This window comes from Kribbella qitaiheensis, assembly GCF_042657745.1.
GTDB classification, from domain to species: Bacteria; Actinomycetota; Actinomycetes; order Propionibacteriales; family Kribbellaceae; genus Kribbella; species Kribbella qitaiheensis.
Genome location: NZ_JBHSKE010000008.1, coordinates 57,672 through 113,461, shown reverse-complemented (window position 1 = coordinate 113,461; position 55,790 = coordinate 57,672). Strand labels below are relative to the sequence as shown.

Sequence of the window (55,790 nt, the reverse complement as noted above, 5' to 3'; positions counted from 1 at the left end):
ACTCCTCACAACCCTCCGGGGTGCGTGGCACGACCGGACGAACCAACGCCAGGTGCGGGTCCACGCCGCTGCTCACGACGCCACCTGGCGGGTCAGCGCGTCGTCCAGCCACGGACGCGGCGCGGCGCGAACCTGCCGCGCGACGACCTGCCTGCCGCGCAACACAATCAAGGTGGAGTTCGCCGGGGCCTCGAACCGTTGCGACACTGCGGGCGCGTCGTCCGCGCTGATTTTCAACACCTTCAGCTCACCGGCCTTCCCGGTCGCCAGCGTCTCGAGCACCGTCCCGGTTGCGGCGCTGAGAGTTCGGACATATGACAATCTCCGGCGCGGCTGTCATCTCGGCTCCGTCCCGACATAGCTCACGACCGCCTGCTCGGGTCCACCGTCGCGCAGTGGCTGCGGGGCCACATCCCGGGAACGAGTGGTACCCGGTCCGCACACCGTGTCGTTCCACCTTCGCAACGTCTCCCGCAAACTCGGTGCCGACTCGCGACTGGCGTTGACCCGGCTGATCGTCGAGCGGATGAGCTGTTGTCGTGAGCCGGCGGCACACCAAATCGAGCGGTGCAGGGCGGCGCGGCTAGTAGACGCGCACCGTTACAAGCGCACCGTGATCTGGTTTACAAGCGCACCGTGATCTGGTTGTCGACCGAGGCCACTCCGGGCGCAGACCAAGCCACCCGCTCCGCCTCCTTTTTCTCAGCCCATGAGCGGACGGTTCCCTTCAGGATGACCGTGTCCCCATGCACCTCGGTAGTGATCCGTTCGGCGTCTGTCTCGGCGCTGCGCACGAGCGCATCCTCGATCCTCTTCTTCAGCTCGTCCGGTGATGGCTTGACCCGTGGTGTGACCTTGATGAGGTTGCTCACGCCACGCACGCCCGACAGGCGGCGAACAGCCCGTTCGGCGTCGTGTTTCTGGAACTGCCACTCGACTTCACCACGAAGAGTGACCCAACCTCTGGATACCGTGACGTCAAGTTTCTCGATCGGCACCAACGCATCCCATTCCAGCGCGCGGGCTGCGGCTGCTGCAATGTCGGCGTCGGTGCGCTCGGCAGAGCTCGGGAGCCGAAGCTCGATGTCGTTGGCGACTGCGGCCACTCCACGCACACTGTGCGCTGCCTGCTCTGCCGCCCACTTCTTAATGAAGGAATCCACCCATCCCGTCAGGACCACGACGCCGTCCTTCACCGCGACGCCGATCTCGTTGGGCTGGACGCGGGCGTCCCACTCAAGCTCCTCCAGGACCTCCCGCTGGATCTCCTCATCGCTTACCGTTGCCGTTGCTGTCCCCATTGGTTACTCCCTCCTACCCGGTCTCGTTCTGATGATGTGCGGACGTATGCCGACCGATCAGGTTCGACCTTCGCTCCTACTCGTTCGCTCTACCGGCGGATCACACCTTGGCAAACGTCGACGGTGAGCGCTTGTCGGAGTCGGCGGCCCTTCGGAACGGTTCCACCTGTACGGCAGGCAAGCATCCCCGGACTGCGTAGTCCGCACGGTTGCCCTGGGGACGTGCTCTTGCCTTGCCTCCTTGCGGTTCTGGAACATGAAGGCGCGGGCTGACTCACTCGTCGGCGAGTTTGCGGAGGAGGTCTGCGAGGTCGTTCTCCGCCAGGTCGGCGAAGTCGGCCAGGCCGATGCTGGCGGCTTGCTGCCGCAGGTCGGTCAGCCGGCGCTCGCCGGGGCGTTCGCCGAAGTGGCGCTCCCGGCTGTGGATGAACGTCTCCGCGAGCTCGACGAGCTGATCCTCTGCGAGCCGATCGCGCAGGGTGGGCAGGATCTCGGTCTCCTCGTGCCGGAAGTGGTGGTCGGCCTCGTCGGCCAGGTCGGTCAGTATGCTGTCGAAGACCGCGTCGTCCGGGTCGACGCCTCCCAGCCTGACGAGCAGGTCTTCGGTGCGGAGGTGTTCGCGCTGACCACGGCCGATTCCCTCCACGTCACCGGCGTCCCGTGCCCGTGGGTAGACCACGTCCTCCTCGGCGCGGTCGTGCGCGACCAGTAGGGCGGACAACACCGGGCGCAGCATCGGCCGGCGGTGCCGGTACCGGTCGAGCTGGTCGAGCAGCCGCGCGATCTCCCGGTGGTCCTGCTTGACGAGATCGATCAGGTCCTTGGTCATGCCCGTTCCTCCCTGCTGCGGTTGTCCGCGCACCTCGCCTGCCACCGCATGGAGTACTCGGCCGGTAGGGCGCTGAACTCCCCGATCCGGCCTCTGACGCGGATTTCACCACCCAACAGTTCTCGTCCCTGACCGCAGTTGGCCAACCTCTGACGGAGCAGACACAGAGCAGAAGTCCTCACCGAGAACGGCCGAGGTGCTCGTGAACCATGCGTATGGCGAGGGCGCCGTCTCCCACAGCGGCGGCCACCCGTTTCACCGACCCGCTGCGGACGTCGCCGGCGGCGAAGACTCCGGCCCTACTGGTCTCGAGCAGCGGCCGCTCGCCCGGCAGCTGGCTGCCCGTCAGGACGTACCCCCGATCGTCGGACAGGATCTGGTCGCCCAGCCAGCGGACGTGCGGGAGGCCGCCGATGAAAACGAACAGGGCCTTTGCCGGCTCGACGTGGCGCTCGCCCGTCTTCAGGTCTTCCACCACGACTTCCTCCAGCGCCCGTTCACCGTGGGCCTCGCGCAGTTCACTGTGCGCCAGCACGATGATCCCCTCGCTCCGCTCGATCCGGTCGGCCAGGTAACGGGACATGTCCTGGCCGAGTTCGTTGCTCCGGACAACGAGCAGCACCTCGGCCGCGTGCTGGGCGAGGAACACCGCGGCCTGTCCGGCGGAGTTGCCGCCACCGACGATCACCACCGGGTCTTTCCGGCACAGGTTCGCCTCCAGCTCGGTCGCCGCGTAGTACACGCTCGTCGAACTGACGGCGTCCAGTCCGGGCAGGTCAAGTTTTCGGTAGCGGACGCCGGAGGCGACCAGCACCGCCCGGCTGCTGATGCGCGCTTCGTTGTCCAGCAGCACTACGTGGTGCCCGTCCCGCTCCTCCAATGCGACGGCGGTGGCGGGCACGGTGAGTTCGGCGCCGAAGCGTCTGGCCTGAATCTCGGCGCGGTCGGCCAGTTCGGCGCCGCTGATGCCCGCCGGGAAGCCGAGGTAGTTCTCGATCCTCGACGATGTGCCCGCCTGGCCGCCGGTGGCCACGGACTCCAGAACCACGGTCGCCAGACCTTCTGACGCGCCGTACACCGCGGCAGCGAGACCGGCTGGACCCGCGCCGACCACGATCAGGTCGCACACCGACTGCACCGGCGTCGCACGGCGGAGCCCGACCGCGGCGGCCAAGCGTTCGTTGTCCGGGTTCCGCAGCACCTCACCCCGCCAGATCACCACTGGGGTTTCATCCCGTTCGATGCCGAGTTCGCGAAGCAGGCGCTCGGCCTCCGCGTCGGTCTCCAGGTCGATCCAGTGATGTGGCAGCCGGTTGCGCGCCGCGAACTCGCGCAACCGGCGGGTGTCGGCGGAGAACCGTGACCCGATGATCGCGAAGCCTGCGCCGAGTGTGAGCTGGAGCGACCGGCGGATCAGGAACGCCCGCAGAATCAAGTCGGCCAACCGCGGATCCCGCGATACCAGGTCCCTCAGCCGGTCGAGCGGCACGGCCAGCACCTCGCCCGCCTCCTGTGCCAACGCAGCGAGGAACAGCGGCTGCCCGGTCAGCGTGCCGATCTCGCCGAGGAAGCGGTGTGGGCCGTGGACGGCGACGACAAGGTCCTGCTGGCCCAGTTGCTGCACAATGGCGACCGTGCCGTCGAGCACGACAATGAACTCGTCCGGCGGATCCCCCGCCTGCTGCAGCACCTCGCCGGCACTGGTCGTGCGGCGCTCACCCAAGGGCGTCAGCTCGGCCAGCTGGTATTCGTCCAGCCGGGGATAGGCGCCGTACAGGTCGGGTGTCTCCTTCATCCGGAGCCTCCGGGGCCGCCGGTCACGAGGCCGTCTCCTTGGCCAGCGCCCCTTCCAGCCACGGCCGCAGGGCCGACGCGGGCGCCGCACCGATCTGCGTCGCGACGACCTGCCCGCGGCGCAGCACCAGCAGGGTCGGAATGGATCTCACCTCGAAGCGCTGGGACAGCTCCGGCGCCTCGTCGGCGTTGACCTTGACCAGTTTGATCTGCCCCGCCATCTCGGTGGCGAGCTGTTCGAGCACGGGACTGACCATCCGGCACGGTCCGCACCAGGGAGCCCAGAGATCGACCAGCACCGGCAGGCTGGCCTGTTCCACGACCTCGGCGAAATCGTTGTCGCCGGCATCGACGATCCAGGGCAGCGGCTTCTGGCAATTGCCGCACCGGGGAATGCCCTCCGCCGCAGCGGGCACCCGGTTGCGGCGCTGACAATTCGGACAGGTCACGACCTTCATGCCGCCACCTCCACCGGGTTCTCGTGCGTGACGGCGATGTCGCCGTCCTGGACGGTCACCCGGATCACCGCTCCGTCCAGCACGGCGCCGCCCAGCAGGGCGCGACCGATCCGGGTCTCCACCTCGCGGGCGATGAACCGCCGCAACGGGCGGGCGCCATAGACCGGGTCGAAGCCCTGCGCGGCGATGTGCCGGGCCGCCTCCGGTTCGACCTCGAGCGTCATCCGGCGATCCGCCAGCCTGGTGCGCAGGTCGTCGAACATCAGGTCGACGATGCGCTCGATCTCGGCCATGGTGAGCGGCTTGAACAGCACGATCTCGTCCACCCGGTTGAGGAACTCGGGCCGGAAGTGCCGCCGCAGCTCGTCCATCACGGCATCCCGCGCGTCCTCCTTGACCTGCCCGTCCGCGGTCACTCCATCCAGCAGGTACGCCGAGCCGATGTTCGACGTCATGATGATCACGGTATTGCGCATGTCCACTGTGCGGCCCTGGGCGTCGGTCAGCCGGCCGTCGTCGAGGATCTGCAGCAACGTGTTGAAGACGTCCGGGTGCGCCTTCTCGATCTCGTCGAACAGCACCACGGAGTACGGCTTGCGCCGGACGGCCTCGGTCAGCTGGCCGCCCTCCTCGTAGCCGACGTACCCGGGTGGCGCCCCCACCAGCCGGCTCACCGTGTGCCGCTCCTGGTACTCACTCATGTCGATCCGGACGATGTTCTCCTCTGTGTCGAACAGCGCCGCCGCGAGCGTCTTGGCCAGCTCGGTCTTCCCCACCCCGGTCGGGCCCAGGAAGATGAACGAGCCGATCGGCCGGCGCGGGTCTTTGATCCCCGAACGGGCCCGGATGATCGCATCCGCCACCAGCTGGACCGCCTCGTCCTGCCCGACCAGCCGCTCGTGCAGCACCTCGTCCAACCGCAGCAGCTTCTCCCGTTCGCCCTCCTGCAGACGGCTGACCGGGATGCCGGTCCACCGCGACACGATCAAGGCGATCTCTTCCTCGGTCACGACCTCGCGTAACAGCCGGTGACCGTGCTGCTTGTTGGCCAGTCGTTCCTCCTCGGCCGCGAGCTGACGTTCGAGCTCCGGTAGTCGGCCGTGCCGCAGTTCGGCTGCCCGGTTCAGGTCGTAGTCGCGCTCGGCCTGCTCTGCCTCCTGCCGGACCTGCTCCATCTCCTGCCGCAGCGTCTGCACCTTGCGCAGCGCCTGCCGTTCCGCCTCCCACTGCGCGTGCATCGCGTCAGCCTCGGCCCGTAGATCGGCCAGTTCCTTGCGCAGTTCGTCCAGCCGCTGCCGGCTGGCGGCATCCTCCTCCTTGGCCAGCGCGGCCTCCTCGATCTCCAGCCGGCGCACCCGCCGGGTCAGCTCGTCCAGCTCGGCCGGCATCGAGTCGATCTCGGTCCGCAGCATCGCGCACGCCTCGTCCACCAGGTCAATGGCCTTGTCCGGCAGGAACCGGTCGGAGATGTAGCGGTGGCTGAGCACTACGGCTGCGACTATCGCCGCGTCCTGGATCTTCACACCGTGGAAGACCTCGAGCCGCTCACGCAATCCGCGCAGGATCGAGATCGCATCCTCGACCGTCGGCTCGTCCACGATCACCGGTTGGAACCGGCGTTCCAGGGCCGCGTCCTTCTCGACGTGCATCCGATACTCGTCCAGCGTGGTGGCGCCGATCATGTGCAGCTCACCGCGGGCCAGCATCGGCTTCAGCATGTTGCCCGCGTCCATCGCCCCTTCGGTCGCACCCGCGCCCACCACTGTGTGCAACTCGTCGACGAACAACAGGATCCGGCCCTCGGCCGCCTTCACCTCGTTGAGCACGGCCTTGAACCGCTCCTCGAACTCGCCGCGGTACTTGGCCCCGGCAACCAGCGAAGCCATGTCCAGCGCAAACACAATCCGGTCCCGCAACCCCTCCGGTACGTCGCCGTTGGCGATCCGTTGCGCGAGTCCTTCGACGATCGCGGTCTTGCCGACGCCCGGGTCGCCGATCAGCACGGGGTTGTTCTTGGTCTTGCGGGACAGGATCTGCACAACTCGGCGGATCTCGTTGTCCCGGCCGATGACCGGATCAAGCCTGCCCTCCGACGCATCCTTGACCAGGTCCCGGCCGTACTTCTCCAACGCCTCGTACGACGCTTCCGGCATCGCCGAGGTGACCCGTTGGTTCCCCCGGACGGCGGTCAGCGCCGAGAGGAACCCGTCGCGGGACAACCCCTGCTCGGCGAGCAGCCGCCCGGAGGTGCTCTGCCGCCCCTCATCCAGCAAAGCGATCACCAGATGCTCGATCGAGACGTACTCGTCCTTGAGTCGCTTGGCCTCCCGGTCCGCGGCGTCAAGAAGCCGGGACAACCTCTGGGTGATCAACACCTGGCCGGGCTCCGCGCCCGGACCGCTGACCTTGGGACGGCGGGACAGCTCCTCTTCCAGTCTGTCCCGCAGCACGTCCGGATCCGCACCGGCCTGAGCCAGCAGCCTCGGGGCCAGACCGTCCGGTTGCTCCAGCAGCGCCAGCAGCAAGTGCTCGCCGTCGATCTGACTGTGCCCGAACCGCAAGGCCTTCGTCTGAGCGTCGTGCAGAGCCTCCTGCGACTTCTGCGTCAGCCGGTTCATATCCATGTCCTGGCTCCTCTTCCGGCGAAACGCCTGCGCTCCGCCTCCAGTACGGCGATCCGGTCCAGCAGGTCCATCACCAGACCCAGCGCCGCGTAGTTCAGGGCGAACCCGGCTCGCAGCCGCTGGAGCCGGGCCACCCGGCCCAGCTGCGACGGGCTGAACCACAACTCACCGGTGCCGCCGGTCGTTGCCTCGAGTAACCCGAGGGCGACGAACCGCCTCAGCAGTTCCGGATGTATGCCGGCCAACCGGGCGAAGTCCTCCAGCGCGAACCGGGTGGGCCTGGTCAACGGATAGCTCATCACCGCCTCCTCGGGTCGAACTTCGACGTACCGGCCAGCTCCTCGAACAGGCGCTTCTCCTCGCGGGTGAGCCTCTCGGGCACCATCAGCCTGACCTCGGCGTACAGGTCGCCCGGCGTCCCGCGGGGGTTCGGCAGACCGCGGCCCTTGAGCCGCAGCCTGCGTCCGGTCGAACTGCCCTTCGGCACCTTCACCGTCGCCTCACCACCAGGGGTCTCGACCGGCACCGACGCCCCCAGCGCGCCCTCCCAGGCGGCGAGCGGCAGGTCGACGGTGAGATCACGGCCCGACACCCGGTACCGCGGATGATCTGCGATTCGGACCACCAGATACAGGTCTCCGGCAGGCGCACCACCGGTGCCCTGGCCGCCCTGCGCGCCGAGCCGGATCCGCTGACCGTTCACCACGCCGGCCGGGATCTTGACGTCGATCGTCCGGTCCGCACCCGTCGGACCGCGCAAGGTCAGCTTCCGGTTGCCGCCCCGGTAGGCCTCCTCGACGGTCAGCTCCAGCTCGACCTCCTGGTCCGAGCCCGGGATCCGGCCCCAGCCGCGCCGGGTTCGCCCGCCGAACATCCCGCCGAGCAGGTCGTCCAGATCGATGCCCTCGGCATCGAACTGGCCGCCTTCGGTCTGCCAGGTGCTTTCCCAGGCCCGCCCGCCCCCGGTGCGGCCGGCACCGGCGCGGGAACGGGCGTACGTGTCGGGGTCGACGTCCGGAGGCACCCGGCGGAAGTCCTCGCCGAATGCGTCGTACCGCTTGCGCTGCTGTGGATCGGACAGTACGTCGTAAGCCTCGGAGATCTGCTTGAACCGTTCCTCCGCGTCAGGGTGCTTGTTGACGTCCGGGTGGTACTGGCGGGCCAGCCGGCGGTAGGCGTTCTGGATCTCGTCGGCGCTCGCGTCCCGGGAGACCCCGAGGATCTCGTAGAAGTCCCCGGCAGGCATCAGCTCTCCTCCGCGGCGACCACCACGGCACCCGGACGAAGCACCTGCGCCCCGTCGCCATACCGGGGCCGGACGACGTGCACGATCGTGCCGGCTGGTACCTCAGGGGTGGGCGTCGTGCCGACCGCCTCGTGCAGCGCCGGGTCGAAGGGTTTCCCGCTGTCGTCGAACCGGGGGTAGCCGAGTCCGGCCAGTACTGCGAGGGCCTGGTCCCGCACGGCCCGGATACCTGCGACGAGCGCGTCGTACTCGGAGTCGGCGTGCTCCAGCGCCAACTCCAGGTTGTCGACGACCGGCAGCCAACTGGCGGCGACCAGGGCACGTTCAGTCTCCCGCTGCTGGCCGGACTCCCGCGCAACCCGCTTCCGGAAATTGTCCAGCTCGGCCGCCGTGCGCCGCCACCTGTCCTCCATCTCGGCGGCCTTCTCGCGGGCTTCCTCCAGAGCCTCCTCGACTGGCGGCGGCGCCGTACCAGTGTTGGCCTCCTGATCGGCCATCCCGATCAGGTCTCCGAGAACTCGGCGTCGATGACGTCGTCATCGCCACCACCCGCCGGCGGTGTACCGGTGGAGTCCTGCGGCGGCGTGCTCGAACTCAGCGCCTGCGCGACCTGCTGCAGCTCACCGGTCAGCGAACGCAGCCGCTCCAGCGGCGTTTCCTGATCCTTCAGCGCCTCGCGCGCGTCGCCGACCAGCATCTCGGCCCGGGCCCGGTCGTGCTCGGCCACCGCATCGCCTCGGTCGGCGAGCAACTTGTCCACCTGATAGGCGGCCGAGTCCAGCATGTTGCGCGCATCGACCAGCTCACGCAGCCGACTGTCCTCGCTGCGGTGTGCCTCGGCGTCGGCGACCATCCGTTCGACCTCGGACTGGTCCAGGTTGGAGGTCTCGCTGATGGTGACCTTCTGCTCCGCGCCAGTGTCTTTGTCCTTGGCGGCCACATGCAGGATGCCGTTCGCATCGATGTCGAAGGTGACCTCGATCTGCGGTACGCCGCGCGGCGCCGGGCGGATGTTCTCCAGCCGGAAGCGGGCCAGCACCCGGTTGTCCGCAGCCAATTCCCGCTCGCCCTGCAGGACCACCACGTCCACCGCGGTCTGGTTGTCCTCGGCGGTAGTGAAGATCTCGGTCCGGCGGGCCGGGATGGTGGTGTTGCGTTCGATCACCTTCGTCATCACGCCGCCCATCGTCTCCAGCCCCAGCGACAGCGGGGTGACGTCGAGCAGCAGCACGTCCTTGACCTCACCCTTGATGATCGCGGCCTGGACGGCGGCACCGATGGCGACAACCTCGTCCGGGTTCACGGTCATATTCGGGTCCTTGCCACCGGTCATCCGGCGGACCAAGGCCTGCACTGCCGGGATCCGGGTCGAGCCGCCGACCAGGATCACCTCGTCGATGTCGTTCGCGGTCATCTTGGCATCGGCCATCGCCTGCTCCACCGGCCCCAGGCACCGATCGATCAGGTCGGCGGTCAACTGCTCGAAGGTGGACCGCATCAGCGTGGTGTTGAGGTGCTGTGGGCCCTGCGCGTTCGCGGTGATGAACGGCAGGCTGATCGTCGTCTGGGTGACCGACGAGAGCTCGACCTTGGCCTTCTCGGCGGCCTCGAAGAGCCGCTGCAACGCCTGTGGATCCTGCCGCAGGTCGACGCCGGTCTCCTTCTTGAACTCGTCGGCCAGGTAGTCGACGACCCGGCGGTCGAAGTCGTCGCCGCCCAGATGCGAGTCACCGGCTGTGGCCCGGACCTCGACTATCCCGTCGCCGACCGTGAGCACGCTGACGTCGAAGGTGCCGCCGCCGAGGTCGAAGACCAGAATCGTCTCGTTCTCCAGCTTGTCCATGCCGTAGGCGAGTGCCGCCGCGGTCGGCTCGTTGATGATCCGCAGCACCTCCAGGCCCGCGATGCGGCCCGCGTCCTTGGTGGCCTGGCGTTGCGCGTCGTTGAAGTACGCCGGCACGGTGATGACGGCCTCGGTCACCTTCTCCCCGAGGAACTTCCCGGCGTCCTCGACGAGTTTGCGCAGCACCAGCGCGGAGATCTCCTCCGGGGCGTGCAGCTTGTCCCGGATCTTGAACCTGACGGCCCCGTCCGGCCCGGCGACCACGTCGTACGAGACGGCGGAGAGCTCGGACGAGACCTCGTCGAACCTGCGGCCGATGAACCGTTTCGCCGAGGTGATGGTGCCCTTGGGGTTGAGTACGGACTGACGGCGGGCCAGTTGGCCGACCAGTCGTTCACCGGAGTCCGTGAACGCCACCACGGAAGGGGTGGTCCGGGCTCCTTCGGCGTTGGGGACGACCGTTGGCTGGCCGCCCTCCATCGCCGCGATCACTGAGTTGGTCGTGCCCAGGTCGATGCCGACGGCCTTGGCCATGGTCTGCCTCCTGTGTGCTCCGGGCCTGCGTGCGACTTGTCGCGGATACGCCCCAACCTGGTCCCCCCTGGATGGAGAGCACATCCCCAGAACGTGTGGTTCCGGGTGCCAGACGGTCGTCCCGGCCGATCACCCCGTGCCACGGCTGGGCATCTGCGCCAGCATCTCGCTGGCCCGGGCTGCGTGCTCGGGCACGCAGTACAGCTCGTACCGGGTCGCCACGGTGAGCCCGAACGTCGAGAAATCGCGCTCACCAAAGGTGAACAGATGCGCGATGAATCCCAAGACCGCTCCGAAGATCGCCCCGTAGAACAAGCCCCAGAGCAGGATCACCACGACGCCGGTGCCGGTTTCTGCGAACAGCGACAGCAACAGACCGATCAGCGCGCCGAACCAGGCACCGGAGCCCGCACCGGCCAGTGCTGCCTTCCATTTCGTCAGCCGGCCGAGAACGCGCTCGACCTGTTTCAGGTCGGAGCCGACGATGGTGATGTTCTCGACCGGGAAGCCGTTGTCCGACAGGTAGTCCACCGCGCGCTGGGCCTCGGCGTAGCTGGTGAAGGAAGCGATGGTCTGACCCCTGATGAGGGCAGATGTCTCCTGGGGCGTGGTCATGATTGTCCCTTCTGACGAGGTCGGCGCCACCAGATTTTCACCGCGCCGCCGGAGACACATCCCTGGTTCAGGTGGTTCTCAGCTCCCCGTGCTCAGGAAGGCGTTCCTGTGAGCAACTCGGCCGCGCCTCCGCACCGAGGACTGCGCGGAACCGGGATGCGCTGCATCGCCCCGCGTCAAAGGCTGACAACAGCGGGACTGGCAGGCCGTCAGTCCCACACCGGCAATGACTGGCTACTGACTCGAGGAGGTAGGCATGTACGCACGTGTCGGCGACCACATCCACGTGAACGGGAGAACAGTCGGTTGCGCGGTGCGCGACGGCACCATCATCGAGGTCCGAGGCAGCAACGGCGCACCCCCGTACCTGGTCCACTGGGCCGGCGTCCAGATCCCGGCCCTTGTCTACCCGGGACCGGACGCCCAGGTCGGGCAATTCCCTGCCGGCGGCACCCGGCCCGGGCAGTTCTAGGAGTGCTGACCGGGCTGCTCGGCGGCGAACATCCACTCCTGCTTCTGCAGCCCGCCAGTGATACCGATGACCAAGTCCTGGCTGACCAGGTCGACCGCGCCCAGCTTCTCGATCCTCATCTGATTGTTCTCGACGACCTTGCTCAGCCGGTCGACGATGAGTGGCGCCACTTTCGTACTGTCGACGGAGCCACTGGGGAAGCTGGCGAAAGGTGTTCTCGCCGCAACGGTCTCCACGCGCGCATCGGCGGCGACACCGACCGTCGTCAGGCGCTCGGCGACGTCGTCGGACCAGAGCCGGACGTCATCGGCGAGCTCGTCGAGCTGCGCGTGGAGTTGCCTGAACCACATGCCACTGACATTCCAATGAGCCTGCTTCGCGGTGAGTGCGAGATCCACCAACTCGATCAGCAGAGGCCCTAGTTCTTGTCCGACAGCCTGCCGCTCCATAGCTCTACTCCTGCCTCGGGGGTCGCCTCATCTTCGCCAGTACATCAATTCCCGGCATCCCGCGACCGCGTAGGCGCGATCACGCGAAGGTCATACATCGATCGTCGGTTCGCGGGTCAGGACGACACGGGTCAGTTCGACTCGGGACCGGACGTCGAGTTTGTGAAAGGCGTGCCGCAGGTGGGACTCCACCGTGTGCGGAGACAGATCGAGCTCGTCGGCGATGGCGCGGTTGGTGAGTCCGGTCGCAGCAAGTCGTGCGACCCGGAGCTCGGCCGCCGTCATACTCGCCCAGCCGAAGGCGGGCCGCCTGACTGTTGATCGTTCTCCTCCCGACCTGGCGACGTCCGCGAGTCGCTCTCGGACGCGCCGGGCGAGTGCGACCGCGCCGGCGCGTTCGTACTCGGCAAGTGCCGGCTCGAGATGCTCCACGGCCTCTGCACGCCGACTCTGCTGAAGCAGGCCGCGTGCGGCATCCTCGTCGGCACGGGCACGCGCCAGAGGCCGGGGACTCGCTTCGAATGCGCGCGCTGCCGCCACCAAGCGGTCGACATCGCCGTCGAGCAGGCCGCCGGCCTGCATGCCCGCGGCGTCAAGGGAGATCACGCCATGGTTGACGCGACTGAGGGAATCCGTCGCCTCGGCGGCGATACCCGCCCGCTCCGCATCGTCTGCTCGTTTGGCCAGCCCCACCAGGCGCGGTCCGACCATGGGATCGAACGCTAGCACCTGCAGGCCATCCGGCAGTTGCTCGTAAAGTGAAGCAAGGTGTTCGAGCACGAGCGAGGGGTCCTCGCCGACTGTCTCGTCGACCACCGCCGTCGCCCATGCCAACCGTTGGGCCCCTACGCTCCTCGGCTCGCCCACCGCGCTGATACCGCGCCGCAGCTGGCGGCGGGCCGGCCCAAACTCCCCCCGGTATGCGTTCGCCTCCGCGACTACGGCGCACAGCTCCGGCACGTACGTCCATGACTCCAGCTCCTCGGCTCGGATCAGGCCTGCGTTGCCTTCGGCGACGGCGTCGTCCAGCTCGCCTCGGTGTAGCAGCAGCATCGCGCGGCAGGTGCACCCGAACACGTCCATGCCGGGCTCGCCCACCCGCCGGCTCGCGTCATCGAAGGCGGCCTCCGCCTCGTCGAAGCGATCGAGAGCCATCAGCGTGCGCCCCCGTGTCCAGCAGGTTTCAAGGCGCCGCGCCTCCGCCCCATCGGAGGCCATCACTTCGATGGCTTCATCGACCAGTTCGAGCGATCGCGTGAGGCGACCGCGCACCTGCTCGGCCGCCCCCATCGTGAGGAGAGCCCGGCCACCGCGAACCGGCATCCTCCCCGTGGTGATCCCCTTTTCGCCTGCGCGCAATGCCGCGCCGGGGTCACCGGCCACCAGATGCGCGTTCGACTCTGCGGCGAACAGCATGGCCCTCGTCGAGTCGTCGACACCCTGGAGGCCGAGCGCCGTCCTGGCGTGGTGCAACGCAGAGGCCGAGTAGCCGGCGAGTCCAAGCGAGTCGGCCAGTCGGAGGCGAAGCCTCGCCTCGACTTCGGCTGGTAGGTCGGTCTGCAAGGTGACCTCCGCGACCGCAAGGGCCTCCGCGCTCCGCCCCGCCCGAAGGAGCAGCCCTATCGCCTCCATGACACGCCGTGGCCGACCGGCGTCGGCGTACGGCATCAGGTCGACGGCCCGCAGCCGCAGGTCCCCCGCCGTGCCAGGAGCAGCGGCCGCGACCTCGTCGGAGGCACGGACCAGCAGCGCGACGGCATGGGCGTCCCCAGGCTCGGCACCACTGAGCGCATGGGCCGCCGCCTCGGGGATCGATCGGCCAGCGGCGAGCAATACGTCAGCAGCGTCGCGGTGCAGGTCCCTCCGCGCACCAAGCGGGAGCGCATCATAGATCGCCTCGCGGATCAGATCGTGCTGGAAGCCGAACTGTGCGCCTGCCTCCACCAGCAAACCTGCCTCGAGCGCCTCCTGGACCGACGGCAATAACTCGGCAACCTCGCGGTGCAGAACCTTTGCGACAGTTGGCACGTCGAAGGTCCGGCCGAAGATCGACGCAACGTCCAGCAGTTGCCGGGTCAGCGGCGCCACCTGGGTGAGCCATCCGCGGAGCCGCTGATCCAGAGAGCCGGGCAGAAGTCGGGTGGATGCCGTGTCGATGATCAGCTCGTCATGTTCGGCGAGCGTCGAGAGCAGATCCACCACCATGGACGGGTTGCCGGCGCACTTCTTGAGCAGTCCCAGCAGCGCCTCGTCCGGTGCGGCGCCCAGCAGATCACCGGCCAATCCGGCGACAGCCGCTGGCGGCAGTGGCGCCAGCGCGAGCGGGATCGCCCTGGCTGCGACCAGGTCGGAGATCAACGTGTCCAACGTCGGCGTGGACGGCCAGGGACGCCGGCTCAGCAGCCACATGACGGGGCTGGTTGCCAGCCGTTCGGTAAGGGATCTGACTGCAACCGCTGTGAGGGAGTCCGCCCACTGAATGTCGTCAAGCGTGATCAGGACAGGCTGGCGAACGGTCGTCCTCCTAAGCGCCCCCTCGAGCTGGTCGATCAGCCAGGAGGCGTCATAGTCCAGCACGTGCAGGCGATCGAACTTCGCGTCTCCGAGAATCGGCGGATTGCAGCCACGCAATGCCGCCAGCAACGGTGCCAATGGCGACGCCCGATGCAGCTCGTCAGCGACGCCGGGTGCTACGGCGATCCCGAGACGCCGGGCCCAGGTCACCGCCTCCAGCACCAGCCGGCTCTTACCGAGGCCCGCCGTGCCTTCCACAACGATGACGCAGCCATGACCCGCGGCCAGCGCCATGACGGATTCGCTGAGACGGCGGACCTCGGTCTCCCGGCCGTGTAAGGATCTGTGGGGCATGCTGCACCTCTCCGTACTGAAGGGCATCGAACGGCGCCGGCCAGCCCCGTTACATAAGCGCACGGGCGGTGAGGTCGTCGGCAGATCGCAGCTCCCGTTCGCGGTGGAGGGACGCGCGCGTCAGGTCGACGCGGCTACGGATGCCGAGCTTGCGATACACCTTTCGCAGGTGGAAAGAGACGGTGTGCGGCGAGAGGAAGATTCGCGCCGCCACCTCGCGGTTGGTCAGCCCTTGAGTCACCAGCTCGGCCACCGTCCGCTCGGTGCCGGTCAAACCGTCCCACCCCTCGGCGGCACGCTGCGGCCGGTCGGCACATTCATCAACCCATCGCAAGGGGTGGTGCACCTTCACACGGCTCCGTGCGGCTGCGCCTTCTCTGCGCCGGTCGATCATCGGGGCCGCAGCCAAGGCTGTGGAAAGCCGACGCGTCCCAGCCACCTGACCACGCAGCGCGAGACGCACAGCCGCCGGAACGCGATCAGCCACCGACTGCCGGACCAGCTCGTGGTGGAAGGCCAAGACGTCTTTCTCGACAGTGATGAGCAGGTCGGCCGCGACGATCTCCTGAAGAGCCGGCTGAACTTGCTCGTTCGGCCACCCGAGCAGGCCGGCCACGTCGTCCACCGCGAAGGACCGATCCAAGGACGCGGCGATGTCGCAGAGATGGCGCGCCGTGGGGCTGAGCCGCATGACCCAGTCGTGGACGACTTCCCGCACCTGCCCTGGTGGCTGCCCGGACAGCAGCCGTGCCCGGCCGCCGGCGATGGCGACGCCGCCCTCGTCACGCAGTCCGTCCAGGAGTGCTCTGACAAGTAGGGGATTCCCTGCCGCGCCGTGCGCCATGGCCAGCAGGTCGCTGTCCGGTCGCGCTCTCAACACGTCGGCGATGACGTCAGCGACGGCATCGTCCGCCAGGGGTCCGAGTGCGATCCGAGGCGCTCCCAGGTGCTCCCACTCACCGAACAACCAGTCGATCGGGGGGTCCCGCGGGCCCGTCCGACGCACCAGCACCCATCCGATCGGGTACTCCGCCAGCCACGTCGGTAACGCTCGCAACGCCGCGATGGTCGTTGCGTCGGCCCACTGAACGTCATCCAACGTGATGAAGACCGGGCCTCGCGCGGCCAGCTTCCCAGTGTGTACCGCCAATTTTTCGAGGCACGCGAGCATCTGCCCCTGGGTGGCCGGCGCACGGGCCTGTGTACCGCCTGGTGGCGCCAGGTCCAGTCCGGAAAACAGCGGCGCCAGCGGCAGTGGCCGCGGCAGCTCGTCAGCATGAGCCCTCGCGAGGCTGAAACCATGGTGCCTTGCCCGGTCCTCGGCCGCGGCGAGAAGTCGGGTCTTCCCGATACCCGGCGCACCGTCCACCAGCAAGATCGCGCCGTGCCCGGTCGCCACGGAGTCGAGAAGGTCGACGACCGACTTGAGCTCTCCCAACCGACCGCGAAGCCGACCAGCCGAAGGCCTTTGTGTGAACATGGGAGCCTGCCCTCTCACTCATCGTGCGGGGCGCGGTACATACGGAGACTCTCTCGGGTGGCAGGTGTCCCGCCAGGGTTGTTGAGGAACTGCCGAAGGCAACTACACCTGCCTACTACCCTGACCAGCCCCAAAGTCACTCAGTGGCCTGCGCGGGAACGAGCATGATCCCATCGGCAGTGATCTGGAACTCCCTGACCCCGGACTCGTGGTCGGTGGCCCGTGTCTTCAGCACCGTGAGCGTGCGCGCCATCACACCGGTGACACCTCTGTATTGCAGCAGTACGACGTTGTCGGCCAGGTGCGACGCCGCCACGTCCGAGAGTCTGGACACCCCGAACAGCTCAGGGAGCTCATACGTCATCATCAGGCTCGTGCCGTGACGCGACGACCTATGTAGCAAGGAATAGAGGTACTCCCTGAAGCGCATCTGATCAGGTGCCGCGACCTGCAGGTCTGCGAGGCTGTCCAGGAGAACCCTGCTGGCACCGGTGGCCTCGATCATGTCCAGGAGCTCGTACACCCACTGGTCCACGTTGAGGTCGACGGGGCTGCGGTACATGAGTGTCAGGTTGTCGGCCTTCACAGACCATCCGAACTGCGACGCCGTTCGCTCGAGCTGCGACGGATGCTCCTGCATCGTCGCGATGATCGCGCGTTCGCCATGGTTGACGGCATGGAAGACGAAATGCAATCCCATCAGTGTCTTCCCGATACCGGTGGGTCCCGCCACCAGGGTCGACGCCCCCGACCAGTAGCCGTCCTCAAGCATGTCGTCGAGCGCCTGGATGCCGGACGGAACCCGCTCACCACGCAGTTCGTAATCCCTTGAATCCGCAGGGTCGGCGAGTCGGGGATAAACCGTGATGCCGTCCTCCGAAAGGCGGTACGAATGCGTCCCGGCCAGGAAGCCACCGCCGCGGAGCTTGTGTACCTGGAGTGCCCGGGACGTGCGTTCGCCGGAGCGAACGCTTTTCAGCGCGATGATCGCATCGGCCACAGCGAACTCAGGAGAGCGCTGGATCTCCTCCTCCTGGTACTCGCCGACCCACAGGGACGTCGCCGGGAAGGCGCTCAGCATGCCGGCGAGGTCGTGAAGGAACGGGCGAAAGCCACCGCTCCGGCTGGCGTAGGGATGCATCGCCTTGAAGCTGTCGATCACGATCATCGCAGGCTGCCTGACCCGGATGAGCTCGCGCACGCGGTCGAGAACTCCCCGCAGGCCGTCGTCACGGAGGGTTGCCCCAAGGTCCTCGTACCAGATGCTTCGCCCGACTGCGGTCGGGTCGAAGAACGACAGCGTCTGACCGTACCTGAGGACCTTCTCCAGTGGCTCGGAGACCGTGGACAAGTACAGGGCCGGCCGCTCCGGGGTGGCGTTGGCGAACACCCACTGCTGCGCGACTATCGTCTTACCAGCACCGGGAGCGCCCATCACCAGGACGATCGCGTTGCGCGGCAGTCCACCGCCAAGGACGACGTCGAGCGGATCCGATCCAGAGGTCATTCGGTCGTTCATGGGCTGGATTCCGCAACGGACTCCGAGTGCAGGTAGGCGCTTTGTCCCAGCAGGTCCCGGACGACCGACACCAGTCGCAGTGGCTCGAGTGGTTTCTTCAGGAACGCGGCTGCGCCGGCCTCCAGCGCCTCATCCCGGAGATCTAGCGTGGAGATCGCCAGCACCGGAACATCGAATTGCTCTCGCAGCTGGGCACAAAGCCGCAGTCCCCGCGCACCGGAGATCAGCAGATCGATCAGTACGAGATCCGGAATCTTCCGTACGGCTTCTGCCAACGCCTGCTCGGCGGTGGAGACGACCGTGACGCCGTACCCTTCCGTCCGCAGGAAGTAGTCGGAGAAGTCGGCGGCGAACGGATCCTGCTCGGCCAGGAGGACGAGCAACCCGTCGCCGCCCGGGATCCTCGCAGACTCCAGCGGTACACCGCTGGCCAAGCGGCCCTGCAGCAGCCGGTATGCGTCGCTAGCTGACAGTCCGTCCGACAATCGGTCACCGACGAAGCGCAGTTGCTCCACCTGCAGCCGCGAGTACAGGCGGTGGCCACCCGGACTCCGCTCGGGCACCACGACCCCGTACCGGTCCTCCCACGTCCGCAGCGTCGCCGCCGGGATGCCGAGCATCCGCGTGAGGGCCCCGATGCTGTAGACGGGCTGATCAGGCATCGGAAGAACGCATCTCCCTGGTTTGTACGACACGCGTTCTTCCGGCTAACAACCGCCGGGCAGGCTCCTCGTGGCCACATCCATGGTTGGAGCACCTAATCACTGAGCAAGGACGCCTAGTCCATGACCGGCAGGTTACCCCATCTCCGCCAGAGACCAGCCCGCCGTCTCACGAGGAAGCGAGGGCGGTGGGACTACAAGATTGCGGGATGACGACGCCAGGCCCTTTGAGGAGACTCGGAGCCGTGCCACCGACATCGGGCTGAGCCGGCAACGGGTCGGCCACAGCCGGTCGCACTTACCGGACCATCTGATCCGTCGCTCCCCTGCAGGAGCGCACAGGAGGCAGTCATGCTGATGCGATTCGATCCCTTCCGTGAACTCGCGTTCCGCGAGCTCGACCGGATGTCCCAGATGTTCGGCGAGCAAGGTGGAGCGCTTCAACAACGCACGATGCCGATCGACGCCTTCCGCGACGGCGACCGGTTCATCATCCGTTTCGACCTGCCCGGCGTGGATCGCGACTCCATCGAGCTGACGGCGGACAAGAACGTTCTCACCGTGCGCGCGGAGCGCACGTGGAAACCCGGGGAGGGGCAGGATGTGGTCGCCGCCGAGCGCCCGCAGGGAGTCTTCACCCGCCAACTGTTCCTCGGCGACAGTCTCGACGTCGACCGGATCACCGCGACCTACGACCAGGGCGTACTGACGCTCGTCGTCCCGGTCGCCGAGCAGGCGAAGCCGCGCAGGCTCCAGATCACCGAAAGTGATGCAGCTCAGAACGGCGTCACCCATGAGAGCGGGGACCGTCAGCCCGCGATCACCACACCCGGCTGAGCTGAGCCGCGGCCAGACAGGAGGCGAACCGTGGATCTGCAACTGAAGGCTTGGGAGGTGCCGTTGCGGGTCAGCGCGGGCGCCTTCCTCCTCAATTCCGGCCTGACCAAGCTCCGCGCGGACCACGCAGCGGCTAAACAGACCCACGGATTCGCCGCCGGTGCATACCCCGCCCTCCGCCGGCTCGATCCCCGATTGTTTGTCGGAGCCCTGTCGGCGGGAGAGATCGCACTCGGCGCGGCGCTTTTGGTCCCTGTGGTGCCGCCCGCTCTCGTCGGCGCAGGCCTGACCGCGTTCTCCGGGGCCCTCCTCGGCCTGTACCTGCGTACCCCGGGTCTGCGGCAGGAGGGCAGCCTCCGGCCGACCGATCAGGGCATCCCGATCGCCAAGGATGTCTGGCTCCTTGCGATCGGGCTCGCGTTCGTCGTGGACGATGTCCGCGACCGGATGCGCGGGAGGAAGTGAACCGGGGTGTCCACTGACGATCCGCGTGCCGGCCCGAGTGGGGATGACTGATGACCGTCACAACCGGCAGATCGACGCATCGACGCGGCCGCCGTGAGTGGGCACAGATCTTTGTAGGTGGCTTCACGCTGTGGCTCACCTGCCTCGTCGTCACGCTGCTGACTGCCAACGCCAACCTGGTACCCACGCTGATCCTGCTCGGCAGTTTTCTCGTCCCCGTCACGTTCGTCGCCTGGTCGTTCGAAACGTGGCGGGACGCGCACCTCACCGCCGAGCTCATGGTCAAAGCCTTCGTGGTGGGCGGCCTGCTGGGGGTGTTGGCGGCAGCCGTGCTGGAGACCTACCTGCTCGAGCCCTCCCCGTTGCTGTTCCTCGGCGTCGGCCTGATCGAGGAGGCTGCCAAGCTCGGCGCTCTGATCTTCGTCACCCGCCATCTGGCCCGACGCCATGGCCGGGACGGATTCGTCCTCGGCGCCGCGGTAGGCCTCGGGTTCGCGGCGTTCGAGTCGGCCGGGTACGCGTTCAACGCGTTGTTGACCGTCAAAGGCCTGTCGTTGACTGCTCTTGTAGAGACCGAGCTGGTGCGGAGCGTGCTGGCGCCCTTCGGCCACGGGCTCTGGACGGCGATCCTCGGTGGAGTGCTGTTCCGGGAAGCGCGTGCAGGTCGATTCCGCTTCAATCGTGTGGTTCTGCTCATGTATCTGTGGGTCTCGGTGCTGCACGCATTGTGGGACTACACGCACAGCATCGCGCTCGCGCTCACATTCCTTCTCACCGGTACGTCGTGGCAGTACCGGCTGCTCTCCATGGGCCAACTACCGACGCCGACGTCTGAGCAGGTGCACCTGTTCACGGTGCTGTCCATCGGCTTCCTCGCTCTGGTGTCGCTGCTGGGGATCGCTACCCTCATGGCTACCTGGCGAAGGACACGGCCCGAGAAGGCGCATGCGGCGGTCCTGCCATGACGACTCCCGGAAACGTGCAGCCCGCGCCAGGTCCGATCCGGAGCAGTGTGCCGGCCCGTCTCGACCGGCTCCCCTGGACCGGATTCCACTGGCGAGTGGTCATCGCGCTCGGTATCACCTGGGTGCTGGACGGCGTGGAGATCACCATCGCGGGTACGATCGCCGATCGTCTCCGCGACCAGGACAGCCTGGGGTTCTCCTCCTCGCAGGTGGGCCTGGCGGCGAGTCTTTATCTGCTCGGCGAGGTGTTCGGTGCGCTGGTGTTCGGCCGGCTGACCGACAAGCTCGGCCGCCGCAAGCTCTTCGTCGCGACCCTTGGCGTGTACCTGCTCGGGAACACGCTCACCGCGTTCTCGATGAACTTCTGGTTCTTCGCCGCCACCCGGTTCATCGCTGGAGCCGGCATCGGCGGTGAGTACGCCGCGATCAACTCCGCCATCGACGAGCTGATCCCGGCGAGGTATCGCGGCCGAACGGACCTCGCGGTCAACGGCACCTACTGGCTGGGCGCGATGATCGGCGCGGCGGCGAACCTCGCCTTTCTCAACGAGGACATCTTCGGGGTTGACCTCGGCTGGCGGATCGCTCTCCTCATCGGACCCCTGATCGGCGTGATGATCTGGCCACTGCGACGCCACCTCCCGGAGAGTCCCCGGTGGCTACTCACACACGGGCGGGCCGACGAGGCAGAGCGCATCGTCGGCGAGATCGAACGGGACATCGAAGCGAAGGGCATCGAGGTGCCGCCCGTCGGCGAGGACAGCGCCATCGCGATCAGGCCGCGGGGAACGGTCAGCTACCGCGAACTCGCGCGCGTGGTCCTGCGGGACTACCGCCGACGTTCGCTGGTCGGGTTGACACTCATGGTGACGCAGGCCTTCCTCTATAACGCGATCTTCTTCACCTATGCCTTGATCCTCGCCGACTTCTATGGCATCCAGGGTGGCGCGGTGGCGTACTTCATCTTCCCGTTCGCTCTCGGCAACCTGCTCGGACCGATCCTTCTCGGCCGGTACTTCGACACGATCGGCCGACGGGTGATGGTCGGCGGCACCTATGCCCTGTCCGGACTGCTGCTGTTCGTCACCGGCTGGCTCTTCAACGACGGCGCGCTCACCGCGGTCACGCAGACGATCCTGTGGTGCGTCATCTTCTTCTTCGCCTCGGCGGCCGCGTCATCGGCGTACCTGACCGTGAGCGAGATCTTCCCGATCGAGCTGCGGGCGCAGGCGATCTCCTTCTTCTTCGCGCTGGCAGTGCTCGTCGGCGGAGTCGTCGCACCATGGCTGTTCGCAACGCTGATCGGTGACGGCGACGACCGGGGACGCGTGTTCCTCGGCTACACCGTCGCGTCGATCCTCATGATCATCGGTGGTCTTGTCGAGTTCGCCTGGGGCATCAATGCCGAGGGGCGATCGCTGGAGGCCGTCGCTACACCGCTCTCCGCGCAGACGGTGGCCGCTTGCTGCGCGGAGAGCGGCCTCACCGGTGGACTCACGGCACACGTTCGTCGCGGGCCTTGAGCATGGACCGAGGGTCGCAGTTCGTCCAGCCGGCGCTCGCCCTCATCGTCGCGGTGGCCGCTGCGTGGGTGACCACCTTCGCTGTCGAGCGAGTGGTACGCCAGAACATGAGGCGATCAGCGGCCACTGTATGGTCGTCGCTCAAAACCCACTGCAAGCCTCCGTTCCGGATCACTGTCATCATCGCCGCGCTCCTTCTGGCGCTACCCTACGCAGGACATGGCGGGGTAGTCGTTCAGATCGGGCGGCAGGTCCTCGTCCTCGCTCTGATCGCTGCCGTCGCGTGGTTGCTGATCCGGCTGAGCCGCGTCTTCGAGGACGTCACTCTCGAGCGGTTCGACATCGCCGTCGCCGACAATCGGCGGGCGCGCAAGGTTCGAACACAGATCGTCTTGTTCCGCAGGATGACGATCGCGATCCTCGTCGTCGTCGCCATCGCCATCGCAGTCATGACCATCCCGTCGGCGCGATCCGTCGGCGCCAGCTTCCTCGTCTCGGCCGGCGTGCTCAGCGTCGTGGTGGGCCTCGCCGCGCAGACGACGCTCGGAAACCTGCTAGCCGGGCTCCAGATCGCGCTCACCGACCCGATCCGCATCGACGACGTCGTCGTCGTCAACAACGAGTGGGGTCGTATCGACGAGATCACCCTGACCTACGTCGTAGTCCGCGCCTGGGATAACCGTCGGCTCATCCTGCCGATCTCGTGGTTCACGACCAATGTGTTCCAGAACTGGACGCGGCACGAGGCGAGGGTAATCGGCAGCATCGTGTTGCACGTCGACTTCAGCATGCCGGTCGAGGAACTCCGCGCCGAGATGTACCGCCTCGTCCACGAGTCACCTTTGTGGGATGGCCTGGACTGGGTGCTGCAGGTGGTCGACACGACCCCGTCCACGATGGTCGTCCGCGGGCTGGTGAGCTCCGCCGACGCGCCCAGCAACTGGGATCTGCGCTGCGAGGTACGCGAGAAGTTGCTGATGTTCGTGCAAGAGCGTCACCCGGGCGCGCTGCCGAAGGTGCGCGCCGACGTTGTCGAATCCGCGAGACCGCTCCGCTTCCCGAGCACGGATAGGGCGCGCGGCTTCAGCCAGGACGATCGATCGACAGCGGACCGATCGACAGCGGACTAGGAGTTGGGAGAGTGATCTGATTGGGCGTCAAGCTGAACGACCGCGCCTACGCGCACGCGCGCAGGCTCATCACCGACGGCAGGTTTGTTCTGGACGAGCGGGACGACTGGAGTGAGCACCGGCCGACCGCCGAGATCGAGAACAAGTTCATCCAGGAACACGGAATGGCGGAGTACCAGAACTGGTACCTCGGAATCGACGACGACCAGGACGAAGACACGAAGGGACGATACAAGTTCCCGTACGGCGACTTCACCAGCGTTCACCGATGCGGAGTGCTTTCGGCCGAATCACGCGCCGGGCAGTACAAGTACGTCGACATCGAGGTCGCGGTCGCACACCTGCACGGGATGCTCGACAGTGCGCGTTGAGGAGACGCTGCTTCCCGGCGTAGGGACCTGCTACGAATTTCGAACCGCCGCCGGTCGGCAGGTCGGTGTGGTGGCTCGCCGAGACGGGACGACCGAGCTGGTCGTCTGTGCCGAGGACGATCCGGAGTACGTATCCGAGTCGCTGATGCTGCAACCGGATGAGCGGGCAACGCTTGTCGGCCTGCTGACGATGCCGCCCGGGCCGCCAGATCCCCTCGGGCGTACCCACCACCCGATCTAGGCCCTGGCGGAGGACACCCCGTGTACGCAGACCCAGCGTGGCTGGCAGCCGGTGCGGCCGATGCAGTCGGCCAGGACCTGCTCGAGCGGTCGCGCGGATGATGTTCTCGCCGAACGACGAGGTGCTGCTGCTCCGAGTGCTGGGACTCTCGCCCTTCTCGCCGGCTTGCTCGCCGTCATCACAGCGGTCACGAAGATCGCCAGTGGCTGGTGGGCGGGCGGGCGGTCCGCGCTCAGCCCGCGCGGGCGGCTGCTCTACACGTTTGCGTGGTGACGCCGACATCTCGTCGCGGCAGCATGGCGACGGTGGCGTGGTTGCGTCGCCCACTCGGTCGTCGAGCACCCGCACCAAGAGGAGAGACGGCATGACAGTCATGGGTGTGCACAGGTTCGAGCGCTTCTTCCGCACCGCGGCGAGTCTGGACGTCGATAAGGATGACCTCAAGCGGTACAGCGACTTCGTCAGCGACAAGCTCCACGATCTCCTGGTGATCGGCCAGGGCACGGCGAAGGCGAACGGCCGGGACATCCTCCAACCGCGCGACCTGCCCATCACCAAGGGCTTGCAGCAGAGCATTCATGTGTTCCGCGAGTTGGACGAGGAGATCGAGCTGCGGCCGATCTTGGCGCAGCTGACGATATGGCCACCGCTCGACGTGACCGTCAGCGAGGAAACCGAATCCCGGTTGCCCGAAGTGGTGGGAGGGCTGAGTGTCGCACTCGCTCGCACCATCAAGGTCATCGACCCCGATGTCAAGAATCCGCAGACAGCACACTGGGCAGACGCCTTCCGCATCTTCGGCCTGCTGCTGTAGCTCTGGCAGACGACCCGCTACGCCAGGGCGGCCGCCAGATCCCTCGGCATACTAGACATGATGTCGTCCCATTCACCGTCGGTCACGTGGCGTCTAAGAGCCTGCAGAACGGTGTGAACCAGCGGCTCAACGCCGCCCTCGACCTCGTAGCGGAACTCGTGCCGTACCCGCTCCAAGAACTGTTCCTTGTTCATCTTCACCGGCACGGTGCTGGGGTCCCACCCGTCGAAATATATTCCGCGGACCAGCAGCGGAAGCTGGGCCGCGAGCTGAGCGGACTCGTCCACTGTCAGCCGGTCGCGCAGCGAGTGGAGAACCGCCCTCAGGGCGGCGTACGACTGGTTGCGGCGCTCCTTGGGCCAGCCGTAAGCCTTCTCGATGTCTTTCAGGATCCTGTTCGTCTTCTCCACCGTGGTGCTGAACGTGTCGCGCATTCCCTTGATCCCATCTCGAGTGGCCCTTCAAAGAGCCTCGGACTGGGGCGAGCACGACACATCCCCGAATCGCCCAGTCGGGAGCTGTGGATGTGCTCGGCATCGCTGGGGCAACGAGAGTCTGCATCATCACAGTTGACCGATGACTGTCACGCCACCGCCTGCGCGGAAGTGAGCTTTGTGCGGAGATCGTCGAGGATCTTGCGTAGGACGCGGGACACCTGCATCTGGCTGAGCCCGATCTCCTTGCCGATCTTGGTCTGGGTCCAGCCCTCGATGAAACGCAGTTCCAGGATGCGTCGTTCACGCGGTCCCAGCTCTGCCAGCACTGGCCGCAACATGTCAACCGCTTCCAACTGGTCGACCGTCCGGTCGTCCTCGGCGGCGACCAGATCGGCCAGTGTCAGATTCGCGTCCGTGGCTGACGGGCGGTCCAGGGACAACACGTTGAAGCACCCCTTCGCGGCCATCGCCTCCTCGACGCGGTCCACCTCCAGGCCGAGGTAATCCGCGAGCTCGGCCCGGGTCGGTTCGCGGTTCAGCTGTTGCTGCAGCTCGGGCTGCTTGGCCATGATCGAGCCCTGGACCTCCTGCAGCCGGCGTGGGATCCGCACGGTCCATGCGCAGTCGCGGAAATACCGCTTCACCTCGCCGCGGATGGTCGGGATCGCGTACCCGATGAACGGAGTATCCGCGTCGAGCCGGTAGTGGTGGGCAGCGTTGACCAGGCCCAGGTAGGCGACCTGCTCGAGATCATCGGCCTCGGCGCCACGTCCGCGGAACCGGCGGGCGGTTCCGCGCCCGATCTCGATGTTGAGCTCGACCACCTGATCGATCAAGGCCTGTCGCTCCACCTCGTCGGACGTTCGCTCCCGGCGCTGCAGCAGTTCCTGGGTAGCGGCTTCACGCGCGGCCCGCTGTTCGGGTGTCGAGCACTGCGTCGGTACTGTCTCGTCGGTATTACCAGAAAGCATGATTGACCTCGCGACCCTCGAGTCACGGCGTGGCCACATCCCTGGACCACGGTCAAAGTTCTTGGTGCTGTCAGCTGGCGACGGCGAACACGCTCGACGATGGTTCCGCGGCGCTCGGCAGGTGTGGGGACGGATCCAGCAGCCGGATGCAGGTGCCGGTCCGGTCGGCGAACACCGCGTACCAGCCGAGCGACGACCAGACCGGGGCCATCAACCAATCCAGCTCCGGGTGATCGCCGAAGAAGACCCCGAGGTCGCCCACGTCGTACACACCCCCGGCGCCGAGCGCGCTCTCGGCGGGATCACGGACCAGCACGATCGTCGCCGCGCCGCCGCGCGGTCCGAGCATGGCCGTGTCGTCGTCGGGCCATCCAAGCGGTTCGAGCCCGAGGCTGCGGTAATAGTCCACGCTGGCGTCCAGGTGGTCGACCGGTCGGAGTTCGAACAGCAACTTCATCAGAGTCCCTCCTCCTGGCTTTGCCGGGTCTCGCCCGGTCGTTGTGTCGTCGCTCGGCGGACCTCGTCGGCCCGGTCACCGAGCTCGGAGATCCGGTCCGCGAGCCGCGGATGGTCGCGGGTGAGTCGCGGGCCGGCGTCGGCCAACGGGCCGAGCAGGGCCGCGGAGTCGTTGTCGCCCAGGGCATCGTGGATCCGATCCACGCTATCCTGGGTGGTCTGGTCGAGCCCGTCCAATGCGGTGACCTGCCCCGCGAGCCGGCGAAGATCGGCAGCGTTGCCCCGCGCCCAGGTAGCGACCGCGCGGTCGCTCGCACGCTGATCCCGGGCGGCCTGGACACGCTGCTCGCCCGTCATCGCGGCGCCGGCCGACTGCGCGTTGATCCGCAAGTACCGCCGCTCGGCCGCCTGTCTGCTGGCCACCCCGAGCGCCGGCGCCAACTGTGCCCAGCTGGTGCCGGCGGCCCGGGCTTGGTCGATCAATCTCGGCTCCCACTCGGCCAGGTGGTCCCGCACCGCGCGGATCCGGACGAGTGCCTCGAGCAACTGGGCGGACTGGGCGGAATCGTTGCCATCAGCATCGAGCTCGCGCAGTACGCCGGTGACGAAGGCCAGAGCATCGGTGGCCTCGTCGAGGCCGTCGGGCGGCTCAGCTCGGTGCATCAAGGTTCTCCTGTCGCGGGCCGGTCAGGCGTTGATCTGGCGCGGCTCGGAATCCCCGCCGCTGATGGAGATCTTGCGGGGCTTGGCCTGTGCGGCAACCGGGATCTTCACCGTCAGTACGCCGCTCTCGTACTCCGCCGTGATTTGCTCCGTGTCGAGGGTGTCGCCGAGGAACAACTGCCGGGAGAACACCCCGAGCGGCCGCTCGGCCACCTGCATCTCGACCTCATCGGACACCGTCAGCGGCCGCCGCTCCGCCTTCACGGTGAGCACGTTGCGCTCGACGTCCAGATCGATGGCGTCCTGCGGAACACCCGGCAGGTCGAAGACCACCACGTACTCGTCGCCGGCCCGATAAGCATCCATCGGCATCGGGTTCGGCCTCGACCAGGTCCCCGGCGACGAGGCACCGCTCAGTTGCTGGGTCAACCGGTCCAGCTCCCGGAACGGGTCGGTGCGCATCAACATCGTTCCACCTCCAGACTGTCGACTTCGCTGTCAATACGCAGCACTGTTCTAACACGTCGTCGGATGGATGACAAGCATCAGTCGTCATCCATCCGATGACATGCTCATCGCCGCTGCGGACGTCTGCCTGGGGATGCTCAGGCGTCGTCCGAGCGCCGGGTGAACGATTGCGGCGGAGTACCGGTATGCGTCGCCGGCCGACAGAAACTGCCGACCGACGGACCACGCGGCACGAGGGGGCTGGCGATGGACACTCGAGATGTCGAGACTTACTGCGAGAACGGTGTCTGGAAGAACCGCCGACCCGGCTGCGAGCCGTTCTCCAGCGGCGGTCCACGACTGCGGCAGGTCGCGATCGGGGCCGAAGTCGCCCGGTGGGCGCAAGCCCGGCACATCATCCGCGACGCCGCCGGCGCGGTCATCGAGACCAACATCTACGGCCCGGGGCGGTTCCCACCGCGTTCACCGATCAAAACGATCCGGCCGACCTCCGACGCCTGATCCAATGCCCGGCTATGTCCGCGTGCGCCATAGCCGCGGCTGCCCAGACAGTCTGCCACTGGTTCCGCTGGTATCGCCATCGTTGAACAGCCTTGGGTGAGTTCGGGTCAAGGGGGAGGCGTTCTTCTCCCCTGTCGCGTTGTACGGTTCAGCATCCTCGTTGTCGGCTGCGATGGCCCATCGCCGCTGGCCGATGTTGTTGCTACGAGCAAAGAGATGGCTCGGGCGCCCCGGCCATCCGGTCGTCGTTCACGTGATAGATCGCGAATTCCTGCAGGCTCGCACCCCGTCCGTCGGGTGTCGCGTAGCTGTCGATCAGGTGCGCTCACAACCAGTCACCGTCGATCAGAAGGTGCTGCAGGTCCCAGTGGAAGTCCGGATACCTCTCCACGACGGTCCGCAGGCCCGCGGCATAGCGTCGTACGTCGTGAGGCGCACCGTTCACCTCGACCCTTTCGTCGACGAACTAGCCGAGCTCGTCGAACCTGTGTTCGTTGCAACGCCGCAGATAGCGCCGGTAGAACTCTTCCAGGTCTCCACGCTTCATACGCGACTGGTACCCATCACACGAACTCCCATCGGCACCTCATCGATCCAGCCTGACGGGGTCGAGGTCGCGACGTGTCGTGTACGTTGCCGGTGCTGCGGGACGTCGGCGTATCGGCCAGGTGGAACGGCACGGGTGATTGGCGCGCGGGTACCGGTGTCGAGACCAGACCAGCCGAGAGGACTTTGAAATGCCCGTTGATGTAGTCGATCTGATCATGCAGGACCACCGCGAGGTCGAGCGGCTCTTCGACGAACTCAAGGAGAACCCGGAGAAGCGGCCGAACCTGCTACCGGTGCTCACAACCTTGCTGACCGCACACAGCCGCGCCGAGGAGGCCGAGGTTTACCCGGTCGCAGCCGCCGAAGCCGGTGAGAAGGAAGAGGTGTCGCACAGCCAGCAGGAGCACATCGAGGCCGACCGACTCCTGGCCAAACTCGCCAAGACAGATCCGACCTCGCCCGAGTTCGACAAGGCCCTGCAGAACCTTGTCGACGCGGTTTCGCACCATGTCGAGGAGGAAGAGACCAAGGTCCTGCCGGGCATGCGCTCCAATCTGTCCACCGAACGACGCAACGAACTCGGCGAGGCATTCGTTGCCAGCCGCAAACAACACCTCGGCGAGCAGCCCGGCGACATGACCCGCGACCAGCTCGCCCAACAGGCCGCCAACGCAGACATCCCCGGCAGCTCCGGCCTGAGCAAGGACAAGCTGCAGCAGAAGGTGCAGCGCGAGGCCGAGCGCTGATTCATCGGGCCGGACCGAGCCGCGGCCCGCGGAAGCACAAGGCATGGAAGCACGACACCTCGACCGGAATCGCCTGCCCATGAACCGCCGTACCGCAGCCATCGCCGTTGCCTCCGGCATCCTCGGGACGTCGGCCATGCGTTCCACACCAGCCAGCGTTCTGTCGACAACGACAGCCTCCGTCTGACACAGGCGTTCGCCGACAATCGCGACCGTGGTGATAATCCAGACCACCGCACTGACCAGCTCCGAGCTCAACGAGCGAGTCCAGGCGGCTCTGGCCGGGCGGACGGTGATCGAACAGGCCAAGGAGTCCTGGCCGAGACCACTGGCGCCGACATGGCCACGCCTACCAGCACCTCGTCCCAGCAGACCCACGCCAGCTTGACCGATGCCGCGATCGAGATCATCCGAGACGCACAACAGCGTCACTGACACAGCGCGTTTGCACCGCGCCGGCGCGCCGGTTGCCATCAGACATCCGGCCTCCCTTCGCAGCGTGCGGTTACCCCACCCGGGAGCAGGTCTAAACGGGTGCCCGGACCTGCCGGGTGTCGTCCGGAAGCCGATCGGTGAAGCCCAGCCGGTCGAGGCGTTCCAGCAGCGGGATCACCACGCGGCGGGTGGAATCCAGGCACCGCCGGGCAGCGCCGGTGCTGAACGGCTGCGGCAACGCGCCCAGCAACCGCGCGGCGGCTTCATCGGCACCCGGTAGAAGCACGATGGAATCGGTGATCCGCAGCAGCAGTCCGGCCCGTTCCGCGGCGGCCAGCGACTTCGCGTCCAAACCCACGGACCTGAGCTGACCTGCCTCCGGTGCCTGGTACGGACGTTTGCGCAGCTCAACCGCCAGCCGCTCGACGGCATCGACAACCTTCGGCGGCAGCCCGTGATCGATGGCCGGCAGCACCCTGCCCTCAGCTGTCCGCAGCGTGTCGCCGAGCAGCAGAGGCAAGGGCTCGACCGACGGCAGCCCGAGCGCATCGGCGGCCGCGTGAGCGGTGATGCCCGGATCGAGGGGATGTTGCGCTGAGTACGCCGTGACAAGATCGTTCAACCGGTTCCGAAGGCTGACGGCATGCTCGCGCGAGATCAGCCACTCCCCCGCGCGCAGCACGTCGTCCGCACCGATGGGGTCGACGCCAATCCGGAGAAGCAAAGCGTCCGAGACCAGGCCGCGACGACGAACTTCGGCATTGGCATCCAACCGCCCGACCGCATCCACCAACTCGCGCGCCCGCCGGGTCGCCGAACCACGACGTCCGAGCGGAGGCGGGACAGGGTCCACCACTGTGATCCCCCAGAGCCTCCTGCTGCCGGGATCGCGAAGGATCGCGCGGTCACCAATCCGCAGCGGCACCGGATTGCGCAGCTGCACACGGGCGTGCGTCTCCCCGAGCGGCCTGACATGCACCGGCTCCGCGACCGCACCGACGTGGAACGTGAGGTCCGCCCGGGTCGGCACCTTCGCGTCCGGACCGAGCACGACATCCACCACAGTCGTCCACTGCCAACGATCCGGCGTGGCCAGGACGCTGTCCCGGCGCAGCCCTGGCGGAACCCTGCTGCCGAGATTCAGGGCGATCCGGGCGACACCCGCGACGCTGTCCCGAGGTCGGCCGAGCGCCTCGATCCCACGGACTCTTACCAACTCGCCGGCGACAGCAAGGTGATCGCCGGTCCGGATGGTTCCGGCCGCCAGTGTGCCGGTGACGACAGTGCCCGCGCCACGGACCGTGAAAAGCCGGTCCACCCACAGCCGCACGTCGGAGTCCGGCTTCGGTGGCTGGAGAGCTCCAGCCAGCTCGGCCAGAGCATCCCGGAGCTCCGGCAGGCCGTGGCCGGTCGCGGCACTGACCGCCACCACGCTGGCCCCGCGGAGCGACGTACGGGCCAGCTCTGCGACGGCGCGCTCCGTGGCCGGCGCCGGATCGGCGAGATCGGAGCGGGTGACGGCGACCACCGCACGCTCGACACCCAACGCGTCCAGAGCCGCGAGGTGTTCCGCAGCCTGTGGCATCCAACCGTCGTCGGCGGCGACAACGAACAGCACCGCGGGCACCGGGCCGACCCCGGAGAGCATCGTGGGGATGAACCGCTCGTGTCCCGGTACGTCGACGAACGCCACTTCACCGGCACCGGGCAGCTCCGTCCAGCAGTACCCGAGCGTGATGGTCAGACCACGTCTGCGCTCCTCCGCCAGCCGATCCGGATCGATGCCGGTGAGCGCCCGGACCAGCGTGGACTTCCCGTGGTCGACGTGACCGGCGGTAGCGATGACGTGCACGCTTCAGCCGTCCTTCGCGACCTGCCGGACCGCCTCGACCACAGCATCGTCGAGATCAGCAGGTACGGCGATCAGATCGAGCATCAGCCGTCCGCGTTCGACATGACCGACGACGGCCGGGTCGAGGGACCGCAGGGGCAGGGCGAACTCAGCGGGTACGGCGACCGCCGCACTGTCCAGCTGGACGCCCGGTGCACCACCACCACCGACAACAGCCGTGGACCGGGCGGCCGTCGCGCCATGCTCAGCCAGTACCTCGGCAATCCGCTCAGCCCGCCGCAACAACTCGTCCGGACTGCTCGCGAGCGCGGCGGCCACTGGCGTCGGCGGCCCGGTCAAGGTGGCTTCCAGGGCGGCCAGGGTGAGTTTGTCGACTCGCAGCGCGCGTGCCAGCGGGAATCGCCGCAACCGCTCGACCAGGTCGGAATCGCCGAGCAGCAGCCCGCACTGCGGACCACCGAGCAGCTTGTCGCCGGAGGCGGTGACCAGGTCGGCCCCGGCTCGCAGTGCGGTCGCCGCGTCCGGCTCGTCCGGTAGCCGCGGATGCGGCGCGAGCAGACCCGAGCCGAGGTCCGCGACGACCGGCACCGGCAGCGTGGCCAGCTCGGCGATCGAGACCGAGGCCGTGAACCCCTCCACCCGGAAGTTCGACGGATGCACCTTGAGCACGAACGCCGTCCGGTCGTCGATGGCCTCGGCGTAGTCGGCCGGCCGGACCCGGTTCGTCGTACCTACCTCGCGGATCGTGGCGCCCGCCGACTCGATCAGCTCGGGGATCCGGAAGCCGTCGCCGATCTCGACCAACTCCCCACGGGCGATCACGACCGTACGGCGAGTCGCCAGCGCGCTGGTGGCAAGGGCCAGCGCGGCGGCACCGTTGTTCACCACATGCACCGCACCCGCGTCCGGTACCGCGGCCGCGAGTGCGGAGAGCGCCGCTGCGCCACGCCTCCCCCGGCGTCCGGTAGCCAGGTCGAGCTCGACATCAGTCGGCCCGGAGGCCACCTGAAGCGCCTCTCGTGCAGCCTCCGACAGAGGTGCCCGGCCGAGGTTGGTATGCACGACCACGCCGGTCGCGTTGATCACCGGGCGCGGCGAGGTCGGGTACGCCGGCAGTGCTGTGAGCGTGGCAGGGACGACCTGCGCGGCGTCGATCTCGCCGCCGCGGCATCGCTCGAGTGCTGCCGTGACCGCGCGCTTGACCACTGCTCGGCCGAGTCTGGACGTGGCCGCCTCGAGGCGCGGGTCGGCGAGCACCTGATCGGTGCGCGGGGTGTCCCGGCGCGGATCGCTCAAGAGCAGCCTCCAACCGATGTTGGCGGAGGCGGACGGGAATCGAACCCGCCTGACCGGGATGCCCGGTCACAACGGCTTTGAAGACCGCGCCCATCACCAGACGAGGTACGCCTCCGCAACCAACAGTAATGCCAACAGGCCGTAGGGCACCGGGACTTGCGAGAGGCGATGCGATGGGACAAATTGGCAGTATGGGCGACCGTTGGTTCCCAGGTTCGTGGCCGGCACTTCGCCAGTTGCGCGGGACGGACCGGCTCGGCCGTGGTAAGGCTGCGCAATCGGAGCGCAGCGCGGAACTGCGCGCCAGGACGGTGCGGGCCGACCGCGTGGTCGGCTCGATCTGCCCGTACTGCGCCGTGGGTTGCGGGCAGCGGGTGTACGTCAAGGACGAGCAGGTCATCCAGATCGAGGGAGATCCGGACAGCCCGGTGTCGCGAGGGCGGTTGTGCCCCAAGGGCAGCGCGAGCAAGCAACTGGTGACGTCGCCCCTGCGGGAGACGACAGTCCGCTACCGCAGGCCATACGGCACCGAGTGGGAGGACCTCGATCTCGACACCGCGATGGAGATGATCACCGACCGGGTCCTGAAGACGCGCGAACAGTTCTGGCAGTGGGAGCACGACGGCCTGCGGGTACGCCGGACGATGGGCATCGCCAGCCTCGGAGGAGCGACCCTCGACAACGAGGAGAACTACCTCATGAAGAAGCTGTACACGGCGATGGGCGCGATCCAGATCGAGAACCAGGCCCGGATTTGACACTCCTCCACCGTCCCCGGTCTGGGGACCTCGTTCGGTCGCGGCGGCGCCACCAACTTCCAGCAGGACCTGGCCGAAGCTGACGCCATCATCATCGAGGGCTCGAACATGGCCGAGTGCCACCCGGTCGGATTCCAATGGGTGATGGAGGCCAAGGCCCGCGGCGCGACCGTCATCCATGTCGACCCGCGGTTCACCCGGACGTCGGCGGTGGCGGACCTGCACGTGCCTATCCGGGCCGGCACCGACATCGCGTTCCTGGGCGCGCTGATCAACCATGTGCTCAGCAACGAACTCGACTTCCGCGAGTACGTCCTGAACTACACGAACGCGGCCGCGATCATCAGCGAGGAGTTCCGCGACACCGACGATCTCGATGGGCTGTTCTCCGGCTTCGACCCTGAGAAGGGAGCGTACGACCCGACCTCATGGCACTACGAGGGCGCGGACACGGTACCGGCCGCACGTAACGCCGCCAGGCGCCGACATGCCGCTGGCAGGTCCGAGACCGCGGGCGCCGGTGGACCCGCCGTGCACGCCAAGCCCGAACGCGACGAGACGCTGCAGCACCCGCGCTGCGTCTACCAGATCCTGAAACGGCATTTTGCTCGCTACACCCCGGAAGTGGTGCAGCAGGTCTGCGGCATCTCCCCTGACCAGTTTCGTGTCGTCGCCGACACATTGACCAGCAACAGCGGCCGGGACCGCACCGCCGCGCTCGTCTACTCGGTCGGGTGGACCCAGCACAGCGTCGGCGTACAGAACATCCGGGCCGGTTCGATCCTGCAGCTGCTGCTCGGCAACATCGGCCGACCCGGCGGCGGGATCATGGCGCTGCGCGGGCACGCCAGCATCCAGGGTTCGACAGACATCCCGACGCTGTTCAACCTCCTGCCGGGCTACATCACGATGCCGCACGCCGAGGAGCACTTGGATCTGGATGCCTTCGTCGAGGAGGACGCCGGCAAGACCGGCTTCTGGGGCAACATGAAGTCGTACGTTGTCAGCCTCCTGAAGTCCTGGTGGGGCGACGCCGCCACAGCGGACAACGACTTCTGCTTCGACTACCTGCCTCGGCTCACCGGCCACCACGGGACGTACGAGACCGTGGTCGGCCAGATCGAGGGGCGGGTCAAGGGCTACTTCCTGCTCGGCGAGAATCCCGCGGTCGGCTCGGCAAACGGCAAGATGCAGCGGCTCGGTATGGCGAACCTGGACTGGCTGGTGGTCCGTGACCTGACCATGATCGAGTCGGCCACGTTCTGGAAGGACGGGCCGGAGATCGAGACCGGCGAGCTGAGCACGGAAAAGATCGGCACCGAGGTGTTCTTCATGCCGGCCGCGGCGCACACCGAGAAGAGCGGCTCGTTCACCAACACCCAACGCATGCTGCAGTGGCACAACAAGGCGGTCGAGCCGCCCGGGGACGCGCGCAGCGACCTGCAGTTCTACTACGAGCTCGGCCAGCGGCTCCGCGCCAGACTGGCCGGCTCGACCGACGAGCGGGACCGGCCGCTGCTCGACCTCACCTGGGACTACCCGGAGGAGGGCCCGCTGCACGAGCCGAGCCCGGCCGCGGTACTTCGCGAGGTCAACGGCATCGGCCCGGACGGCAGAGCATTGTCGGCGTACACCGAGCTGAAGGATGACGGCAGCACGCGATGTGGCTGCTGGATCTACTGCGGCGTGTACGCCGACGAGATCAACCAGGCCGCCCGGCGCAAGCCCGGCGGCGAGCAGTCCCGGGTTGCTCCGGAGTGGGCCTGGGCGTGGCCGGCGAACCGGCGGATCCTCTACAACCGTGCGTCCGCTGACCCCGACGGCAAACCCTGGAGTGAGCGGAAGGCCTACATCTGGTGGGATCCCGACGAGCGGAAGTGGACCGGGCACGACGTACCGGACTTCATCCCGGACAGGCCGCCGGACCACGTGCCGGAGGACGGCGCGAAGGGGCCGGACGCGATCGGCGGCCGGGACCCGTTCATCATGCAGACCGACGGGAAGGCCTGGCTGTATGTGCCCGTCGGGCTGGCCGACGGGCCCATGCCGGCCTTCTACGAGCCACCAGAGTCGCCGATGCCCAACGCCTTGTACAGACAGCAGAACAACCCGGCGCATTTGGACATCGAGCACCCGGCGAACCCACGCAACCCGTCACTCTCCGAGGTATTCCCGTACGTGTTCACCAGCTACCGCCTGACTGAGCACCACACCGCGGGCGGGATGAGCCGCGGCCTCTCACACCTGGCGGAGCTACAGCCGGAGATGTTCTGCGAGGTCTCACCACGGCTCGCCGCCGAGCGGGGGCTGACGAACGGCGGATGGGCAACGATCGTCACCACGCGGACGGCGATCGAGGCGCGGGTGCTGGTCACCGAGCGAATCCGCTCGCTGCGGATCGGCGACCGCGTCATCGAGCAGGTCGGCCTGCCGTACCACTGGGGCGGCAGGGGGCTGAGCACCGGCGACTCGGAGAACGACCTGGTCAACCTCACGCTGGACCCGAACGTGTACATCCAGGGCAAGGTGGGCACCTGCGATGTGCGACCGGGACGCCGACCGCGTGGGCCCGATCTGCTCGCCTTCGTCGAGGAATACCGTCGGCGCGCCCGGCCTGTCGGGTAGCTGCAGGAGATGAGGCTTGATGTCTGACCGGCTGTTCGGACCACTGGCGGATGTGAGCGGCGATGCCGGGTACGACGAGCATCCGCCGCGGATGGGCTTCTTCACCGACACGTCGATCTGCATCGGCTGCAAGGCCTGCGAGGTGGCCTGCAAGGAGTGGAACGAACTGCCCGCAGACCGTGTCGGCTTCACTGGGACGTCGTACGACAACACCACCGAACTCGGTGCCGACACCTGGCGGCACGTCGCGTTCGTGGAGAAGACGGTCACCACAGTGGACCTGGGGCTGCCGGGCATCGGGCCACCCGAGGACCGCGACGACGGCAGCATCGCGTGGTTGATGTCGTCGGACGTGTGCAAGCACTGCACACACGCCGCCTGCTTGGATGTCTGCCCGACCGGCGCACTGTTCCGTACCGAGTTCGGCACAGTCGTGGTGCAGGACGACATCTGCAACGGTTGCGGTTACTGCATCCCGGCCTGCCCGTACGGCGTGATCGACCAGCGCAAGGACGACGGCCGGGCCTTCAAGTGCACGATGTGCTACGACCGGCTCAAGGTGGGTGAGGAACCCGCCTGCGCGAAGGCCTGCCCGACGGACTCGATCCAGTTCGGGCCACTCGATGAGCTGCGCGATCGGGCTGGACGACGAGTCGACGAACTGCACGCGAAGGGCGTCGACGTAGCCAGGCTGTACGGCGCGGATCCCACCGACGGCGTCGGTGGCGACGGTGCGTTCTTCCTGCTGCTGGACGAACCCGAGGTCTACGGCCTACCGCCTGACCCAATTGTCACAACCCGCGACCTTGGCTCGATGTGGCGGCACGTGGGCGCCGCGGCCGGAGCCCTTGCGGGCTTGGCCGTTGCGTCATTCCTCGGGAGGCGTCGATGAGGGAACCGCGGATGGTTCCGGAACCGGAGTTCACGTCGTACTACGGCCGGCCGATCCTCAAACAGCCAGTGTGGAAGCAGCCGGACGTGCCGGCGTACCTGTTCGTCGGCGGGCTGGCCGGCGCGTCCGCGGTACTGGCTGAAGGTGCGGCTCTGACCGGCAGGCCAAGACTGCGCCGGGTGGCTCGGCTCGCGGCGGCCGCCGGTTCGACGCTCGGCGCCGGCGCGCTGATGCACGACCTGGGCCGGCCGGAGCGCTTTCTCAACATGCTGCGAATGCTGAAGGTGACCTCGCCGCTCTCGGTCGGCTCCTGGATCCTGGCATCGTTCAGCACCCTCGCCGGAGGGGCGGCAGCTGCCGAGCTCACTGGTCGGATGCCGGTGGCGGGTCGCGTGGCCGGCGTCGGTGCCGGCCTTCTCGGCCCTGCGCTCGCCACTTACACGGCCGCGCTGATCAGCGATACCGCCGTACCGGCTTGGCATGACGCCCACCGCGAGCTGCCGTTCGTCTTCGCCGGCAGTGCCGCTGCGGCTGCCGGCGGCCTCGCACTGCTGACGGTTCCGGCCGACGAGGCCGGCCCTGCCGCCCGGATGGCGGCGGCCGGCGCCACGCTCGAGCTGGCCGCGAGCGAGCGGATGATGCGGCGGCTGGGCTTCGTGGGCGAGCCTTATCGGACTGGCCGTCCCGGTCGCCTGCTGAAGGCGGCCCGCGCGCTGACCATCAGTGGTCTGGCCGCGGGCTGTCTCTCCCGGCGATCGCGTACCGTCGCGGGTCTGTCCGGCGCGTCGTACCTGGCCGGCTCACTGCTCACCCGATTCGGGGTGTTCCAAGCCGGACTGGCCTCCGCGGCGGACCCGAAGTACACCATCGTGCCCCAGCGGGAGCGCCTATCGTGACAGACGTGGACACCACGATTCGGCTGACACAGTACGCGGTCGGGGGCGGTTGCGCGTGCAAGGTCCCGCCTGGCGAGCTGGAACGGATCGTGAGCGGTCTGCCAGGCGGAAAGGCCGACGGCGATCTGCTGGTCGGCATCGAGCACGGCGACGACGCCGCGGTGGTACGGATCGACGGCGACCGGGCGATCGTCGCGACGGCAGACTTCTTCACACCTGTCGTCGACAACGCCTACGACTGGGGCAGGATCGCCGCCACGAACGCACTCTCCGACGTATACGCGATGGGTGGCGAGCCGATCGTCGCGGTCAACCTGCTGGCCTGGCCGCGGGACCGGATCCCCTTCGACCTAGCGGCCGAAGTTCTCCGCGGCGGTGCCGACGTGTGCGCCGCAGCCGGCTGCCACCTCGCCGGCGGACACAGCATCGACGACCCCGAACCGAAGTACGGACTGGCCGTGACCGGACTCGCCGACCCCCGCCGCTTGCTGCGCAACGACAGGGGCAAAGCCGGCACGCCGTTGACGTTGACCAAGCCACTCGGCCTCGGCGTACTCAACAACAGGCACAAGGCGACCGGTGAAGTCTTCGACCAAGCGGTCGCGGTGATGACGACACTGAATCGCGAAGCCTCGATCGCCGCTGTGGCCGCGGGTGCGGTCTGCGCCACCGACGTCACCGGCTTCGGGCTGCTCGGCCACCTGCTGAAACTCATCCGGGCCAGCGAAGTGTCGGCCGAGATCGATGCGGCCGCCGTGCCGTACCTCGACGGTGCCCGCGACGCGTTGGCCGCCGGCTTCGTTCCTGGTGGCAGCCGACGCAACCTGGACTGGGTACGCCCGGCCGTCACGTCCGCTCTGCCTGACGATGAGCTCCTTCTCCTCGCCGATGCCCAGACTTCCGGCGGGCTACTGGTCGCCGGAGAACTGCCGGGCCACCCGGTCATCGGCCGCCTGACGGCCACTGACGGCCAACCTCGGATCTCCGTCCACTGATCGCCGCCACCAGTTCGCCATCGCCTGCCCGACCACGTTCGCGGGCTTGCCATCGACCAATCGTGCGATCGCCTCGGAGGATTGCGTGACGATCCGCTCCGCATTGGAGCCGGAGGCAACGGATGTCCGGAGACTACGCCGACGACGGGCCGAACTTCGGCTTGCGCGTTGACGACAAGACCCACGCCGAAGACCACACCCGATCTGGAGATGACTGCGGCGACTAACCCTTTTACGCACCTGAATCAGCGAAAACCGATGCCCAGCCATACGAGTCGATGCACGTCGCGACCTGGAGAAACCGCAGGTCAGCGGCAACATTGCGAGCCGTCAGCAACCAACGGACATCCTCGGCCGCAAATCAGCGGTTATGAGGTTCGAGTCGCCACTCAGACGTTGAGGTGCAGGCGTGTGGTTAAGGTGCGTGTTCCTCCTCGGACACAGTACTTATCCACACGGTCGGCCAACGGGTCGACCTCAACGTCGACAATCTGATCGACGTGGTGATAGATCAGCGACAATCGCAGGGATGCGTACAGCTGACTTCTCTCCTCAGGCCCGCATCCCGGTCGCGCCGGCGACCGGCCCCCATCGCCTCGGTGATGGGCACACGCTCGGAGTCGACAAGTCAGGCGGTGGTGGTGCGGCGCCGAGGGAGCACCCAGTCCGGACGTACGAAGTGGCAGGTGTAACCGGCCGGGTATGTGACCAGGTAGTCCTGGTGCTCGGGCTCGGCCTCCCAGAACGGACCAGCGGGCTCGATCGTCGTCACGGCCTTGTCAGGCCACAGGCCTGACGCGTCGACGTCGGCGATCGTGTCGCGAGCGACCTTGTCCTGTTCGGGGGTGAGCGGAAAGATCGCCGAGCGGTAGCTCGTGCCGACGTCGTTACCCTGACGGTTCACGGTCGACGGGTCGTGGATCTGGAAGAAGAACGCCAGGATGTCACGGTAGGTCGTCCGCGCCGGGTCGAAAACGATCTCGACCGCTTCTGCGTGCCCGGGATGATTGCGGTACGTCGCGCGGTCGTTCTGCCCGCCGGTGTATCCGACGCGCGTGTCGAGCACACCGGCCTGCCGGCGAATGAGGTCCTCCATACCCCAGAAACACCCGCCGGCGAGGACGGCTGTCTCAGTGCCCGGCTTGCGGGTGACCTGTCCGGTGTCGTGAATTCCGCTGGTCATGATGCATGCTCCTCTGTGCTGGTGGTGTCGGCTGTCTCGAACAGCGACCGGTACTCGCCGTAGCCCTGCGCCTCGAGTTCGGAGGCCGGAATGAAGCGGAGTGCGGCGGAGTTCATGCAGTACCGCCGACCCCCGGCGTCGGCGGGGCCGTCATCGAAAATGTGGCCTAGGTGGCTGTCGGCCCCGGTGGACCGCGCCTCTGTGCGGGTCATCCAGAGCGACCTGTCCGTCTCCGTGCGAACAGCGTCCGCCGCGATCGGTCTGGTGAAGCTCGGCCATCCGGAGCCGCTGTCGTACTTGTCGGTCGACGAGAACAGCGGCTGACCGGAAACCACATCCACGTAGATCCCAGGCTCGTGGTTGTTCCAGTACTCGTTGTGGAATGCGGGCTCGGTCCCGTCTCTCTGAGTGACGCGGAACTGGCTGTCGGTGAGGCGGCTGAGCGCCTCCGAAGTCTTCCTGTAGTCGTGTGACACGGTTTCTCCTCCTCTGACGCCGCTGGCTGCGCCGTCACTGGCAACAACACTGCAGACAATCGATTTGGTCCCGGATCCCGGAGAACTCGCTGTGACCGCGATCTCAGCTCGACTGGGGCCATCCGGAAAATGCGCGATCGAGCAGTAGCTCAGATGTCATCCCGGCCGTCACTGTGCAGATGACTGTGCAGATCATCGTCCTGCACAGCGGCCAACAGTCCGTCGGCATCTTCCGCGCATGCTCCGCAGGCAGCAAGGTGCGACGCCAATCCGGGATAGTGCCCGGCAGCGTCGACTCCGGCCGCGAGCAGCTCGGCATAGATGTGCAGAACAGCCATCGCCTCATCACACCCGACGTCACGCGGGTCGGTGGCCAGAAACCGCTCCAGCCCCTCCCGCCACCCGGTCATGACCTTTCACCCCTACCCGTGATAGTGGCTTTGGCAGCCGTCGGCTCCCCTCTGGACATCCGTTAGTTGTCGGATGGGCGCGGATCTTACGCCACGGATCGACGGCTGCCTGTTGATCGCGCCCTTCTTCAACGGGCCGTTCCCACGGTGACGACCTCGCGCCGACATTCCTCTCGGCCTGCGGTAAGACGTCGAAGGTGTGGTGCCGCCAATGCTTGTGAACCGAGAATGCCTTGAAGGCGGATGCTGGATATTGGGAGGTGCCTGATGAGGGCGATTGTGGTGACGAACCAGGCAGCAGGAACGTCCGGAATGACGCTGGCGAAGCGACCCGAGCCACCGGCGGCGATCAACGACGTCGTCGTCGAGGTTCATGCGTCGGGCTATGTCCCGACCGAGCTGGCGTGGCCCTCGACCTGGACCGATCGCGCCGACCGCGACCGGTCGCCGTCGATCCCCGGGCACGAGCTGGCCGGGGCGGTCACCGCCCTCGGCTACGGCACGACGGGGCTGTCGGTGGGACAGCGGGTGTTCGGCCTCGCCGACTGGCATCGCGACGGCACCCTGGCGGAGTTCGTGGCGATCGAGGCACGCAACCTCGCACCGCTCCCGGGCGACGTCGACTTCACTGTGGGCGCGAGCCTGCCGATTTCAGGGCTGACCGCGTGGCAAGGACTGTTCCAGCACGGCCGCCTCCAGGCGGGCCAGAGCGTCCTCGCCCACGGCGCGGCCGGCGCAGTCGGCACGATGGTGACCCAGCTCGCACGCGAGGCCGGCGCCTACGTCATCGGCACCGGACGTGCCGCCGACCGTGAAAAGGCGCTCGACTACGGCGCACAGGAGTTCGTCGACCTCGACAACGACTCGCTGGAAGACATCGGCCGAGTCGACCTGGTGTTCGACGTCATCGGCGGCGACGTCCAGAAAAGCTCCGCGGCCCTGATCAAGACCGGAGGGACCCTGGTGACCATCGTCGGCCCGGTCGAGGCGCGGCCCGCGGACGGCCTGGCGATCGACTTCGTCGTCGAGGCCGATCGCGCGCAACTGACTGAGATCGTCCAGCGGGTGCGAGACGGGCGGCTGCAGACGAACATCGGCACCATCGCGACCCTCGACGATGCCGTGGCCGCTTTCAATCCCACTGAGCGGCTCAGCGGAAAGACGATCATCCGCGTTCGTTCGTAGCGACACGGAGACAGCGAGCTGTCCCGTCTCCTCTCAGTACCGCTATGACGTGAGGCAACGATGCTGAAGAACGGCCCGGCGAAGGCCGTTCTTCAGCACCCAGGAACGATGTCGGTGCCTCACGACGAAGTTAAGGAGTCACGGCGCGATCTCGAGCTTGGTGATGAGGTCGTTGGCGAGCGTGAAACGGTAGATGATGTCGACGACGCCGCCGGGGAAGTTGCCCTCCAGGTGGTTGGTGACGACATATTGGGTGTCGTCGAACTTCTCGACGTGGCTGACCTCGACCGTGTAGATGTACTCGCTGGCCTCGGTCTCCCGCCAGCGGTGGATCTCGTCGTGACCGGTGTAGGTGTTGCCGTCGTCGATGACGGTGGCGTCGGTCGCGAACGCCGACAGCAAGTCGTGAGCATTCGCCTTGTGCTGGGGATCAGCCTCGCGCAGGTACCTCGTGATCGCCGCCGGCAAGTGCTTCGCCGTCTCGGCGGCGGTCGGGTCGGGCGGGGTCTGGATCGTCATCAGTCGCCTTTCAAGGTGAGGGTGAAGGTAATGCGGTACCGCAAAGCCGGGTTAGGCCGGAGGAAGAACTGTCTGGGGCATTCCAGGCGCGTCGATGCAGTACATCCCGTGGCGTTCCGTGAGCATCAGGAGGACCGCGTCGCAGTCCCTGCAACGCGCCACCGTGCCGGGTCCTGACATGTACACCACCATTTCCGCGACGACCCCGGTACGGCCACAACTCGTGCACTTGTAGCCCATGGTCGTCATGTCGCGCCCAAAGAGATCATGCATGACTCCCGCCATGGCATTGCCGTCGAGAGGTCTCATCGTCGTCACACCCCTGTCCCGCCGAAGCGTTCGGTCCGGATCCGTCGTGCGTCGTGGCCCAAGGCCACCAAGCCGGCCGCTGCCGTCTCGACAAATGCGGTCGGCGCAGATGTAGGTGAGTGGCTCTTCTTTGGCTGCCCATCCAGTCGTGGACAAGAGCGCCGGGTCGATCCGCCCGCGATAACCACGCCAACTGCTCGGGGCCTCACGGGTCAATGTGATCGAGACATCGATGAGGTCGCGGGCCGCCATCTCCATCAGTTCGTCACGATAGATCAGCAACTCGAGCGAGCGCGCCGAGCAGAGCACGCGAACAGGCAGCCGGCTACCGATGGCACGGTGATGCCGAAGCATCGACCGCAGGGGGACCAATCCAGATCCGCCCGCCACCAAGAACAACGGGCCACCGAAGTCGTTGTCCCACACGAAATGTCCGCCGATCGGACCACGAAACTCGAGCTCGTCGCCTTCTCGCAACTCGTCCACCAGATAAGGAGAAACCTCACCATCGTCGAGTCGCTCGACGGTGACCGACAGGCAGTCGCCCTCCGGCGCCGATGCGATCGAATAGCTCCGCTCCGTCTGATATCCGTCGAGTGCTGTCAATCGCACATCCGAGTGCTGACCAGCACGGTGCCCAGGCCAATCAGGTACGGCGAGCGCGATGGTCTTCACCCGCGGAGTCTCGAAGCTCGTCGAGATCACGGTGCCGGTCTGCCACGTCAGTCGCCGTAGTAACGCTGCTCTTTCCACGGGTCTCCATAGTTGTGATAGCCGAACATCTCCCAGAAGCCGGGCTGATCCGTGGGCCGCAGGTCCAATCCACGGATCCACTTCGCGCTCTTCCAGAAGTACAGGTGCGGCACCAGCAGTCGCGCCGGCCCGCCATGCTCCGGATCAAGCGGCCGCCCGTCGTACTCGTCGACGACCCAGGCTCTTCCGTTGCGCAAGTCCGCTAGCGGAACGTTTGTGGTGTAGCCGCCGTCGGAGAACGCCACGGCATAACCTGCCTGCGTCGGCGCGGCATCGAGGAAGGTGTCGAGAGGCACACCCGACCAGGTCATATCCAGCTTCGTCCACTTCGTCACGCAGTGGATATCGACGGTGAACTTCTCGCGCGGCAATGCCTGGAATTCAGCCCACGACCACGAGACCGGGTGGTCCACAGCTCCACGGATCGTGAAGTCCCACGCGTCCAGCCGCGTGTACGGGGTCGGCCCGGCCGACAACACAGGGAAATCCCGCGTAACGTACTGGCCGGGTGGTACCCGCGAAGAGTCTGCGGCGCGCCGGCCAAGGAACCCTCTGGTGACAGCCATCAGGCCTTCTCACCAAGCTGCACACGCAACAGCCATTGCTGCTTCTCCAACATCCCGACCACCCTGATCAGTACGTCCTGCGTCACCAGATCCGCAGCACCGATCGAGCCCAGCCGTGCACGGATCCGCTCAGCCACCGCCGCCACCCGCCGACCCAGGTCCCAAACCACTGCATGATCAGCCAGCGACCGCACCACGACAGGCTCGACACGTGACCCGGCCGCCACCGCCGAGCTCTGTCCATCCGGGACAAACCCCAACGTCACCGCACGCTCAGCGACGACATCCGCGAGCTCGCGCCACTCCTCGACCAACTCATCGAGGAACAGATGCACCCCACGGGCGGCCGCCCCGACTACGCTCCAATGCAACTGCTTCCCGATCAGCGACAGATCGATCAGATCCTGCAGCACGAGCTGCAGCTCCGCACCAACCGCCACCCGCTCGTTCGGATTGTCCAGCGGCGGCAACTGCACCGAGTTCGCAACAGATTCCATAGACATACCTCCCCAGTGTCACGACCACCGCCCGACCTTTCCTCACCACCCGGACCAATCGCATACTCGCCGAGGTCAAGAACCTCCTTGAACGCCCCCGGTCCATGACTCAAGCCAAGTGGGTGGCGGCTCGCACCTGGTGGATCGAGCGCGGCATCGGCTTCTTGGTCACCAACAGCCGCAAACCCTCCACGCGACCGAGCAACACCGCCCCGACCCAGAACACGTCCAGATCCTCACCGACTGCCTCAACGCCGGCCCCATGACCTGGCTCGACCAGCTGGACCGGGTCGCCGGCCAATGAACGAACTCATCATCGATGCCTCCCGACAACCGCTTGTCGTCCTAGTCTTCCGAGGCCATGACGAGGAGCTCCTGCGCACCTCTTTACGCACCCAAATGAGCGCGAAAGGATGGTCAGCGATGAGAACCTACGACTCAAGAGCAATCGCCAGATCCCTTACCAGCAAGCGATTCTGGGCGCTGATGGCAACCCGTGAAAGGCCGGTTCAACCGCCCAACCGGTGGAGGTGCTGTTCGACCGGATCTGCCGCGAGAACGGCGTCACCCACCGGCTCACCCCAACCTCGTTCACCCACCACGACGGGCAAGGTCGCGCGGTTCCACCGGGCGCTGCGCACCGAGTTGCGCACCGACCGGACCTTCCCCGACCTCGAGACCGCGCAGGCCGAGCTCGACACCTGGGTCGCCGAGTACAACCACCGCCGACCGCACCAGGCGCTCGCCGGGGCCACTCCGGCCGACCGGTTCCTGCACACCGCGCCCGCACCGGTCTCCGGCCGACCACCCCGACCGCCGGGTCCACCACCCCACCCGATCCCGGCCGCGGAGACGGCTACTGGGTCGTACGACGCGCCAGCCGGACCGGAGTCGTCTGCGTGAGCTGGCAACAGGTCTGCCTCGGCATCGCCGCGGCCGGCCGCAACATCGACGTCTGGGTCACCGACGCCGTCCTGCAACTCTTCGACGGCAACCAACTCCTCCGCACCCAGACCAGCGACCTCGGTCGACAACCCCTCAGCGATCCGCGTCCAGAACCACCACCGGACCTCACGGCCGTTGACCGTGGGCCGTCCCGGCGAACGCATCGGTGCCCTCCCCGCCAGATCCGACCGTCGCACCTTCTGCTTCGCCACCAGCAACTCCCTCGAAATCAAGGTGTTGCGACGACCAGTTGAATCCGCCGTTCCCGGGTTCAAGGAGAACGCCAACACGATCAACACGCTCCCGGCCGCTGAGCGAACTGCCGTCGCGTGGCGCCGGTTCCTGGATCACCCGGGTGACATCGTCGTTGCCGCCACCCAGGGAGCAGGCTGCTTCGCCGCGTACGAGTTCCTGTTCAACACGGCGTACCAGCTGCGGAAGGCTGGGCTGCACAAACAGGTCAAGCTCACCTACGTCACGGCAGAACCCTTCCTCGGACACTTCGGTATCGGCGGCCTGCCACACGGCGAGCAACTCCTGGGCATGTTCCTCAAGAAAGAGGGCATCGGCACCCGCATCTCCAGAGGCATCGACCACATCGACCAGGGCGCCGTGGTACTGGCCGACGGCGAGAAACTGCCCTTCAAGTTCAGCATGGTCATCCCACCATTCCTCGGGCAGCGCTTCCTCAACGACTCACCGGGCTGGTCGACGAGAAGGGCTAGGTCGTCGTCCGCGACACCTACCCGAGCGAGAAGTACGACGACGTCTATGCGGTCGGCGTGGCTGCCGCGGTCGACGCTCCCTGGCAGACACCGACACCCGTCGGCATCCCCAAGACCGGCTTCCCGACGGAGGTGATGGCACACACCGCCGCGGCCAACATCGCCGCTCAGATCCGAGGCGAGCAACCGACGCACAAGAAGGCCTTCGGTGACATCAAAGCCGTCTGCGTGATGGACGCAGGCAACAACGGTGTCATCATCCTGGCCGACAAGATGCTCCCGCCGCGCCAGCACGGCGTACTGAATCCCCGGACCACAAGCCCACCTGATGAAGTTCGGCTTCGAGAAGTACTTCCTCTGGAAGATGCGGCACGGCTATGTACAACTGCCCTGAAATCAGCGTCGCCAGCGCTTTCCCGCGAGGCCAGGCCGGCAGCCATCCCCGCGGTCATGTGACGCGACCGCGGGGCGGTTGAGCTCCTGCCGGACCCGCACCTCGCGACGAAGCCGGTCACCCGGGGCGCCGCCTGCTCCGCTATGGCTGGAAGCGGTAGCCGATGCCTGGCTCGGTGATCAGGTGCCGGGGGCGGGACGGATCGAGTTCCAACTTCCGGCGGAGTTGGGCAATGTAGACGCGGAGATAGTTGGTCTCGGCCTCGTAGGTGGGGCCCCACACTTCTTGCAGCAGTTGCCGCTGGCTGACCAGCTTTCCGGTGTTGCGGACGAGCGCTTCCAGCAGGCTCCACTCGGTGGGTGTCAAACGCACCGGGCCTTCGGGTGTGGTGACCTGCTTCGCGGCGAGGTCGATGGTGAAGGCCTCGGTCTGGACGATGGCGGGTCCACCGGTGTTGGGCGTTGTACGACGGAGTGCGGCGCGGACCCTGGCCAGCAATTCGTCCATTCCGAACGGTTTGGTCACGTAGTCGTCCGCTCCGGCGTCCAGAGCCTCGACCTTGTCGGCCTGGGCCTCACGGGCAGACAGCACGATGATCGGTGCCGAGCACCAGCCCCGGAGACCGTAGACGACCTCGACGCCGTTCATGTCGGGCAGGCCGAGGTCGAGGATGACGAGATCCGGTGGCCGCCGGCTCGCCGCCTCCAGCGCGGAGGCGCCGTCCGCCGCGGTCTGCACGTCGTACTGGCGGGCACGCAGGTTGATGCCCAGGGCACGCAACAGCTGCCGGTCGTCATCGACGACCAGAACCTTACTCATGGCATCAACGGCAGGCGCACGGTCATGGTCAGACCTCCTCCGGGAGTCGATGAGGGGACCAGCGATCCCCCGATGGCGTCGCTGAAGCCGCGAGCGATCGCGAGACCGAGACCGACGCCGCTGTCGGACCGATGGTCGTCGAGCCGCTGGAACGGAGTGAACATCTGCTCCCAGTCCGCAGCGGGCACACCAGGACCCGAGTCGATCACGCTGAGACACGCGGAGTCGCCGTCCGGCCAAGCCGTGACGCGAACCGGCACGCCCCTGGGCGTGAATCGGCGTGCATTGTCGACCAGGTTGGCGATCACGCGCTCGAGTAGTCCGGGGTCGGCCAGGACGAGAGGCAGGTCGTCGGGTACATCGGCACTGACGATGTCCGCGGGTACTCCGACCAGGGCCTTGGCGACGACCTCCTGCAGGACGACCGGTCGCCTGTCGACGGACAGTGCTCCGGCCTGCAGTCGGCTCATGGCCAGCAGGTTCGCGATCAGGTCGTCCAGGCGATCGGCTGACTCCTCGATGGTCGCCAGCAGTTCGTCGTGCTCTGCCGGGGTCCAGGTCACATCCCGCTGGCGGAGGCTGGAGACGGCAGCCTTGATACCGGCCAGCGGCGTCCTGAGGTCATGCCCGACGGCGGCCAGCAGCGCCGCACGCAAACGGTCGATCTCTGCGAGCTGCCGCGCTTGCGCGGCCTCACCGGCCAGCTGCTGCCCTTCCCAGGCCCGGGCCGCCGCCCTGGCCAGCCGGGTCAGCAGCCGCCTGTCCTCCGCGAACAGTTCGGGGCCTTCGGCAACCAAACGGAGTCCGTTCCGGGCGGGCACCGAGATGACCGGGTTTCCCCGCACGGGCCGGCCCGCGAACGCGGCCAGGTGATCGGTGTCGCCGCGGCGCTCCATCAGCGCGACGGATTCCATCCCGAACGAGTCCCGCACCTCCTCCAGCACCGCCATCAGCGAGTCGTCCGTCACCGGCTCGGTCGTCAGCCTCGACATCACCTCCGCCTCGCTCCGGCTGCGCACCGCCGCGATCCGGTAGCGAGCCGCCACCTCGACCGTAACGCTGACCGTCACGGCGACCAGGACGAACACGAACAGCGCGATGATGCTGTCCTGCTGGTCGACCACCAGCGTGTGGTACGGCGTCGTGAAGAAGAAGTTCGCCAGCAGCACGGCCGCGAGCGCGGCCACAACACCTGGCAAGAGACCGCCGGTCACGGCGATCAGCACCACGACGAGCAGGTACAGCAGCAGGACACTCTCCAGCGCGAGGCGGTCCCGAACCGGAACCAGGGCGACCGTCAGCGCCGGGAGTCCCGCCACGACCAGGCCGAGTCCAGCCCACAGGCGTCTCCGGAGACCAGGTCGCGCCATCCGCGTCCCCGAGGATTGGGACCGGTCGTTCTCCACCACGCCTCAACTGTGGCACAGCATCGTCAGACCCGGTCTGCCACACGCTCTGCCGGGCTCGGCTCGACCGGCACGGGGTCGGCCGGGACCCGCCGGGACTCGAGGACCTCCGCCGATCCGAGTCGCCACGGCACGTTGATGACCATCACACCTGGCTGGAACAGCAGCCTGGCCTTCAGCCGGAGCGCACTCTGGTTGTGCAGCAACGCCTCCCACCAGTGCCCCACGACGTACTCGGGAATGAACACCGCCACCAGGTCACGAGGGCTTGTCCGGCGAACGTCCTTGACGTAGTCCAGGACAGGTCCGGTCACGTCGCGGTATGGCGAATGAAGGACCTTCAACGGCACCGAGATGGCGCGCTCACCCCAGTCCCGCAGCAAAGCATCGGACGCGTCCGGGTCCGTACTGACGGTCACCGCGGTCAGTGTCGTCGGTCGGGTGGCCCGGGCGTAGGCCAGCGCGCGCAACGTCGGCGTGTGCAACTTCGACACCAAGACGATCGCGAAGACCCGTGGCGGTAGCGTCACACCGCCCGGTCGAGGCTGAAGGTCAGCGTCCACCCGGTCGTAGTGCCGCCGGATCCCCTGCATCAACAGGAAGATCCCCGGCATCGCCAGGACCACGATCCAGGCACCGTGCGTGAACTTCGTGATCAGTACGACGACCAGCACCACCGCCGTGAACACCGCACCGAGCGCGTTGATCGCCCGCGACCGAAGCACGTGTGCCCGGGCCGGCGACAGCACGTTCCCTCGCAGCAGCCTGGTCCAGTGCACGACCATGCCGGCCTGGCTCAGCGTGAACGAGACGAAGACCCCGATGATGTACAGCTGGATCAACCTGGTGGTGCTCGCGTCGAACAGCCAGATCAGCACGGCCGCCAGCGCCGACAGGATCACGATGCCGTTGCTGAACACCAGCCGGTCTCCGCGCCTGGAGAATTGCCGGGGCAGGAAGCCGTCGTGCCCGAGCAGCGATGCCAGGATCGGAAATCCGTTGAAGGCGGTGTTCGCGGCCAGGATCAGGATCGCCGCGGTGAACGCCTGGACAGCGAAGAATGCGATCGAGTGGTATCCACCAAAGAGCGCGCCGGCCACCTGCGCGATCACCGTGCGCTGCTCGTAGCCGGCCGGAGCACCGATCAACCGAGCGGGATCGTCGACGACATGCACCCGTGACGTCATGGCGAGTGCGGTGATCCCGGCGAACATCGTCACCGTCACGCCACCCATGATCGCCAGCGTGCCGGCCGCGTTCTTGCTCTTCGGCGGCTTGAAGTTCGGCACACCGTTGCTCACGGCCTCCACGCCGGTCAGCGCCGTGCACCCGGAGGCGAAGGCACGCATCGCCAGCAGCACGACGACCAGGCCGCTGGCATGGGTCGCGGGCACGATCCCGTACGGCGCCGACTCGGCCTGCGGCATGTTGCCGGTCAGGAGCCGGACGAACCCGACTCCGATCATCCCCAGCACCACCGCGATGAACCCGTACGTCGGGATCGCAAACGCCGTACCGGACTCCTTCACGCCACGGAGGTTGGCCAGCGCGAGGATCGCGATCATGCCGATCGACACCAGCACCGCGTGGGGACCGAGCGCGGGGACTGCGGAGACGATGTTCTGAACCCCCGCCGCCACGGACACGGCAACCGTGAGCACATAGTCCACCAGCAGCGCGCTGGCGGCCACCAGTGAGGCGTTCCGCCCGAGGTTCGCCCGGCTGACCGCATACGCCCCGCCGCCACTCGGATACGCGTGGCAGGTCTGCCGGTACGACGCCACGACCACGACCAACAATGCGATGACCACTGCGGCGATCCACGGCGTGAGATGCAGCAAGGTGAGCCCGCCGAGGCTGAGCATGAGCAGGATCTCCTCGGTCGCGTACGCGTTCGAGGACAGCGGGTCGCTGCAAAACACCGGCAGGGCGAGCTTCTTGGGCAGCAGCGTGTCCCCCAACCGCTCGCTGCGCAACGGTCGCCCGACCAGGAATCGCTTCGGCAGCTCCAGCACCTTCACGCCACCAGCCAACCGCTGCCACGTCAGCCGAGCGGCCGCTCTTGACGCCGTCTTGACGCCGGGCCGGTCCATCTTGACGCCTTCTTGACGGCTGCCTCGGAAAACCGGGGCAGGATGACTCTGTGATGCGACTTGTCGATCTGAATCCGCGGACACGAGCGCTGGCAGTCGGAATGGCCGCAGCGATTGTTCCTTGTGCGGTTTGCGCGGCGATCGCGCCGTTCCGCGGGCGCATCGAGAACACGAACGCCGCGCTGGTGCTCGTGCTGCTCGTCGTGGCAGCCGCGGCGACCGGACCACGCTGGGCAGCGATCGTCGCCGCACTCTCGAGCACCCTGTGGTTCGACTTCTTCCTCACCCGGCCTTACCAGCAATTCACCATCACCGATCAGGCCGACATCGAGACCGCCGTACTGCTCACGTTGGTCGGTCTCGCCGTCACCGAGGTCGCACTCTGGGGCCGGCGCCAACAGGCCCGCGCAAGTCAGCAGGCGGGCTACCTCCAGGGAGTCCTCAGCACGGCCGGCCTCGTGGCAGCCGGCAGCTCGCGGACCGAGACGCTGATCGAGCACGTCGCCGACCAGCTCGTAGAGGTACTCGGCATCGACGACTGCCAGTTCGACAGCAACACCCGCGAGGGTGCGCCTGCGGCGATCGTCCGGGACGGCACCGTCGTACAACGAGGCCACGACCTCGACGTCGAACGCTTCGGCCTCCCCACGGACTGCGAGATCGAACTGCGAACACAGCATGACGGAATCACGCGCGGACGATTCCTGCTCGTCGCCTCCACCCGAGTCGCCCGCCCATCAGCCGCCCAACGGCAGGTCGCCGTCGCTCTGGCCGACCAGGTCGGCGCCGCCTTGGCGACCGACAACGAATTGCCCTGAGATCGCCGCGCGCTAGGCGTCTCGGACAGGCTGGCGGATGAGGAGGGCGACGGTGTCACCAACGGTCCAGGTGTCGACCAGGCGCAGCGGTCTGGTCGCTGGTCCTCACCGAAGGACAGGTACTGAGACCTAGCGGTGGGCGGCATCGCGACGGAGCCTGGCTACCGTCCCGGCTGCGGTGCATCCGGTGGCGGCACTCACGACTGATACGTACATACACACTGCCCAGGGCAGCTCGGTTCACTGGCGAGGTTTTAGTCGCTTGGTCGGGATGGCAGTGAGTGGATCTTCCGGCCACGGATGGCGGGGGTAGCGCGCTCGCAGGTCGGCTCGGACCTGGGGATAGCCCTGCTTCCAGAAAGAAGCGAGGTCGCTCGTGATCGCGACCGGGCGCCGTGCGGGCGACAGTAGGTGCAGAACGACTGGAACACGACCGTCCGCGACGGCTGGAGTGGCAGTCCAGCCGAATACTTCCTGCAGCTTCACTGCGAGGACCGGTGGCTCGACACCGTCGTACGCGAGTCGCACCTCGGAGCCCGACGGGACCTGGAGCCGTTCCGGTGCGAGTTCGCCGAACCGGGTTGCTGCGGGCCATGGCAGCAGTCGCCGGAGCGCCGAAGCCACGTCAATTTGGGCAAGATCGCGCGAGCCTCGCACCGAGGCGAGCTCGGTACCCAGCCATTGGTCGAGATCGGCCAGGAGTGCTTCGTCATCGACCGCAGGCCACGGGGCTCCGAGGTGGGCGTGGCAGAACGCGAGCCGCTCCCGCAAGGCGAGGGCGGCCTCCGACCAGCGCAGTACGGACAGACCGCTGCGCCGGATACCGTCGCGGACGGCCGCTTGGGTGAGCAGCCGGTCGGGCTTTGCCAGCGGGAAGTCGTTGAGCACGATCGCGCCCAGTGCCTCGACGCGCCGCGTCACGATCCGGCCGTCGTCCCAGCGGATCTGGTCGGTGGTCGAGACGAGGTCGCCCGCGATGTCTCGCGCGGTCTGCTCATCGATCGGCGCCGCGGAACGGATCCTGGCGTCGGCGCGACCGGGTGCCCGGTCAGCAACCGCGATCGCCAGCCAGGTCGTGGTCCGCAACGGCGATTGCGGATCCAGAGCAGCACCCGTACCACCAGACATCTGGTACGTCGCCGAGTCGACCCCCCGGACCCGCGCAATCCGATCCGGATACGCCAGCCCCACCACAACCCCCACCGCAAGATCATCCGGTACTACGCGCGTCCCCCGACCAGCCGGCCCACCAACCGCCGGCCGCACTCCGTCCCCACCCAACGGGTCGCCGGTCGTCGTGCCTCGGCCGAGGCGCTTTGTTTCTTCTCGCCAGCGGGCCGTGGCTCCGCGGTCCTCGCCGCGGCGGAGGGCTCGCCAGCGGGCCGGTAGATCATCGCTGAAGTCGCGGCCGGAGTCGTCCGAGAGCATCGCGACGATCTCGCGTGCCCGGTCGGCGCCGACCCGCGGCGTCCCGTCCAGCAACGCACGAGCCAACCGAGGATGCGCCCCGATCGCCGCCATCCGCCGTCCCCGCTCGGTGATCCGGCCGCCGTCGTCAAGGGCATCGAGGCGGCGCAGCAATTCGGTGGCCGCGGTCATCGCCACCACCGGCGGCGCCTCGAGCAAGGTCAGACCGTCACCAGCAGGCGCACCCCACGCCGCGAGGTCGAGGGCGAAGGCTGCCAGATCGGCGATCGCGATCTCCGGCGCCGGATGATCGTCGAGATGCGAGTGGTCGGTGGCAGACCAGCACCGATAGACCCGGCCAGGCGCCTCCCGCCCGGCACGACCCGCTCGCTGGTCGGCCGACGATCTCGAAACCCGGCAGGTGACCAACGCACCGAGGCCACGGGATTGATCGGTCCGCGGCTCCCGGGCAAGACCCGAGTCGACCACAACCCTGACCCCGGGCACAGTCAGCGAACTCTCCGCGACCGACGTCGTGACCACGATCCGACGAGTGGCGGCCGACGCCAACGCGCGGTCCTGTTCAGCCCTGGACTGGCGACCGAACAACGGCAGGACATTCTGACCAGCCAGCCGGCGAGTCACACCGTTGATCTCGGCCTCCCCCGGGACGAACACGAGGATGTCGCCGTCGTTCTCGGTCAGTGCACGCTGGACGACGGCCGCGACGTGATCCAGTAGGCGCGGGTCGACCCGCCCACCGGGAAGCAGCGGCACGGGGACCGGTGGTGGGGCCCACTCGATCGCCACGTCGAACAGCGCCGCGGACGCAGTGATCACGGGCGCCGGAACGTCCACGCCCAATGCGCGACTCAGCCTGATCGTGTCCGCCGTGGCCGAGGTCGCAACGATCGCCAGGTCTTCCCGAAGATTCGCCCGGATGTCGATGCAGAGCGCGAGCAGTAGATCGGCATCGAGGTGCCGCTCGTGGCACTCGTCGATCACAATCGCGGCGACACCCGGCAACTCCGGGTTCTGCTGCAGACGCCGTACGAGGAGCCCTGTCGTCACCACCTCGACACGGAGTCCCTGGCCGCCGCTGCGTTCACCGCGCATCGCGTAGCCGATCCGCTGCCCGAGCGGTTCGCCGACCAGCATCGCCAGCCGGACCGCAGCCGCGCGGGTTGCCATCCTTCGCGGCTCGGCGACGATGATCGTGCCCCCGAGCGCGTCGCCCAGCGCAAGCGGCAACAGCGAGGTCTTCCCCGATCCAGGCGGCGCAACCAACACCGCAGTACCGCGCGAACGCACCGCCTCGACCGTGGCAGGCAGAACCGCCCGGACAGGCAGATCCGCCCCGGGCACCGACGATTCAGGCAGCAACACGCCTCGACGCTAGCCGACCACCACCACAGAACCCCTCGACAACCCGGTCCACAGCCCCATCAACAGCACGTGGACCCTGGTCCTCGCCAAACCGACGGCCCACTCAAGAACCCGATCCAAGCAGGCGCCGACTCAGCTGCCGGCCGCAACGGCGGAGGCCTACCCGGCGTCGGCCTCGGAGACCCCCTGCTGCTCCCATAAGCCGTCGACGGACTGCTCCCGGTTGCCACGACCGTCTCTGGCGCGAGGTGACGATCGGGGCGTCCGACATACCTCGTGAGAGTTCAGCTCGAGGCGTGTGGTTAAGGTGCGTGTTCCT

General features: G+C 67.3%; 55 protein-coding genes, 1 tRNA gene and 1 pseudogene (1 of these 57 only partly in view). 21 read left to right on the top strand and 36 right to left on the bottom strand.

What is annotated here, in order from left to right; all coding sequences use genetic code 11:
- From ACFPJ1_RS09610 to ACFPJ1_RS09555, 12 genes are all read right to left on the bottom strand, one after another.
- Positions 1-76, bottom strand: the 5' end (the start) of a protein-coding gene (locus ACFPJ1_RS09610; protein ID WP_380103105.1) for a UBP-type zinc finger domain-containing protein. The gene continues 188 nt to the left of window position 1, outside the view; 76 of the gene's 264 nt are visible here — the first part of the coding sequence; it begins with the start codon at positions 74-76; the stop codon falls past the left edge of the window.
- Positions 73-282 (bottom strand): thioredoxin family protein, encoded by a 210-nt coding sequence (locus ACFPJ1_RS09605; RefSeq protein WP_380103104.1) that lies wholly within the window; start codon positions 280-282, stop codon positions 73-75. Before ACFPJ1_RS09605 ends, ACFPJ1_RS09610 begins: the two co-directional genes overlap by 4 nt.
- Positions 283-623: 341 nt before the next feature.
- Positions 624-1,301 carry a BON domain-containing protein gene (locus tag ACFPJ1_RS09600; RefSeq protein ID WP_380103102.1) on the bottom strand — a complete coding sequence of 226 codons (678 nt, stop codon included), beginning with the start codon at positions 1,299-1,301 and terminating at the stop codon, positions 624-626.
- A 274-nt stretch (positions 1,302-1,575) separates the two neighbouring features.
- The gene (locus tag ACFPJ1_RS09595; RefSeq protein ID WP_380103101.1) at positions 1,576-2,130 is read right to left on the bottom strand and encodes a hemerythrin domain-containing protein; all 555 of its coding nucleotides are present in this window, start codon (positions 2,128-2,130) and stop codon (positions 1,576-1,578) included.
- Positions 2,131-2,308: 178 nt separating this feature from the next.
- Complete coding sequence (locus tag ACFPJ1_RS09590; RefSeq protein WP_380103100.1) at positions 2,309-3,925, bottom strand: FAD-dependent oxidoreductase; 1,617 nt, start codon at positions 3,923-3,925, stop codon at positions 2,309-2,311.
- Between the two features lie 22 nt (positions 3,926-3,947).
- Positions 3,948-4,382: a thioredoxin TrxC gene (gene trxC, locus ACFPJ1_RS09585; RefSeq protein WP_380103099.1), complete on the bottom strand. Its 435-nt coding sequence runs from the start codon at positions 4,380-4,382 to the stop codon at positions 3,948-3,950.
- Positions 4,379-7,006 carry an ATP-dependent chaperone ClpB gene (clpB, locus tag ACFPJ1_RS09580; protein WP_380103098.1) on the bottom strand — a complete coding sequence of 876 codons (2,628 nt, stop codon included), beginning with the start codon at positions 7,004-7,006 and terminating at the stop codon, positions 4,379-4,381. Before clpB ends, trxC begins: the two co-directional genes overlap by 4 nt.
- Complete coding sequence (locus ACFPJ1_RS09575; RefSeq protein ID WP_380103097.1) at positions 6,997-7,305, bottom strand: chaperone modulator CbpM; 309 nt, start codon at positions 7,303-7,305, stop codon at positions 6,997-6,999. Before ACFPJ1_RS09575 ends, clpB begins: the two co-directional genes overlap by 10 nt.
- The gene (locus ACFPJ1_RS09570) at positions 7,305-8,252 is read right to left on the bottom strand and encodes a DnaJ C-terminal domain-containing protein (RefSeq protein WP_380103096.1); all 948 of its coding nucleotides are present in this window, start codon (positions 8,250-8,252) and stop codon (positions 7,305-7,307) included. Before ACFPJ1_RS09570 ends, ACFPJ1_RS09575 begins: the two co-directional genes overlap by 1 nt.
- Complete coding sequence (locus ACFPJ1_RS09565) at positions 8,252-8,749, bottom strand: nucleotide exchange factor GrpE (RefSeq protein WP_380103094.1); 498 nt, start codon at positions 8,747-8,749, stop codon at positions 8,252-8,254. The genes ACFPJ1_RS09570 and ACFPJ1_RS09565 overlap by 1 nt, the downstream gene beginning before the upstream one ends.
- A gap of 5 nt (positions 8,750-8,754) precedes the next feature.
- Positions 8,755-10,629, bottom strand: coding sequence for a molecular chaperone DnaK (gene dnaK, locus ACFPJ1_RS09560; protein WP_380103093.1), 1,875 nt, complete (start codon positions 10,627-10,629; stop codon positions 8,755-8,757).
- 129 nt (positions 10,630-10,758) lie between these two features.
- On the bottom strand, positions 10,759-11,274 hold the full coding sequence (locus ACFPJ1_RS09555; protein WP_380103092.1) for a YflT domain-containing protein: 516 nt from the start codon (positions 11,272-11,274) through the stop codon (positions 10,759-10,761).
- 226 nt (positions 11,275-11,500) lie between these two features.
- Between ACFPJ1_RS09555 and ACFPJ1_RS09550 the strand changes: the two genes are divergently transcribed.
- Positions 11,501-11,716: a DUF1918 domain-containing protein gene (locus ACFPJ1_RS09550; protein ID WP_380103091.1), complete on the top strand. Its 216-nt coding sequence runs from the start codon at positions 11,501-11,503 to the stop codon at positions 11,714-11,716.
- Here the strand turns inward: ACFPJ1_RS09550 and ACFPJ1_RS09545 are convergent.
- The 5 genes from ACFPJ1_RS09545 to ACFPJ1_RS09525 form a co-directional block, all read right to left on the bottom strand.
- On the bottom strand, positions 11,713-12,165 hold the full coding sequence (locus tag ACFPJ1_RS09545) for a Dps family protein (RefSeq protein WP_380103090.1): 453 nt from the start codon (positions 12,163-12,165) through the stop codon (positions 11,713-11,715). The two genes, ACFPJ1_RS09550 and ACFPJ1_RS09545, sit on opposite strands and share 4 nt — an antisense overlap.
- A gap of 90 nt (positions 12,166-12,255) precedes the next feature.
- Positions 12,256-15,033 (bottom strand): ATP-binding protein, encoded by a 2,778-nt coding sequence (locus ACFPJ1_RS09540; RefSeq protein ID WP_380103089.1) that lies wholly within the window; start codon positions 15,031-15,033, stop codon positions 12,256-12,258.
- A 49-nt stretch (positions 15,034-15,082) separates the two neighbouring features.
- Positions 15,083-16,513, bottom strand: coding sequence for a helix-turn-helix transcriptional regulator (locus tag ACFPJ1_RS09535; RefSeq protein ID WP_380103088.1), 1,431 nt, complete (start codon positions 16,511-16,513; stop codon positions 15,083-15,085).
- Between the two features lie 136 nt (positions 16,514-16,649).
- Positions 16,650-18,020, bottom strand: coding sequence for an RAD55 family ATPase (locus ACFPJ1_RS09530; RefSeq protein WP_380103087.1), 1,371 nt, complete (start codon positions 18,018-18,020; stop codon positions 16,650-16,652).
- A gap of 8 nt (positions 18,021-18,028) precedes the next feature.
- The gene (locus ACFPJ1_RS09525) at positions 18,029-18,694 is read right to left on the bottom strand and encodes a response regulator (RefSeq protein WP_380103086.1); all 666 of its coding nucleotides are present in this window, start codon (positions 18,692-18,694) and stop codon (positions 18,029-18,031) included.
- A gap of 351 nt (positions 18,695-19,045) precedes the next feature.
- On the opposite strand from ACFPJ1_RS09525, the gene ACFPJ1_RS09520 reads away from it, so the two are divergent.
- From ACFPJ1_RS09520 to ACFPJ1_RS09485, 8 genes are all read left to right on the top strand, one after another.
- A complete protein-coding gene (locus tag ACFPJ1_RS09520; protein ID WP_380103084.1) occupies positions 19,046-19,531 on the top strand; it encodes an Hsp20/alpha crystallin family protein in 486 nt (161 codons plus the stop codon).
- A 30-nt stretch (positions 19,532-19,561) separates the two neighbouring features.
- Positions 19,562-19,996 (top strand): hypothetical protein, encoded by a 435-nt coding sequence (locus ACFPJ1_RS09515; protein ID WP_380103083.1) that lies wholly within the window; start codon positions 19,562-19,564, stop codon positions 19,994-19,996.
- Positions 19,997-20,046: 50 nt separating this feature from the next.
- Positions 20,047-20,961: a PrsW family intramembrane metalloprotease gene (locus tag ACFPJ1_RS09510; RefSeq protein ID WP_380103082.1), complete on the top strand. Its 915-nt coding sequence runs from the start codon at positions 20,047-20,049 to the stop codon at positions 20,959-20,961.
- The gene (locus ACFPJ1_RS09505) at positions 20,958-22,484 is read left to right on the top strand and encodes an MFS transporter (protein ID WP_380103081.1); all 1,527 of its coding nucleotides are present in this window, start codon (positions 20,958-20,960) and stop codon (positions 22,482-22,484) included. Before ACFPJ1_RS09510 ends, ACFPJ1_RS09505 begins: the two co-directional genes overlap by 4 nt.
- Positions 22,485-22,486: 2 nt before the next feature.
- Positions 22,487-23,614 carry a mechanosensitive ion channel family protein gene (locus ACFPJ1_RS09500; protein WP_380103079.1) on the top strand — a complete coding sequence of 376 codons (1,128 nt, stop codon included), beginning with the start codon at positions 22,487-22,489 and terminating at the stop codon, positions 23,612-23,614.
- Between the two features lie 20 nt (positions 23,615-23,634).
- Positions 23,635-23,985 carry a hypothetical protein gene (locus tag ACFPJ1_RS09495; RefSeq protein WP_380103077.1) on the top strand — a complete coding sequence of 117 codons (351 nt, stop codon included), beginning with the start codon at positions 23,635-23,637 and terminating at the stop codon, positions 23,983-23,985.
- Positions 23,975-24,226, top strand: coding sequence for a cation:proton antiporter regulatory subunit (locus ACFPJ1_RS09490; protein WP_465261067.1), 252 nt, complete (start codon positions 23,975-23,977; stop codon positions 24,224-24,226). The genes ACFPJ1_RS09495 and ACFPJ1_RS09490 overlap by 11 nt, the downstream gene beginning before the upstream one ends.
- 364 nt (positions 24,227-24,590) lie before the next feature.
- Entirely contained in the window at positions 24,591-25,040 is a 450-nt protein-coding gene (locus ACFPJ1_RS09485; protein ID WP_380103073.1) for a DUF1931 family protein, read from the top strand.
- A 17-nt stretch (positions 25,041-25,057) separates the two neighbouring features.
- Here ACFPJ1_RS09485 and ACFPJ1_RS09480 read toward each other — a convergent pair whose 3' ends face one another.
- The 5 genes from ACFPJ1_RS09480 to ACFPJ1_RS09460 all read right to left on the bottom strand — a co-directional run bounded on the left by ACFPJ1_RS09480 (position 25,058) and on the right by ACFPJ1_RS09460 (position 28,035).
- Complete coding sequence (locus ACFPJ1_RS09480) at positions 25,058-25,474, bottom strand: DUF2267 domain-containing protein (RefSeq protein ID WP_380103071.1); 417 nt, start codon at positions 25,472-25,474, stop codon at positions 25,058-25,060.
- A gap of 149 nt (positions 25,475-25,623) precedes the next feature.
- Positions 25,624-26,448, bottom strand: a complete 825-nt coding sequence (locus ACFPJ1_RS09475; RefSeq protein ID WP_380103069.1) for a sigma-70 family RNA polymerase sigma factor — start codon at positions 26,446-26,448, stop codon at positions 25,624-25,626.
- 70 nt (positions 26,449-26,518) lie between these two features.
- Positions 26,519-26,905, bottom strand: a complete 387-nt coding sequence (locus tag ACFPJ1_RS09470; protein WP_380103068.1) for a VOC family protein — start codon at positions 26,903-26,905, stop codon at positions 26,519-26,521.
- On the bottom strand, positions 26,905-27,567 hold the full coding sequence (locus ACFPJ1_RS09465) for a hypothetical protein (protein ID WP_380103066.1): 663 nt from the start codon (positions 27,565-27,567) through the stop codon (positions 26,905-26,907). Before ACFPJ1_RS09465 ends, ACFPJ1_RS09470 begins: the two co-directional genes overlap by 1 nt.
- A 24-nt stretch (positions 27,568-27,591) precedes the next feature.
- Positions 27,592-28,035, bottom strand: coding sequence for an Hsp20/alpha crystallin family protein (locus ACFPJ1_RS09460; RefSeq protein WP_380103064.1), 444 nt, complete (start codon positions 28,033-28,035; stop codon positions 27,592-27,594).
- A 246-nt stretch (positions 28,036-28,281) separates the two neighbouring features.
- Here ACFPJ1_RS09460 and ACFPJ1_RS09455 point away from each other — a divergent pair, with 246 nt between their 5' ends.
- Both ACFPJ1_RS09455 and ACFPJ1_RS09450 read left to right on the top strand, forming a co-directional pair.
- Entirely contained in the window at positions 28,282-28,536 is a 255-nt protein-coding gene (locus ACFPJ1_RS09455) for a hypothetical protein (RefSeq protein ID WP_380103062.1), read from the top strand.
- A 737-nt stretch (positions 28,537-29,273) separates the two neighbouring features.
- Positions 29,274-29,831: a hemerythrin domain-containing protein gene (locus tag ACFPJ1_RS09450; RefSeq protein WP_380103060.1), complete on the top strand. Its 558-nt coding sequence runs from the start codon at positions 29,274-29,276 to the stop codon at positions 29,829-29,831.
- A gap of 526 nt (positions 29,832-30,357) precedes the next feature.
- On the opposite strand, the gene selB is transcribed toward ACFPJ1_RS09450, so the two are convergent.
- From selB to ACFPJ1_RS09435, 3 genes are all read right to left on the bottom strand, one after another.
- Positions 30,358-32,118 (bottom strand): selenocysteine-specific translation elongation factor, encoded by a 1,761-nt coding sequence (gene selB / locus ACFPJ1_RS09445; protein ID WP_380103057.1) that lies wholly within the window; start codon positions 32,116-32,118, stop codon positions 30,358-30,360.
- Positions 32,119-32,121: 3 nt separating this feature from the next.
- Complete coding sequence (gene selA, locus ACFPJ1_RS09440) at positions 32,122-33,414, bottom strand: L-seryl-tRNA(Sec) selenium transferase (RefSeq protein ID WP_380103055.1); 1,293 nt, start codon at positions 33,412-33,414, stop codon at positions 32,122-32,124.
- Between the two features lie 20 nt (positions 33,415-33,434).
- Positions 33,435-33,529 (bottom strand) — tRNA-Sec (locus ACFPJ1_RS09435).
- Between the two features lie 76 nt (positions 33,530-33,605).
- Here ACFPJ1_RS09435 and ACFPJ1_RS43335 point away from each other — a divergent pair.
- The 5 genes and pseudogenes from ACFPJ1_RS43335 (at position 33,606) to selD (ending at position 39,580) form a co-directional block, all read left to right on the top strand.
- Complete coding sequence (locus ACFPJ1_RS43335; protein WP_465261066.1) at positions 33,606-34,172, top strand: hypothetical protein; 567 nt, start codon at positions 33,606-33,608, stop codon at positions 34,170-34,172.
- Positions 34,173-34,184: 12 nt separating this feature from the next.
- Positions 34,185-36,797: pseudogene (gene fdh, locus ACFPJ1_RS09430) on the top strand (formate dehydrogenase); the annotation flags it as partial.
- 19 nt (positions 36,798-36,816) lie between these two features.
- Positions 36,817-37,689, top strand: a complete 873-nt coding sequence (locus ACFPJ1_RS09425; protein WP_380103051.1) for a 4Fe-4S dicluster domain-containing protein — start codon at positions 36,817-36,819, stop codon at positions 37,687-37,689.
- An 11-nt stretch (positions 37,690-37,700) separates the two neighbouring features.
- Complete coding sequence (nrfD, locus tag ACFPJ1_RS09420; protein WP_380103049.1) at positions 37,701-38,585, top strand: NrfD/PsrC family molybdoenzyme membrane anchor subunit; 885 nt, start codon at positions 37,701-37,703, stop codon at positions 38,583-38,585.
- Between the two features lie 5 nt (positions 38,586-38,590).
- Positions 38,591-39,580, top strand: coding sequence for a selenide, water dikinase SelD (gene selD, locus ACFPJ1_RS09415; protein WP_380103048.1), 990 nt, complete (start codon positions 38,591-38,593; stop codon positions 39,578-39,580).
- A 628-nt stretch (positions 39,581-40,208) separates the two neighbouring features.
- Here the strand turns inward: selD and msrA are convergent.
- From msrA to ACFPJ1_RS09400, 3 genes are all read right to left on the bottom strand, one after another.
- Complete coding sequence (gene msrA / locus ACFPJ1_RS09410) at positions 40,209-40,763, bottom strand: peptide-methionine (S)-S-oxide reductase MsrA (RefSeq protein WP_380103045.1); 555 nt, start codon at positions 40,761-40,763, stop codon at positions 40,209-40,211.
- The gene (msrB, locus tag ACFPJ1_RS09405) at positions 40,760-41,239 is read right to left on the bottom strand and encodes a peptide-methionine (R)-S-oxide reductase MsrB (protein ID WP_380103043.1); all 480 of its coding nucleotides are present in this window, start codon (positions 41,237-41,239) and stop codon (positions 40,760-40,762) included. Before msrB ends, msrA begins: the two co-directional genes overlap by 4 nt.
- Before the next feature lie 149 nt (positions 41,240-41,388).
- Positions 41,389-41,649, bottom strand: a complete 261-nt coding sequence (locus ACFPJ1_RS09400) for a hypothetical protein (RefSeq protein WP_380103041.1) — start codon at positions 41,647-41,649, stop codon at positions 41,389-41,391.
- 267 nt (positions 41,650-41,916) lie between these two features.
- Here ACFPJ1_RS09400 and ACFPJ1_RS09395 point away from each other — a divergent pair, with 267 nt between their 5' ends.
- Positions 41,917-42,834, top strand: coding sequence for an NADP-dependent oxidoreductase (locus ACFPJ1_RS09395; protein WP_380103039.1), 918 nt, complete (start codon positions 41,917-41,919; stop codon positions 42,832-42,834).
- A gap of 138 nt (positions 42,835-42,972) precedes the next feature.
- Here ACFPJ1_RS09395 and ACFPJ1_RS09390 read toward each other — a convergent pair whose 3' ends face one another.
- The 4 genes from ACFPJ1_RS09390 to ACFPJ1_RS09375 are packed head-to-tail and all read right to left on the bottom strand — an operon-like array spanning position 42,973 to position 45,457.
- Entirely contained in the window at positions 42,973-43,353 is a 381-nt protein-coding gene (locus ACFPJ1_RS09390; protein WP_380103038.1) for a nuclear transport factor 2 family protein, read from the bottom strand.
- A gap of 51 nt (positions 43,354-43,404) precedes the next feature.
- Complete coding sequence (locus ACFPJ1_RS09385) at positions 43,405-44,337, bottom strand: DUF6510 family protein (RefSeq protein ID WP_380103037.1); 933 nt, start codon at positions 44,335-44,337, stop codon at positions 43,405-43,407.
- Positions 44,338-44,384: 47 nt separating this feature from the next.
- Positions 44,385-44,981, bottom strand: a complete 597-nt coding sequence (locus ACFPJ1_RS09380; RefSeq protein ID WP_380103035.1) for a sulfite oxidase-like oxidoreductase — start codon at positions 44,979-44,981, stop codon at positions 44,385-44,387.
- A complete protein-coding gene (locus tag ACFPJ1_RS09375) occupies positions 44,981-45,457 on the bottom strand; it encodes a Dps family protein (RefSeq protein ID WP_380103033.1) in 477 nt (158 codons plus the stop codon). The genes ACFPJ1_RS09380 and ACFPJ1_RS09375 overlap by 1 nt, the downstream gene beginning before the upstream one ends.
- A 321-nt stretch (positions 45,458-45,778) precedes the next feature.
- Between ACFPJ1_RS09375 and ACFPJ1_RS09370 the strand changes: the two genes are divergently transcribed.
- From ACFPJ1_RS09370 to ACFPJ1_RS09360, 3 genes are all read left to right on the top strand, one after another.
- A complete protein-coding gene (locus tag ACFPJ1_RS09370) occupies positions 45,779-46,381 on the top strand; it encodes an integrase core domain-containing protein (protein ID WP_380103031.1) in 603 nt (200 codons plus the stop codon).
- A 279-nt stretch (positions 46,382-46,660) separates the two neighbouring features.
- Positions 46,661-47,284 (top strand): NAD(P)/FAD-dependent oxidoreductase, encoded by a 624-nt coding sequence (locus ACFPJ1_RS09365; RefSeq protein WP_380103029.1) that lies wholly within the window; start codon positions 46,661-46,663, stop codon positions 47,282-47,284.
- Complete coding sequence (locus tag ACFPJ1_RS09360) at positions 47,284-47,604, top strand: hypothetical protein (RefSeq protein WP_380103027.1); 321 nt, start codon at positions 47,284-47,286, stop codon at positions 47,602-47,604. Before ACFPJ1_RS09365 ends, ACFPJ1_RS09360 begins: the two co-directional genes overlap by 1 nt.
- A 79-nt stretch (positions 47,605-47,683) precedes the next feature.
- Here the strand turns inward: ACFPJ1_RS09360 and ACFPJ1_RS09355 are convergent, their stop codons facing one another.
- Genes ACFPJ1_RS09355 through ACFPJ1_RS09345 form a run of 3 tightly spaced genes read right to left on the bottom strand, consistent with a single transcriptional unit; the run spans position 47,684 to position 51,860 of the window.
- Positions 47,684-48,361 (bottom strand): response regulator, encoded by a 678-nt coding sequence (locus ACFPJ1_RS09355; RefSeq protein WP_380103025.1) that lies wholly within the window; start codon positions 48,359-48,361, stop codon positions 47,684-47,686.
- Positions 48,358-49,770 carry a sensor histidine kinase gene (locus ACFPJ1_RS09350; RefSeq protein ID WP_380103023.1) on the bottom strand — a complete coding sequence of 471 codons (1,413 nt, stop codon included), beginning with the start codon at positions 49,768-49,770 and terminating at the stop codon, positions 48,358-48,360. Before ACFPJ1_RS09350 ends, ACFPJ1_RS09355 begins: the two co-directional genes overlap by 4 nt.
- A gap of 23 nt (positions 49,771-49,793) precedes the next feature.
- On the bottom strand, positions 49,794-51,860 hold the full coding sequence (locus ACFPJ1_RS09345) for an APC family permease (RefSeq protein ID WP_380103021.1): 2,067 nt from the start codon (positions 51,858-51,860) through the stop codon (positions 49,794-49,796).
- A 101-nt stretch (positions 51,861-51,961) separates the two neighbouring features.
- Here ACFPJ1_RS09345 and ACFPJ1_RS09340 point away from each other — a divergent pair, with 101 nt between their 5' ends.
- A complete protein-coding gene (locus ACFPJ1_RS09340; RefSeq protein ID WP_380103019.1) occupies positions 51,962-52,678 on the top strand; it encodes a DUF4118 domain-containing protein in 717 nt (238 codons plus the stop codon).
- A gap of 240 nt (positions 52,679-52,918) precedes the next feature.
- Here ACFPJ1_RS09340 and hrpB read toward each other — a convergent pair whose 3' ends face one another.
- Entirely contained in the window at positions 52,919-55,471 is a 2,553-nt protein-coding gene (hrpB, locus tag ACFPJ1_RS09335) for an ATP-dependent helicase HrpB (protein ID WP_380103017.1), read from the bottom strand.
- Positions 55,472-55,790 lie beyond the last annotated feature (319 nt).

Excerpts from the sequence above, each read along its gene's own strand:
- ACFPJ1_RS09600 (WP_380103102.1), bottom strand. The coding sequence starts at position 1,301 with ATGGGGACAGCAACGGCAACGGTAAGCGATGAGGAGATCCAGCGGGAG.
- ACFPJ1_RS09595 (WP_380103101.1), bottom strand. The coding sequence starts at position 2,130 with ATGACCAAGGACCTGATCGATCTCGTCAAGCAGGACCACCGGGAGATC.
- ACFPJ1_RS09590 (WP_380103100.1), bottom strand. The coding sequence starts at position 3,925 with ATGAAGGAGACACCCGACCTGTACGGCGCCTATCCCCGGCTGGACGAA.
- trxC (WP_380103099.1), bottom strand. The coding sequence starts at position 4,382 with ATGAAGGTCGTGACCTGTCCGAATTGTCAGCGCCGCAACCGGGTGCCC.
- clpB (WP_380103098.1), bottom strand. The coding sequence starts at position 7,006 with ATGGATATGAACCGGCTGACGCAGAAGTCGCAGGAGGCTCTGCACGAC.
- ACFPJ1_RS09575 (WP_380103097.1), bottom strand. The coding sequence starts at position 7,305 with ATGAGCTATCCGTTGACCAGGCCCACCCGGTTCGCGCTGGAGGACTTC.
- ACFPJ1_RS09570 (WP_380103096.1), bottom strand. The coding sequence starts at position 8,252 with ATGCCTGCCGGGGACTTCTACGAGATCCTCGGGGTCTCCCGGGACGCG.
- ACFPJ1_RS09565 (WP_380103094.1), bottom strand. The coding sequence starts at position 8,749 with ATGGCCGATCAGGAGGCCAACACTGGTACGGCGCCGCCGCCAGTCGAG.
- dnaK (WP_380103093.1), bottom strand. The coding sequence starts at position 10,629 with ATGGCCAAGGCCGTCGGCATCGACCTGGGCACGACCAACTCAGTGATC.
- ACFPJ1_RS09550 (WP_380103091.1), top strand. The coding sequence starts at position 11,501 with ATGTACGCACGTGTCGGCGACCACATCCACGTGAACGGGAGAACAGTC.
- ACFPJ1_RS09545 (WP_380103090.1), bottom strand. The coding sequence starts at position 12,165 with ATGGAGCGGCAGGCTGTCGGACAAGAACTAGGGCCTCTGCTGATCGAG.
- ACFPJ1_RS09540 (WP_380103089.1), bottom strand. The coding sequence starts at position 15,033 with ATGCCCCACAGATCCTTACACGGCCGGGAGACCGAGGTCCGCCGTCTC.
- ACFPJ1_RS09535 (WP_380103088.1), bottom strand. The coding sequence starts at position 16,513 with ATGTTCACACAAAGGCCTTCGGCTGGTCGGCTTCGCGGTCGGTTGGGA.
- ACFPJ1_RS09530 (WP_380103087.1), bottom strand. The coding sequence starts at position 18,020 with ATGACCTCTGGATCGGATCCGCTCGACGTCGTCCTTGGCGGTGGACTG.
- ACFPJ1_RS09525 (WP_380103086.1), bottom strand. The coding sequence starts at position 18,694 with ATGCCTGATCAGCCCGTCTACAGCATCGGGGCCCTCACGCGGATGCTC.
- ACFPJ1_RS09520 (WP_380103084.1), top strand. The coding sequence starts at position 19,046 with ATGCTGATGCGATTCGATCCCTTCCGTGAACTCGCGTTCCGCGAGCTC.
- ACFPJ1_RS09510 (WP_380103082.1), top strand. The coding sequence starts at position 20,047 with ATGACCGTCACAACCGGCAGATCGACGCATCGACGCGGCCGCCGTGAG.
- ACFPJ1_RS09505 (WP_380103081.1), top strand. The coding sequence starts at position 20,958 with ATGACGACTCCCGGAAACGTGCAGCCCGCGCCAGGTCCGATCCGGAGC.
- ACFPJ1_RS09500 (WP_380103079.1), top strand. The coding sequence starts at position 22,487 with ATGGACCGAGGGTCGCAGTTCGTCCAGCCGGCGCTCGCCCTCATCGTC.
- ACFPJ1_RS09485 (WP_380103073.1), top strand. The coding sequence starts at position 24,591 with ATGACAGTCATGGGTGTGCACAGGTTCGAGCGCTTCTTCCGCACCGCG.
- ACFPJ1_RS09480 (WP_380103071.1), bottom strand. The coding sequence starts at position 25,474 with ATGCGCGACACGTTCAGCACCACGGTGGAGAAGACGAACAGGATCCTG.
- ACFPJ1_RS09475 (WP_380103069.1), bottom strand. The coding sequence starts at position 26,448 with ATGCTTTCTGGTAATACCGACGAGACAGTACCGACGCAGTGCTCGACA.
- ACFPJ1_RS09470 (WP_380103068.1), bottom strand. The coding sequence starts at position 26,905 with ATGAAGTTGCTGTTCGAACTCCGACCGGTCGACCACCTGGACGCCAGC.
- ACFPJ1_RS09465 (WP_380103066.1), bottom strand. The coding sequence starts at position 27,567 with ATGCACCGAGCTGAGCCGCCCGACGGCCTCGACGAGGCCACCGATGCT.
- ACFPJ1_RS09460 (WP_380103064.1), bottom strand. The coding sequence starts at position 28,035 with ATGTTGATGCGCACCGACCCGTTCCGGGAGCTGGACCGGTTGACCCAG.
- ACFPJ1_RS09455 (WP_380103062.1), top strand. The coding sequence starts at position 28,282 with ATGGACACTCGAGATGTCGAGACTTACTGCGAGAACGGTGTCTGGAAG.
- ACFPJ1_RS09450 (WP_380103060.1), top strand. The coding sequence starts at position 29,274 with ATGCCCGTTGATGTAGTCGATCTGATCATGCAGGACCACCGCGAGGTC.
- ACFPJ1_RS43335 (WP_465261066.1), top strand. The coding sequence starts at position 33,606 with ATGGGCGACCGTTGGTTCCCAGGTTCGTGGCCGGCACTTCGCCAGTTG.
- ACFPJ1_RS09425 (WP_380103051.1), top strand. The coding sequence starts at position 36,817 with ATGTCTGACCGGCTGTTCGGACCACTGGCGGATGTGAGCGGCGATGCC.
- nrfD (WP_380103049.1), top strand. The coding sequence starts at position 37,701 with ATGGTTCCGGAACCGGAGTTCACGTCGTACTACGGCCGGCCGATCCTC.
- msrA (WP_380103045.1), bottom strand. The coding sequence starts at position 40,763 with ATGACCAGCGGAATTCACGACACCGGACAGGTCACCCGCAAGCCGGGC.
- ACFPJ1_RS09400 (WP_380103041.1), bottom strand. The coding sequence starts at position 41,649 with ATGACCGGGTGGCGGGAGGGGCTGGAGCGGTTTCTGGCCACCGACCCG.
- ACFPJ1_RS09395 (WP_380103039.1), top strand. The coding sequence starts at position 41,917 with ATGAGGGCGATTGTGGTGACGAACCAGGCAGCAGGAACGTCCGGAATG.
- ACFPJ1_RS09390 (WP_380103038.1), bottom strand. The coding sequence starts at position 43,353 with ATGACGATCCAGACCCCGCCCGACCCGACCGCCGCCGAGACGGCGAAG.
- ACFPJ1_RS09380 (WP_380103035.1), bottom strand. The coding sequence starts at position 44,981 with ATGGCTGTCACCAGAGGGTTCCTTGGCCGGCGCGCCGCAGACTCTTCG.
- ACFPJ1_RS09370 (WP_380103031.1), top strand. The coding sequence starts at position 45,779 with ATGAACGAACTCATCATCGATGCCTCCCGACAACCGCTTGTCGTCCTA.
- ACFPJ1_RS09360 (WP_380103027.1), top strand. The coding sequence starts at position 47,284 with ATGGCACACACCGCCGCGGCCAACATCGCCGCTCAGATCCGAGGCGAG.
- ACFPJ1_RS09355 (WP_380103025.1), bottom strand. The coding sequence starts at position 48,361 with ATGAGTAAGGTTCTGGTCGTCGATGACGACCGGCAGCTGTTGCGTGCC.
- ACFPJ1_RS09345 (WP_380103021.1), bottom strand. The coding sequence starts at position 51,860 with ATGGACCGGCCCGGCGTCAAGACGGCGTCAAGAGCGGCCGCTCGGCTG.
- ACFPJ1_RS09340 (WP_380103019.1), top strand. The coding sequence starts at position 51,962 with ATGGCCGCAGCGATTGTTCCTTGTGCGGTTTGCGCGGCGATCGCGCCG.